General features: G+C 61.5%; 58 protein-coding genes (2 of these 58 only partly in view). 29 read left to right on the forward strand and 29 right to left on the reverse strand.

The window, feature by feature from the left end:
- Positions 1 to 64: the start of a phosphoenolpyruvate carboxykinase gene (locus tag ABUH87_RS17115; protein WP_419956718.1), read on the reverse strand. Its footprint begins 1,550 nt before the window's first position; only the first 64 of its 1,614 coding nucleotides appear in the window; it begins with the start codon at positions 62 to 64; its stop codon lies beyond the left edge, outside the window.
- A 236-nt stretch (positions 65 to 300) separates the two neighbouring features.
- Here ABUH87_RS17115 and ABUH87_RS17120 point away from each other — a divergent pair, with 236 nt between their 5' ends.
- From ABUH87_RS17120 to ABUH87_RS17150, 7 genes are all read left to right on the forward strand, one after another.
- Positions 301 to 1,053, forward strand: coding sequence for a response regulator transcription factor (locus ABUH87_RS17120; RefSeq protein ID WP_367775322.1), 753 nt, complete (start codon positions 301 to 303; stop codon positions 1,051 to 1,053).
- Positions 1,046 to 2,614 carry a sensor histidine kinase gene (locus tag ABUH87_RS17125; protein WP_367775323.1) on the forward strand — a complete coding sequence of 523 codons (1,569 nt, stop codon included), beginning with the start codon at positions 1,046 to 1,048 and terminating at the stop codon, positions 2,612 to 2,614. Before ABUH87_RS17120 ends, ABUH87_RS17125 begins: the two co-directional genes overlap by 8 nt.
- Positions 2,611 to 3,030, forward strand: a complete 420-nt coding sequence (locus ABUH87_RS17130) for an HPr kinase/phosphorylase (protein WP_367775324.1) — start codon at positions 2,611 to 2,613, stop codon at positions 3,028 to 3,030. The genes ABUH87_RS17125 and ABUH87_RS17130 overlap by 4 nt, the downstream gene beginning before the upstream one ends.
- Before the next feature lie 75 nt (positions 3,031 to 3,105).
- A complete protein-coding gene (rapZ, locus tag ABUH87_RS17135) occupies positions 3,106 to 4,044 on the forward strand; it encodes an RNase adapter RapZ (protein WP_367775325.1) in 939 nt (312 codons plus the stop codon).
- A gap of 52 nt (positions 4,045 to 4,096) precedes the next feature.
- Positions 4,097 to 4,501, forward strand: a complete 405-nt coding sequence (locus tag ABUH87_RS17140; protein WP_367775326.1) for a PTS sugar transporter subunit IIA — start codon at positions 4,097 to 4,099, stop codon at positions 4,499 to 4,501.
- Positions 4,498 to 4,776 (forward strand): HPr family phosphocarrier protein, encoded by a 279-nt coding sequence (locus tag ABUH87_RS17145; protein WP_367775327.1) that lies wholly within the window; start codon positions 4,498 to 4,500, stop codon positions 4,774 to 4,776. The genes ABUH87_RS17140 and ABUH87_RS17145 overlap by 4 nt, the downstream gene beginning before the upstream one ends.
- A gap of 3 nt (positions 4,777 to 4,779) precedes the next feature.
- Positions 4,780 to 5,619, forward strand: a complete 840-nt coding sequence (locus tag ABUH87_RS17150; protein ID WP_367775328.1) for a TrmH family RNA methyltransferase — start codon at positions 4,780 to 4,782, stop codon at positions 5,617 to 5,619.
- Here the strand turns inward: ABUH87_RS17150 and ABUH87_RS17155 are convergent.
- The 3 genes from ABUH87_RS17155 to recR form a co-directional block, all read right to left on the reverse strand.
- Complete coding sequence (locus tag ABUH87_RS17155; protein ID WP_367775329.1) at positions 5,604 to 7,226, reverse strand: DNA recombination protein RmuC; 1,623 nt, start codon at positions 7,224 to 7,226, stop codon at positions 5,604 to 5,606. The genes ABUH87_RS17150 and ABUH87_RS17155 overlap by 16 nt on opposite strands.
- Before the next feature lie 64 nt (positions 7,227 to 7,290).
- Complete coding sequence (gene def / locus ABUH87_RS17160) at positions 7,291 to 7,860, reverse strand: peptide deformylase (protein ID WP_367775330.1); 570 nt, start codon at positions 7,858 to 7,860, stop codon at positions 7,291 to 7,293.
- A gap of 106 nt (positions 7,861 to 7,966) precedes the next feature.
- Positions 7,967 to 8,560, reverse strand: coding sequence for a recombination mediator RecR (gene recR / locus ABUH87_RS17165; protein WP_367775331.1), 594 nt, complete (start codon positions 8,558 to 8,560; stop codon positions 7,967 to 7,969).
- A gap of 121 nt (positions 8,561 to 8,681) precedes the next feature.
- Here recR and fmt point away from each other — a divergent pair, with 121 nt between their 5' ends.
- Positions 8,682 to 9,590, forward strand: coding sequence for a methionyl-tRNA formyltransferase (gene fmt / locus ABUH87_RS17170; protein WP_367775332.1), 909 nt, complete (start codon positions 8,682 to 8,684; stop codon positions 9,588 to 9,590).
- Between the two features lie 3 nt (positions 9,591 to 9,593).
- Here the strand turns inward: fmt and ABUH87_RS17175 are convergent, their stop codons facing one another.
- A complete protein-coding gene (locus ABUH87_RS17175; RefSeq protein WP_367775333.1) occupies positions 9,594 to 10,124 on the reverse strand; it encodes a cupin domain-containing protein in 531 nt (176 codons plus the stop codon).
- 113 nt (positions 10,125 to 10,237) lie between these two features.
- Here ABUH87_RS17175 and truA point away from each other — a divergent pair, with 113 nt between their 5' ends.
- Complete coding sequence (gene truA / locus ABUH87_RS17180) at positions 10,238 to 10,984, forward strand: tRNA pseudouridine(38-40) synthase TruA (protein ID WP_367775334.1); 747 nt, start codon at positions 10,238 to 10,240, stop codon at positions 10,982 to 10,984.
- A 225-nt stretch (positions 10,985 to 11,209) separates the two neighbouring features.
- Complete coding sequence (locus tag ABUH87_RS17185; protein ID WP_367775335.1) at positions 11,210 to 13,528, forward strand: putative bifunctional diguanylate cyclase/phosphodiesterase; 2,319 nt, start codon at positions 11,210 to 11,212, stop codon at positions 13,526 to 13,528.
- Positions 13,529 to 13,535: 7 nt separating this feature from the next.
- Here the strand turns inward: ABUH87_RS17185 and cobS are convergent, their stop codons facing one another.
- Entirely contained in the window at positions 13,536 to 14,528 is a 993-nt protein-coding gene (gene cobS, locus ABUH87_RS17190) for a cobaltochelatase subunit CobS (RefSeq protein ID WP_367775336.1), read from the reverse strand.
- 321 nt (positions 14,529 to 14,849) lie between these two features.
- Here cobS and ABUH87_RS17195 point away from each other — a divergent pair, with 321 nt between their 5' ends.
- From ABUH87_RS17195 to ABUH87_RS17205, 3 genes are all read left to right on the forward strand, one after another.
- The gene (locus tag ABUH87_RS17195) at positions 14,850 to 15,476 is read left to right on the forward strand and encodes a glutathione S-transferase family protein (protein ID WP_367775337.1); all 627 of its coding nucleotides are present in this window, start codon (positions 14,850 to 14,852) and stop codon (positions 15,474 to 15,476) included.
- A 52-nt stretch (positions 15,477 to 15,528) separates the two neighbouring features.
- Positions 15,529 to 16,182 (forward strand): glutathione S-transferase family protein, encoded by a 654-nt coding sequence (locus ABUH87_RS17200; protein WP_367775338.1) that lies wholly within the window; start codon positions 15,529 to 15,531, stop codon positions 16,180 to 16,182.
- Between the two features lie 107 nt (positions 16,183 to 16,289).
- Positions 16,290 to 16,970: a prolyl hydroxylase family protein gene (locus ABUH87_RS17205; protein WP_367775339.1), complete on the forward strand. Its 681-nt coding sequence runs from the start codon at positions 16,290 to 16,292 to the stop codon at positions 16,968 to 16,970.
- A gap of 7 nt (positions 16,971 to 16,977) precedes the next feature.
- Here the strand turns inward: ABUH87_RS17205 and ABUH87_RS17210 are convergent, their stop codons facing one another.
- Positions 16,978 to 17,517 (reverse strand): DUF1003 domain-containing protein, encoded by a 540-nt coding sequence (locus ABUH87_RS17210; RefSeq protein ID WP_367775340.1) that lies wholly within the window; start codon positions 17,515 to 17,517, stop codon positions 16,978 to 16,980.
- Positions 17,492 to 19,117: a lysine--tRNA ligase gene (locus tag ABUH87_RS17215; protein ID WP_367775341.1), complete on the reverse strand. Its 1,626-nt coding sequence runs from the start codon at positions 19,115 to 19,117 to the stop codon at positions 17,492 to 17,494. Before ABUH87_RS17215 ends, ABUH87_RS17210 begins: the two co-directional genes overlap by 26 nt.
- On the opposite strand from ABUH87_RS17215, the gene ABUH87_RS17220 reads away from it, so the two are divergent.
- Complete coding sequence (locus ABUH87_RS17220) at positions 19,116 to 20,123, forward strand: mechanosensitive ion channel family protein (protein ID WP_367775342.1); 1,008 nt, start codon at positions 19,116 to 19,118, stop codon at positions 20,121 to 20,123. The two genes, ABUH87_RS17215 and ABUH87_RS17220, sit on opposite strands and share 2 nt — an antisense overlap.
- Positions 20,124 to 20,223: 100 nt before the next feature.
- On the opposite strand, the gene ABUH87_RS17225 is transcribed toward ABUH87_RS17220, so the two are convergent.
- The 3 genes from ABUH87_RS17225 to ABUH87_RS17235 are packed head-to-tail and all read right to left on the reverse strand — an operon-like array spanning position 20,224 to position 21,645.
- Positions 20,224 to 20,490 carry a hypothetical protein gene (locus ABUH87_RS17225; protein ID WP_367775343.1) on the reverse strand — a complete coding sequence of 89 codons (267 nt, stop codon included), beginning with the start codon at positions 20,488 to 20,490 and terminating at the stop codon, positions 20,224 to 20,226.
- Positions 20,491 to 20,547: 57 nt separating this feature from the next.
- Positions 20,548 to 20,976, reverse strand: a complete 429-nt coding sequence (locus ABUH87_RS17230; RefSeq protein ID WP_367775344.1) for a response regulator — start codon at positions 20,974 to 20,976, stop codon at positions 20,548 to 20,550.
- A 30-nt stretch (positions 20,977 to 21,006) separates the two neighbouring features.
- Entirely contained in the window at positions 21,007 to 21,645 is a 639-nt protein-coding gene (locus ABUH87_RS17235) for a sigma-70 family RNA polymerase sigma factor (RefSeq protein WP_367775345.1), read from the reverse strand.
- A 585-nt stretch (positions 21,646 to 22,230) separates the two neighbouring features.
- Here ABUH87_RS17235 and ABUH87_RS17240 point away from each other — a divergent pair.
- Complete coding sequence (locus ABUH87_RS17240; RefSeq protein ID WP_367775346.1) at positions 22,231 to 23,025, forward strand: response regulator; 795 nt, start codon at positions 22,231 to 22,233, stop codon at positions 23,023 to 23,025.
- A 128-nt stretch (positions 23,026 to 23,153) separates the two neighbouring features.
- On the opposite strand, the gene ABUH87_RS17245 is transcribed toward ABUH87_RS17240, so the two are convergent.
- Positions 23,154 to 24,833: a CHASE domain-containing protein gene (locus ABUH87_RS17245; RefSeq protein ID WP_367775347.1), complete on the reverse strand. Its 1,680-nt coding sequence runs from the start codon at positions 24,831 to 24,833 to the stop codon at positions 23,154 to 23,156.
- Positions 24,834 to 25,087: 254 nt separating this feature from the next.
- Between ABUH87_RS17245 and ABUH87_RS17250 the strand changes: the two genes are divergently transcribed.
- Together ABUH87_RS17250 and ABUH87_RS17255 are read left to right on the forward strand one after the other, a co-directional pair.
- Positions 25,088 to 25,219: a NepR family anti-sigma factor gene (locus ABUH87_RS17250; RefSeq protein ID WP_367775348.1), complete on the forward strand. Its 132-nt coding sequence runs from the start codon at positions 25,088 to 25,090 to the stop codon at positions 25,217 to 25,219.
- Entirely contained in the window at positions 25,209 to 25,814 is a 606-nt protein-coding gene (locus tag ABUH87_RS17255) for a sigma-70 family RNA polymerase sigma factor (RefSeq protein WP_367775349.1), read from the forward strand. The genes ABUH87_RS17250 and ABUH87_RS17255 overlap by 11 nt, the downstream gene beginning before the upstream one ends.
- Positions 25,815 to 25,892: 78 nt before the next feature.
- Here the strand turns inward: ABUH87_RS17255 and ABUH87_RS17260 are convergent, their stop codons facing one another.
- From ABUH87_RS17260 to ABUH87_RS17270, 3 genes are all read right to left on the reverse strand, one after another.
- On the reverse strand, positions 25,893 to 26,495 hold the full coding sequence (locus tag ABUH87_RS17260; RefSeq protein ID WP_367775350.1) for a superoxide dismutase: 603 nt from the start codon (positions 26,493 to 26,495) through the stop codon (positions 25,893 to 25,895).
- 222 nt (positions 26,496 to 26,717) lie between these two features.
- Positions 26,718 to 27,002, reverse strand: coding sequence for a hypothetical protein (locus ABUH87_RS17265; protein ID WP_367775351.1), 285 nt, complete (start codon positions 27,000 to 27,002; stop codon positions 26,718 to 26,720).
- Between the two features lie 48 nt (positions 27,003 to 27,050).
- A complete protein-coding gene (locus ABUH87_RS17270) occupies positions 27,051 to 27,320 on the reverse strand; it encodes a GlsB/YeaQ/YmgE family stress response membrane protein (RefSeq protein WP_367775352.1) in 270 nt (89 codons plus the stop codon).
- 339 nt (positions 27,321 to 27,659) lie between these two features.
- Between ABUH87_RS17270 and ABUH87_RS17275 the strand changes: the two genes are divergently transcribed.
- Complete coding sequence (locus ABUH87_RS17275) at positions 27,660 to 28,370, forward strand: energy transducer TonB (protein ID WP_367775353.1); 711 nt, start codon at positions 27,660 to 27,662, stop codon at positions 28,368 to 28,370.
- 47 nt (positions 28,371 to 28,417) lie between these two features.
- Here ABUH87_RS17275 and ABUH87_RS17280 read toward each other — a convergent pair whose 3' ends face one another.
- Entirely contained in the window at positions 28,418 to 30,697 is a 2,280-nt protein-coding gene (locus ABUH87_RS17280) for an FdhF/YdeP family oxidoreductase (protein ID WP_367775354.1), read from the reverse strand.
- 155 nt (positions 30,698 to 30,852) lie between these two features.
- Between ABUH87_RS17280 and ABUH87_RS17285 the strand changes: the two genes are divergently transcribed.
- Entirely contained in the window at positions 30,853 to 31,740 is an 888-nt protein-coding gene (locus ABUH87_RS17285; protein WP_367775355.1) for a TauD/TfdA dioxygenase family protein, read from the forward strand.
- Between the two features lie 82 nt (positions 31,741 to 31,822).
- Here ABUH87_RS17285 and ABUH87_RS17290 read toward each other — a convergent pair whose 3' ends face one another.
- Positions 31,823 to 32,689 (reverse strand): LLM class F420-dependent oxidoreductase, encoded by an 867-nt coding sequence (locus tag ABUH87_RS17290; RefSeq protein ID WP_367775356.1) that lies wholly within the window; start codon positions 32,687 to 32,689, stop codon positions 31,823 to 31,825.
- A gap of 191 nt (positions 32,690 to 32,880) precedes the next feature.
- Here ABUH87_RS17290 and ABUH87_RS17295 point away from each other — a divergent pair, with 191 nt between their 5' ends.
- Positions 32,881 to 34,329, forward strand: coding sequence for an aromatic ring-hydroxylating oxygenase subunit alpha (locus ABUH87_RS17295; RefSeq protein ID WP_367775357.1), 1,449 nt, complete (start codon positions 32,881 to 32,883; stop codon positions 34,327 to 34,329).
- Between the two features lie 21 nt (positions 34,330 to 34,350).
- On the opposite strand, the gene fghA is transcribed toward ABUH87_RS17295, so the two are convergent.
- From fghA to ABUH87_RS17320, 5 genes are all read right to left on the reverse strand, one after another.
- The gene (fghA, locus tag ABUH87_RS17300) at positions 34,351 to 35,184 is read right to left on the reverse strand and encodes an S-formylglutathione hydrolase (protein WP_367775358.1); all 834 of its coding nucleotides are present in this window, start codon (positions 35,182 to 35,184) and stop codon (positions 34,351 to 34,353) included.
- A complete protein-coding gene (locus tag ABUH87_RS17305; protein ID WP_367775359.1) occupies positions 35,184 to 36,290 on the reverse strand; it encodes an S-(hydroxymethyl)glutathione dehydrogenase/class III alcohol dehydrogenase in 1,107 nt (368 codons plus the stop codon). The genes fghA and ABUH87_RS17305 overlap by 1 nt, the downstream gene beginning before the upstream one ends.
- A 92-nt stretch (positions 36,291 to 36,382) precedes the next feature.
- A complete protein-coding gene (gene mltG / locus ABUH87_RS17310; protein WP_367775360.1) occupies positions 36,383 to 37,357 on the reverse strand; it encodes an endolytic transglycosylase MltG in 975 nt (324 codons plus the stop codon).
- Between the two features lie 10 nt (positions 37,358 to 37,367).
- Positions 37,368 to 38,630 carry a beta-ketoacyl-ACP synthase II gene (fabF, locus tag ABUH87_RS17315; RefSeq protein ID WP_367775361.1) on the reverse strand — a complete coding sequence of 421 codons (1,263 nt, stop codon included), beginning with the start codon at positions 38,628 to 38,630 and terminating at the stop codon, positions 37,368 to 37,370.
- A gap of 123 nt (positions 38,631 to 38,753) precedes the next feature.
- Positions 38,754 to 38,990, reverse strand: coding sequence for an acyl carrier protein (locus tag ABUH87_RS17320; protein WP_039282540.1), 237 nt, complete (start codon positions 38,988 to 38,990; stop codon positions 38,754 to 38,756).
- A gap of 387 nt (positions 38,991 to 39,377) precedes the next feature.
- Here ABUH87_RS17320 and ABUH87_RS17325 point away from each other — a divergent pair, with 387 nt between their 5' ends.
- Positions 39,378 to 40,166: an MBL fold metallo-hydrolase gene (locus ABUH87_RS17325; RefSeq protein WP_367775362.1), complete on the forward strand. Its 789-nt coding sequence runs from the start codon at positions 39,378 to 39,380 to the stop codon at positions 40,164 to 40,166.
- 31 nt (positions 40,167 to 40,197) lie between these two features.
- Here the strand turns inward: ABUH87_RS17325 and aspS are convergent, their stop codons facing one another.
- Complete coding sequence (gene aspS / locus ABUH87_RS17330; RefSeq protein ID WP_367775586.1) at positions 40,198 to 42,024, reverse strand: aspartate--tRNA ligase; 1,827 nt, start codon at positions 42,022 to 42,024, stop codon at positions 40,198 to 40,200.
- Positions 42,025 to 42,173: 149 nt separating this feature from the next.
- Between aspS and rnd the strand changes: the two genes are divergently transcribed.
- Both rnd and ABUH87_RS17340 read left to right on the forward strand, forming a co-directional pair.
- Positions 42,174 to 43,352: a ribonuclease D gene (gene rnd, locus ABUH87_RS17335; RefSeq protein ID WP_367775363.1), complete on the forward strand. Its 1,179-nt coding sequence runs from the start codon at positions 42,174 to 42,176 to the stop codon at positions 43,350 to 43,352.
- Positions 43,349 to 44,245: a hydrogen peroxide-inducible genes activator gene (locus ABUH87_RS17340; protein WP_367775364.1), complete on the forward strand. Its 897-nt coding sequence runs from the start codon at positions 43,349 to 43,351 to the stop codon at positions 44,243 to 44,245. The genes rnd and ABUH87_RS17340 overlap by 4 nt, the downstream gene beginning before the upstream one ends.
- Before the next feature lie 6 nt (positions 44,246 to 44,251).
- Here ABUH87_RS17340 and pgsA read toward each other — a convergent pair whose 3' ends face one another.
- Positions 44,252 to 44,845, reverse strand: a complete 594-nt coding sequence (gene pgsA / locus ABUH87_RS17345; RefSeq protein ID WP_367775365.1) for a CDP-diacylglycerol--glycerol-3-phosphate 3-phosphatidyltransferase — start codon at positions 44,843 to 44,845, stop codon at positions 44,252 to 44,254.
- 176 nt (positions 44,846 to 45,021) lie between these two features.
- Between pgsA and ABUH87_RS17350 the strand changes: the two genes are divergently transcribed.
- Positions 45,022 to 46,326, forward strand: a complete 1,305-nt coding sequence (locus ABUH87_RS17350; protein ID WP_367775366.1) for an MFS transporter — start codon at positions 45,022 to 45,024, stop codon at positions 46,324 to 46,326.
- 389 nt (positions 46,327 to 46,715) lie between these two features.
- On the opposite strand, the gene ABUH87_RS17355 is transcribed toward ABUH87_RS17350, so the two are convergent.
- Positions 46,716 to 46,892 (reverse strand): CsbD family protein, encoded by a 177-nt coding sequence (locus tag ABUH87_RS17355; protein ID WP_367775367.1) that lies wholly within the window; start codon positions 46,890 to 46,892, stop codon positions 46,716 to 46,718.
- Between the two features lie 87 nt (positions 46,893 to 46,979).
- Positions 46,980 to 47,420 (reverse strand): EVE domain-containing protein, encoded by a 441-nt coding sequence (locus ABUH87_RS17360; protein ID WP_367775368.1) that lies wholly within the window; start codon positions 47,418 to 47,420, stop codon positions 46,980 to 46,982.
- Positions 47,421 to 47,482: 62 nt separating this feature from the next.
- Here ABUH87_RS17360 and ABUH87_RS17365 point away from each other — a divergent pair, with 62 nt between their 5' ends.
- The 5 genes from ABUH87_RS17365 to ABUH87_RS17385 all read left to right on the forward strand — a co-directional run bounded on the left by ABUH87_RS17365 (position 47,483) and on the right by ABUH87_RS17385 (position 52,131).
- Entirely contained in the window at positions 47,483 to 48,418 is a 936-nt protein-coding gene (locus ABUH87_RS17365) for an isopenicillin N synthase family dioxygenase (RefSeq protein ID WP_367775369.1), read from the forward strand.
- 74 nt (positions 48,419 to 48,492) lie between these two features.
- The gene (gene dapF, locus ABUH87_RS17370; RefSeq protein WP_367775370.1) at positions 48,493 to 49,326 is read left to right on the forward strand and encodes a diaminopimelate epimerase; all 834 of its coding nucleotides are present in this window, start codon (positions 48,493 to 48,495) and stop codon (positions 49,324 to 49,326) included.
- Positions 49,323 to 50,498: a MiaB/RimO family radical SAM methylthiotransferase gene (locus ABUH87_RS17375; protein WP_367775371.1), complete on the forward strand. Its 1,176-nt coding sequence runs from the start codon at positions 49,323 to 49,325 to the stop codon at positions 50,496 to 50,498. The genes dapF and ABUH87_RS17375 overlap by 4 nt, the downstream gene beginning before the upstream one ends.
- Complete coding sequence (gene ftsY, locus ABUH87_RS17380) at positions 50,495 to 51,478, forward strand: signal recognition particle-docking protein FtsY (RefSeq protein ID WP_367775372.1); 984 nt, start codon at positions 50,495 to 50,497, stop codon at positions 51,476 to 51,478. Before ABUH87_RS17375 ends, ftsY begins: the two co-directional genes overlap by 4 nt.
- On the forward strand, positions 51,478 to 52,131 hold the full coding sequence (locus tag ABUH87_RS17385; protein ID WP_367775373.1) for an inner membrane-spanning protein YciB: 654 nt from the start codon (positions 51,478 to 51,480) through the stop codon (positions 52,129 to 52,131). Before ftsY ends, ABUH87_RS17385 begins: the two co-directional genes overlap by 1 nt.
- A 30-nt stretch (positions 52,132 to 52,161) precedes the next feature.
- Here the strand turns inward: ABUH87_RS17385 and ABUH87_RS17390 are convergent, their stop codons facing one another.
- The 3 genes from ABUH87_RS17390 to ABUH87_RS17400 all read right to left on the reverse strand — a co-directional run.
- Positions 52,162 to 53,118, reverse strand: coding sequence for a TIGR03557 family F420-dependent LLM class oxidoreductase (locus tag ABUH87_RS17390; protein WP_367775374.1), 957 nt, complete (start codon positions 53,116 to 53,118; stop codon positions 52,162 to 52,164).
- Positions 53,119 to 53,231: 113 nt separating this feature from the next.
- Positions 53,232 to 55,100 (reverse strand): potassium transporter Kup, encoded by a 1,869-nt coding sequence (locus tag ABUH87_RS17395; protein WP_367775587.1) that lies wholly within the window; start codon positions 55,098 to 55,100, stop codon positions 53,232 to 53,234.
- 194 nt (positions 55,101 to 55,294) lie between these two features.
- Positions 55,295 to 55,394: the 3' portion of a tetratricopeptide repeat protein gene (locus ABUH87_RS17400; protein ID WP_367775375.1), read on the reverse strand. Its footprint extends 548 nt past the window's final position; 100 of the gene's 648 nt are visible here — the last part of the coding sequence; the start codon falls outside the window, past its right edge; its stop codon occupies positions 55,295 to 55,297.

Raw genomic sequence — 55,394 nt, forward strand, 5'->3', positions numbered from 1 at the left:
CGCTCGTGGTAATGCCCTGGCGGTCGAGAGGGTAGCTGAGGGAAGCGGTCAAGGTCGTCTCCATATAAGCGGCGCTCTGGCGGCAGCGCCATGGCAGTTCTTCTGGATGAGAATCGCAAGCCGCGATAATCGGCCTCTCGATTTCCGTCAAACCGCCTGAGACTGCAGCGTATCAAATTGCGTCAGACCTCGTGGTAGCTAGCATATTAACCGCCGAACCGCACCAAGTTCCACACGTTGTCAGCGCGCCGGCAACTGTCTAGGCTTCACGACCTGCCACTGACCCTGATACGGCACCTCATGACTGACCTGCCACTTCGTGATCCTGACCCGCAGCCACCGCGGCAGCAGTGCGTCGCACTGGTGGATGACGACCGCAACATCCTTACAGCCGTCTCCATTGGCTTGCAGGCCGAAGGCTTCGCCACAAGGGTCTACACCGATGGCGAAACAGCCTTGAAGGCATTGCTGGAAAACCCGCCCGACCTGGCAATCTTCGATATCAAGATGCCCCGAATGGATGGGCTTCAACTTCTCCAATCGCTGCGCCAGCAATCAACATTGCCAGTCATCTTTCTGACGTCGCGAGACGAGGAGCCGGACGAAGCTCTGGGCCTCGCGATGGGCGCCGACGACTATATTACGAAGCCGTTCAGTCAGCGCCTTCTGGTGGCCCGTATCCGTGCGATCCTGCGCCGCAGCGAACTCGTCCGCAGTCAGGCTGACGATGCGGCAACCCAGGAAACTACTGAGACTGTCGTGCGGGGGCGCCTTGAGTTCGATCCGTCGCGACATCAGGTCAGTTGGGCCGGCAAACCGGTGTCGCTCACCGTCACCGAATTCCTGATCGTAGAGGCGTTGGCGACGAGGCCGGGAGTGGTGAAGAGCCGTAACCAGTTGCTCGATGCCGCGTATAACGAGGACGTCTTCGTCGACGACCGTACGATAGACAGTCATATCAAACGCCTACGCAGGAAATTCCGGGCCGTGGACGCAGAGTTCAGTGCCATCGAGACGCTGTACGGTGCCGGCTACTCCTTCACCGATGGCTGAGCCAACGCGAGCACACAGCATGCGCGCAGCAGGCTGGCCCTGGCGCATTTCGCTGACGGCCCGCATCCTGGCCGTCAACGTGATCGCCCTCGCCCTGCTTGCGGGGAGCCTCTTCTATATCGATAGCTACCGGCGCGAACTGTTTGCCGAGCGGTTCCGTCTCGCACGCGCCGAAGTAGAGATGACGGCAGCCGCTCTCGTCGACCTCAGCCCTGCCGAACAGCGCAGATTGCTTGCACGGATTGGTGCGACGCAGCAGTTGCGGCTACGACTATATGGCAGAGACGGTGCACTGTTGGCCGACAGCTTTGCACTCGCCCCTCCATCTTACACCTTCGTCGATCCTGCGCGAGAGCCGTGGTTGGACAAGGCAGCGCGCGTCATTGACCGCGCGATGGATTTCGTGCTCGGAACCGCGCCTATTCCCCAGTACCGTGACCCGAGCCGCCCCTCGGCTGAAAACTGGCCGGAGATTGCGGAGGCCTTGGAGGATGGCAGCACGGTGACACGGCGGCGCGCTGCGCCGGATCGCACCCCGGTGATCACCGCAGCCACACCGGTGGGCGAAACCGGCGGATCGCTTCTGGCGACGCGCAATGCCCGCGACATCACACAATATGTGCGCGAAGCGCGGCAGACGTTGGCCATCATCGTCGGAGCTGCACTGGCGATTTCCATCCTGCTCTCCCTCTTCCTGGCCCGCACTATCGTCGACCCACTCCGCACTCTCGTCCGGGCTGCCGTGCGGGTACGCCTCGGACGGGACCGCAAGGTCATCGTTCCACGGCTGCCCGAGCGGCGCGACGAGATCGGTCTGCTGGCGCGGGCGATCTCCGATATGACAAGAGCCTTGCGGGAGCGGATCGATGCAGTGGAAAGCTTCGCCGCTGACGTGGCGCACGAACTCAAGAACCCGCTGGCATCGCTACGCAATTCGCTCGAGAACCTGGAGCGGGTGGCTGATCCCCAACTGCGCAAGCAGTTGATGGCGATAGCCAGCGACGATGTGAGGCGCCTGGACTTCCTTATCACGGAGATCGCGGATGCCAGCCGCGTCGACGCCGAGCTGAGCCGCACCACGTTCGAGCCGGTTGACATGTTGCGCCTGGTCCTCGCCCTCGTGGCCGAACGCGACACGCGGGGCGTCAACGGGACCTGCCGGGTAATCGTGTCCCGCGTGGGCGACAGTGACATGATTGTACCGGGCGATGCCGCCAGACTTGAACGCGTGCTCCATAACCTGTTGGATAACGCAGTCTCCTTTTCGGAGGGAGGCGCCGCGATCGAGATCGAGTTGGCACAAGTGGGAGATCGTATTCTGGTCGCCGTGTCAGACTACGGTCCCGGCATCCCCGAAGAAGCGCGCACCAAGATTTTCGAGCGCTTCCACTCTCTGCGCCCGGCGGATGAGGTTTTCGGGAGTCACAGCGGTCTCGGCCTCGCGATTGCCCGAACAGTCGTTGAGGCTCATTTCGGCCGCCTCCTCGCCACCTCCCGGCTCGACGGTCGTGCAGGAGCGCGAATGGAACTCGATCTGCCAGCCTGGCGCGATCCCATATGACGCCCCACATCGCTACCTGTGTTGCGGTCGGTAAGCATGGAGTGCTGATCGAGGGACCTCCAGCTTCGGGCAAGTCGGCTCTGGCGCTCGCGCTAATCGACCGTGGCGCACAGCTAATTGGTGACGATGGCGTGATGCTTGAAGTGCGAGGCGCACAGCTTGTTGCCCACCCTCATCCACAGACCCGAGGGCTGCTCGAAATTCGCAACCTCGGGCTGATATCGTTTCCCGTCTGTCTCGCGGCACCCATTGCCCTCGTCATCGTTCTCGACCCATCAGCGCCACGCTTCATTGACGCGCCGCAGGAAGTTGAACGTCTGGGCGTGGCGCTGCCCTGCATCTCCATCTGGCCGGACCCTGCTGCCCCTGCACTGAAGGTCGAGCAGGCACTGCGCGTCTACGGTCTATGCTCGTGACACATCGCCCCGGAGCGGGACGCGAGGCGCGAGCACCCTTCCCTTTCGCGTCGGGCAAGCGCAAAGCGACAATCCATGCAGCACGATTCCTTATCCGAACCGGCACAGGATGGCCGGCAACGGCTCGTACTCGTCACAGGGATGCTGGGTGCGGGAAAAACCACGGCCCTCCGAGTATTGGAAGACCTTGGCTGGGAGATCGTCGACAACTTCCCGGTGCGCCTGCTCGATAGGCTTCTCGATACGCCCCAGGCCATGTCGCGCGATCTGCGTGGCCCCCTCGCAATCGGCTTCGATTCCCGGACGCGCGGCTTCGACGCGGACAGCATCATCCGGAAGGTGAAGGACCTGGGTCAACGCTCTGACCTGGAAGTCACCACCCTGTTCCTCGACTGCGCGAGCAACGAACTAGAGCGCCGCTATAACGAGACCCGGCGGCGCCACCCACTCGCCGGGGACACGCCCGTCTCTACTGGCATCCGGGCTGAGCGCGAGATGCTGTCACCGCTCCGTCGATGGGCAGAGATCCTGATCGACACCAGCGAATTCACCTCTAACGATCTGCAACGCGCCATGCGCGACCGCTTCGGCGGAGAAGACACCCAGCCGCTGACACTCACCATTTCCAGCTTCGGCTTCGCCCGAGGCATGCCACCTGTTGCCGACTTGGTGTTCGACATGCGGTTCCTCGACAATCCTCACTGGGATTCGGAACTACGGCCGCTCACTGGAGAAGACGCGCCCGTGGGCGAGCATATCCGGAGGGACCCGGCCTATACGGAAGCGTTCACCCGGATCCGTGATCTCCTGCTATTGTTGCTGCCGCGCTACAGGGAGCAGGGAAAAGCGTACGTGCATGTCGCATTCGGCTGCACGGGAGGCCGTCACCGGTCTGTTTTCACCGCGAGAGAGATGGCCGCGGCCTTGCGTGACCACGGATTTTCCCCCACATTGTTGCATCGCAACCTGGGCGCACGCGCCGCCGATCTTCTGGAAGGAAGTCCGCCGGCGTGAAGAACAGTATTTCCCCGGTGCGGTCGCAGCAGATTCGGAGCGCCATACCCAAATGATCGGCATGATACTCGTCACTCATGGCGATCTGGCCGTTGAGTTCGTCAAGGCCATGGAGCACGTCGTCGGCGCCCAGCAAGCGGTTGCCACCGTGTGCATCGGACCCAACGACGACATGGAGCAGCGTCGGCAAGAGATCGCCGATGCCATTCGCGACGTCAATTCCGGCGAAGGCGTGGTCATATTGACCGACCTTTTCGGCGGCACGCCTTCCAACCTGGCAATCTCCCTGATGGAGGCGGGCAAGGTCGAAGTGATCGCGGGTATCAACCTGCCGATGCTGATCCGCCTCGCCAAAGCACGCCGCTGCATGCCTGTGCGTGAGGCAGCTTCCGCTGCACGGGACGCGGGGCGCAACTACATTACGGTGGCCTCGGAATATCTGGGACAGGACGCATGATCGCCTGCCGGGAGAGTGTAACGATCGTCAATCAGCGGGGCCTGCATGCGCGGGCCAGCGCCAAGTTCGTCAACATGGTGGGCGAACTGCCACCTTCGTGCAATGTTCTGGTGAGCAAAGACGGCATTGAAGCCGCCGGTGCTTCGATCCTCGGGCTCATGATGCTGGGCGCGGGAAAAGGCGACACCGTCGAAATTACCGTCTCAGGCGAAGGCGCCGAAACAGCTCTTGAGCAACTGGTCGCCCTCGTCCGGGATGGGTTTGGCGAGGACTGAACTTTGGCTGTTCGCCGCACGATCACCGGATTCTCCAATCCCACAGTCAAGTTCCTGCGCTCGCTGCGCGAGAAGAAGCATCGCCGTCGTGAGGGCAAGTTTCTCGCCGAGGGGCTACGCCTGCTGACTGATGCACGCGAAAGCGGCGTGCTTCCTGAGATGCTCGTGATGGCGAGCGGGCGGGCCTCTCATCCACTGCTTGCCGAACTTGAGGATGCAGTCGCTGCCGCAGGTGGCGAGATCGTGGAGATGGATGAGGATATCCTCGCCAAAGTCACCGGCAAGGACAATCCGCAAGCGGTGGCTGGTGTCTTCGCGGAATTTGACACACGGCTCACTGGCGTGGACCGGAATGCAGCCTCGATCTGGCTTGTAGCGCAGGCTCTGCGCGATCCCGGAAATCTGGGCACCATGCTGCGAACGGGAGACGCCGTTGGTGCGGGCGGTCTCATCCTGATTGACGATTGTGCGGACCCTTTCTCCGTCGAGGCCGTGCGTGCCAGCATGGGTGCGATTTTCACGCAGCGCCTGGCAGCGGCTCGTTGGGATGAATTCCTGCCTTGGCTGCGCAGTGGCCCCGGCCAGCTTGTCGCCGCTTCCTTGCGCGAACCTACCGACTACCGCAGCGCGGCATACAAGGCGCCTTGCTTCCTGCTCGTGGGCAACGAATCACAAGGGCTACCCGACACCTACGAAGCGGAATGCGACCTGAGGGTCACGATCCCGATGATGGGTCGCGCCGACAGCCTCAACGCCGCAGTTGCCGGAGCGGTTCTGGCATATGAGGCTCTGGCCCGGCTTGGCTCGTCGACGACAGAAGAGTCCAGCTACTCAGCCGCCTGAACGTCCTCGCCAGCGGCGTGCGGGATGAGTGCCTCCGCGCCATAACGTGGCGCCGACTCGATGGGCGGCACTTCATCAATTTCCCGCTTGCCGATCTCGATATGCTTGTCCCGCAGGCGGCGACCTGAGGAGAGCACATTGCGTTCAAAGCTGCCGACGAACTTGTTGTAGTTGTTCACGGCAGTTTCCAAACCAGCGCCGACACGCTTCATATGGTCTGCAGCTACTGCCAGGCGATCGTACAACTCGCCTCCCATCCGCCCGATCTCCCGCGCCTCACGAGCAAGCCCGTCCTGCCGCCAGACCTGCGCGACTGTGCGGGCAATCGCCACCAGATTGGTCGGCGTCGCCAGCAGGACGCGATTGCGAAACGCAAAGTTCCACAGCTCTGGATCATGTTCGAGCGCAGCCGCCACGAAGTGCTCACCCGGCACGAACATGACCACGTAATCGGGCGCATCCTCGAACTGGCTCTGGTAGCTTTTGGCGCCCAACGTCTGCACGTGATTGCGCATGGAGGCGCAGTGAGCGCGTAGAGCAGCATCGCGTGTAGCGTCGTCCTGCGCCTCGAACGCTTCCTGGTACGCGTTGAGAGAGACCTTAGCGTCGATTACCAGCTTCTTCTGCCCGGGTATGGTCACGATCGCATCCGGACGCAGCCGCCCTTCCCCGGTTTCCACCGACTGCTCCGTCACGAAGTCCGTGTGTTCGGTCAGGCCGCACTGTTCAAGCACATTGCGGAGCTGCTGCTCGCCCCAACGACCGCGGGCCTTGGGTGCGTTGCGCAAGCTGTTGCCAAGCCGGGCAGCCTCGGCCCTCACTTGCTCCTGCCCTTCACGAATGGACTGGATCAGCCCGGTCAGCTGCCCGAACGAATCCACCCGCTTCGCCTCCAGTGCCGTGACTTGCTCCTCGTAGGACTTGAGGCGAGCGTTAACGGGCGCAAGCAGAGTTGAGAGGCGTTCCGCGCTGGCCTTTTCGCTTTCCTCGAACCGTGCTCCCGCACGGCGCAGAAAGGCCTCCTGCGCGCCCGCCAGCACCTTGGCTCCTGCGTTCTCGAACTCCTTGCGAAGCACATCCTGCGCTTCCATCAAAAGCCGCTTCTGTTCGTCGAAGTTGGCCGTCTTCTCGCTGAGAGTGGCAAGTTCACTGGAGAGCCTGCGCCGCTCTTCAAGCAGCGTTTCGACCTGCTGCACGTGTTCGGCGCGAAGCCGATCCAGAACCAGAGCATGCTCGGTCCTCGCCTTGTCGAGGGCCGCAGAAAGCTCCGAACGGGTACCAGCAAGCGTCTGCTCGTGCTCCCCGCGTAGCCGCTCCACAAAGGCAGCATGTTCGCGGTGCATCCGATCTACGACCAGCGCATGCTCCGCACGGGCGGTTTCAAGCGCATCGCCGAGTGCGTCTGCACGATTGGCGCGCTCACTCGCACTCGCAAGCTCCGTGATGGCCCGCCGAAACTTCTCATCCAGTTCGCGCGCCTCGGCATCACGCGTGGCATGCCGCTCACGCCAGTCGTTGACCGGCCGTGAGCCGAATATCCAGCCGGCCAGAAGGCCGGCTGTGAGGCCAATGATCAGGGGAACAATGATAAACGCGGCAGATTCCATCAGCCGCGTTTATCAGGAACGAAGAGAGAACGCCAGAGCGAGACCCAAGTCATCCACACCTGCGTCAAGCAGCGCGGCGTAGCTTCTCCAGCTTCTTCAAAGCCATCTGGCGTTTGAGACGTGAGAGGTGGTCGATGAACAGAATGCCTTCCAAGTGATCCATCTCGTGCTGGAGGCAAATCGCCATCATGCCGTCCAAGGCCTCTTCATGCACGTTTCCGTCAAGGTCCTGCCAACGCGCACGAATACGGGCGGGACGCTCGACCTCGGCATAGATCTCGGGAACGGAGAGGCAGCCTTCGTTGTAGACGATGTGCTCTTCCGACGGATCGAGGATCTCGGGGTTGATGAAGACGTGAGGCTCACGCTTGGTTGGCTGATGCGTATGGTGATGCCCACCGTGAGCGGTGCAGACCTCCGGCTCAGCATCCGGATCGTCAGGTTGCAGATCGATCACCAGCACACGCAGGGGGACACCGACCTGGATGGCAGCGAGGCCAATGCCGGGCGCATCGTACATCGTCTCGAACATGTCGGCGACGAGTGTTTTAAGCTCGTCGTCGAATTGCTCTACGGGCGTGGAGACCTGCTTCAGACGCGGGTCGGGTACTTCGATGATCTCACGAATAGCCATAAGCGCGAGATAGTCGGCGCGGCTGGATTTCGCAACACGGGCGGTGTGCGGAAAAACCGATCCGCACGTATGCCATTTTCTGTTCCACGCCAGAGACTTGCCGCGATCAGCTCACCGGGCGGCGCGCCCGGAGGGCCTGCGCGAGCGTGCCCTCGTCCAGATAGTCCAACTCTCCGCCGACCGGCAGTCCATGCGCGAGTTGCGTTATTCTGACGGGGCAGCCCTCCAGACGCTCGGCGATGTAATGCGCAGTCGTCTGCCCCTCTAGCGTGGCGTTCATGGCCAGCACGACCTCATCGATTCCGCTACTGGCCCGCTGGAGCAAGGTATCGATGGCGAGATCCTCTGGCCTGACCCCTTCCAGTGCGGAGAGCCGTCCGCCGAGCACGTGATACTTGCCGGTAAACAGCCGCGCCCGGTCGAGCGCCCAAAGATCCGCCACTTCCTCGACCACACAAAGCTGGCGCGCATCGCGGCGCGCGTCGCTACAGATGCCGCACGGGTTGGCGGTATCGATGTTGCCGCAAACGTCACACTCTACAAGCGCATGCTGAACGGCTTCCAGGGCGTGGAGCAACTGCACCAGAGCCGTCTCCCGCCGTTTGATCAGCCATAGCACCGCACGCCGCGCCGAACGGGGCCCCAAGCCGGGCAACCGTGACAATGCGGCTGTCAGCGTCTCGATCTCTTGCGATGCCATGCCTCGGCAGATAGGGGTTGCGCCCCCGCACCGGCAAGAACAAACCGGGATTTATGCGCACCTTCGGCGGTTCGCGGGCGAGCAACGTGTGACAGCCCCCGGCGAGAGCGGAGAAATGCGGATGAGGATCGTTTTCATGGGCACGCCCGAGTTCGCAGTGCCCGCTCTGGCCTCGCTGGTCGACCGTGGCCACGATATCGCTGCGGTCTATACACAACCTCCGCGGCCCGGCGGAAGGCGCGGACGGGAACTCACCCCCTCCCCGGTCCACCGCGAAGCCGAAGCGCGTGGGATCGAGGTGCGTCATCCCATCTCGCTGAGAAATGCCGAAGAGCAGGCGCGTTTCGCCGCGCTCGATACCGACATTGCCGTAGTAGCGGCGTATGGCTTGATCCTGCCACAAGCCATTCTCGATGCTCCCCGCAGCGGATGCCTCAACATCCATGCCTCGATCCTGCCGCGCTGGCGGGGAGCCGCGCCCATCCAGCGCGCGATCCTGGCCGGCGATCCGACGACCGGAATCACCATCATGCAGATGGAGGCTGGCCTGGACACCGGCCCGATGCTGGCCACGCTACGCACGACGATAGACCACAAGAACGCCGGCGACCTGACCCGCGAACTCGCGGAACGCGGTGCGGGACTCCTCGTGGACACGCTGCGCGAATTGTCGAAGCACCGCCCGGTGGCACAACCTGAGGATGGCGTGACCTATGCAAAGAAGATCGAGAAGGCCGAAGCCCGGATCAATTTTGCACAGAGTTCCGTCCAGGTGCAGCGGCAGATCCGCGCCTTTGCGCCGGCACCCGGCGCTTTCTTCGAACTCGACGGAGAGCGCTTCAAGGTTCTCTCCGCAGAGACCGTTGCAAAGGACGGCACGCCAGGCGTGGTTCTGGACGAGGACATGACCATCGCATGCGGCACCGGAGCGATCCGCCCCCTCACGATTCAGCGCGCAGGACGACCGGCAATGGCGGTCGCCGACTTGCTTCGTGGGCGACCGATTGCAGCCGGGACGCCGCTGGGCTGACGCTCACACCTTTTCAGGCACGCGGCGAACCGGCGGAGCCTCATCTGCCCAGCGTTCCCGTGCATGGCGAATCTGGTCCGCCGCCTTCTCCCACGAGGCGACCGGCTTGTCCTTCAGGCGGATGTTGAAAACATCCGTGGCGCGAAACTCCAGCACTTCAGCCCCTTCCGGACCGGCAGTGTATCCGTAGGGAACCTCGCTGCCGACGAAGAAACCATCTCCTGCCTCCAGGGTCTCGTTGCCCAGGTGAATGCTCCCCGCGACGACGTAGTAGAGACAGTCGCAATCGTGCGTGTGAAGGGGCAAGGGAAAGCCGCTCTTCACCCAAAGCCGCGCCAAGCTCATACCAGGGCGCCGATAAGGCACATCGACTTGCTCGCCCCCCGATCCCATCATTTCCGGAAAGCGTTCCAGAGCCGCCGCCAGGTTCGGCGTCTCACCCTCGTTCGTCATGCACTGGCACTCAGCCAGCGACGGCGCATCACTTCCACGGAATATTTCGAAGCGGGGACGCTGATTCTCGCTCTGCGACATGTTGTTTTCCTCTCAGGCTTTCGTGCCGCATGGTGGCATTTCCCGCCGCGCTGGCCAAGCCCGCTTGCTCCCCATGCTTGCAGATCGGAGGTTGTGCTGTAACGGCAGCGGCCATGACCCGGTTCGCCCTAACACTCGAATTCGATGGCGGCCCTTTCATGGGGCTGCAAAGGCAGGCCCACGGTCCATCCGTGCAACAAGCGGTCGAGGAAGCAGTATTTGCTATCACCGGCGAGCATGCGGCCATGCATGCGGCCGGACGCACCGATGCCGGTGTTCATGCCTCAGGAATGCGAGCGCATGTTGACGTTGCGAAGACCATAGCGCCCTTCCGCCTCATGGAAGCGCTCAATGCAAAACTGCGTCCCGCTCCGATCGCGGTGTTGGCCTGCCAGGTGGTTCCGGACGATTGGCATGCTCGCTTCTCCTGCACCGGACGTGCATACGAGTATCGCATCGTCAATCGTCGTGCGCCTCTGACGCTGGAGCGCGGACACGTTTGGCAGGTGCCGCAACCGTTGGATGCCGAGGCGATGCACCGGGCTGCGCAGTTGCTTGTCGGACACCACGATTTCACCACCTTCCGTTCGGCCCACTGCCAGGCACAGAGCCCGCTCAAGACACTCGACCGGCTCGAAGTCAGGCGTCAGGGAGAGCGCGTGACGGTTGAGACGGAGGCGCGCAGCTTTCTGCACCATCAGGTGCGTTCCATGGTCGGCTGCCTTGCTCTGGTAGGCTTGGGGCGGTGGAGCGAGCTTCAACTGGTGAAGGCTCTCGCTGCTCGAGACCGGCAGGCCCTGGGTCTTAATGCTCCGCCCGATGGTCTCTATTTCGTCGCTGCCCGCTATCCGGAAATCTAATCCTGCGTCCGGAACTCTGACCCTTCGGCTCACCTGCGTGTATGTACCGAGGTACTCGCCCCAACTAGGATGGAAACGAAAAAGTTACCACGATCTCGGGAAGAGTCTTAAGAGGCGGAAAGGATTTTTCGCGGACCACGGAATGACTTACCAACTCGGATCCTAGCGCGGGTAATGAATATGCAGGCACTATCACGCACCCTCGCTCGATTGCGCATTCCACGCATGCCAGGTTTCGACCTCCTGCGTTATGATGTTCCCGCGCGCGATCGTGAGTGGTTCGCGGCCAGCAGAGTGCAGCAGTTCGCGAAGTATCCATGGGTCCGCGCAGATGCTCTGCGCGGCGTCGTCGCACTCTGGCTGCTCCAAGCTTCTGCCGCGCTCATCATAGCAGCCGGCGCAATACTCGCAGTTCTTTGGCTGCTGGCTGTAATGCTGCGGATTTCGCTTCAAAAGGACACGGCAAGCGCAAGCCACCAGCTGACGCAAATTCGGGCCATGCTGCTCATTCGCAGTATCGGCTACTCGGCTGTCATCTGCCTCATGGTGATTTCGGCCCCTGCGGGCTTTGTAGGGCCGATCATGCTTTTCGTCGGGGCATCGCTGCTGTTCGACCTGCTCTGTACGCTGGCGCTCCCCCTGATCGGCGTAGTGAGCGGCGCGCTGTTCGTACTCAGCCTGTTGGCGGCTTTGATCGTAAGGCCCGGCGTCGATGCTTTAGGGCTGATGGTTCTCGCCGCGCTGGCGATCGGCAGTCTCTACTACACGCTGTTTCAACTCCATTACATGTTCGCCACTCGCACGCTGCGCACACGGCTGCTCGACACCGCGAACGATACCATCCAGTCCCTGCTCAGCCAGTACGACGAACATGGAACCGACTGGCTGATCGAGGCAGACAACAAAGGGCGCCTGCTGAAACCTTCTGCCCGTCTGTGCGCAGCGCTGGGCCGCTCAGGCGAAGAGCTGGAGGGGCTACCGGTTCCGTCACTCTTCGAGCCCGGAGACGAGCGCAACGCCATGCTTGCGGCAGCGCGCCGCGGTCAGCGCTTCCGCAACCAGATGGTGCCCCTACGCACCGGGGAGGAACGCCGGTGGTGGTCGATCTCGGGATGCGCCATGCTCGACCAGGAGGGGCAGCGCGCCGGCTTTCGCTTTTTTGCCCAGGATGTCACGGCGAAGCGTGCGGCTGAAGACCGCGTCCACCTGATGGCAACGCGAGACAATCTGACAGGATTGGTGAACCGGGCGGTCTTTGCGGCGCAGCTCGAAGTGGTCCTGCCGCACTGCAGCAGCAAAGCGGAGTGTGCGATCCTCTTCATGGATCTGGACTCCTTCAAGCTTGTGAACGACACCTATGGCCACAGCGCAGGCGATGCGGTGCTGGTCGAAGCAGCGCGTCGAATTGAAGCTTTGCTGGGCGAAGAGATGTTGGCAGCGCGCCCGGGAGGCGACGAGTTCGCCGTACTCGCCTGGAACATCATCGATCACGCCGAGATCGAAAGACTTGGATCAGAGCTCGTCAGCGCCCTTTCGCAGCCGATCGAATATGATGGGTCTGTGCTGCCCAGTGGTGCAAGCGTGGGAGTAGCGCTTGCTCCTGAACACGGCTCGACCGGAGAGGCGCTGCTGCGTGCCGCGGACATCGCGCTCTACGAAGCGAAGGGCCGGGGCCGGGGAAACAGCGTTATCTTCCATTCGGACCTGCTCAACGAGCTGCAGGAGCGGCGCAAACTGGAAATGGATCTGCGCTGTGCTCTGGAACGGGGTGAGTTTGAGATTCACTACCAACCTCTCGTCGACGTCGCCTCGCGGCGAACCTTGGGTTACGAGGCCTTGCTGCGCTGGAACCATCCCACCCGCGGATCCGTGCCACCTTCGCTGTTCATCCCGCTCGCCGAGGAGACAGACCTGATCGGCACCATCGGCGAGTGGGTGCTGCGCGAGGCACTGAACCAAGCGTCAACCTGGCGTGAGGACCTCAGCGTTGCCGTAAACGTCTCTCCCGCGCAGATGCGCGGGGACGCATTAGTGCCTCAGGTTGTGAGCGCACTGGCTGCAAGTGGCGTAGCACCGAAACGGCTTGAGCTGGAGATCACCGAGAACCTCCTGATGCGGGATGGAGACGTCCACCTGCGCCAGTTACATCAACTGCGCAGCCTGGGCGTACGGGTCGCGCTCGACGATTTCGGAACCGGCTACTCTTCCCTGAACTACCTGCGCCGTTTCCCATTGGACAAGTTGAAGATCGACCGGTCGTTCATCAGCGACATTGTCCACGAGCCGGTGAGCCGCGCGATCGTGGAGAGCGTGCTGACGCTGGCGCGCGAGTTCCGAATGGAAACAATCGCCGAGGGTATCGAATGCGAGGCGCAGCTCACAAAACTCGCGGAGATGGGGTGCGAGTGCGCGCAAGGCTTCCTTTTCGACAGACCCATACCGGCCTGGGAGATCCCCGATACGGACAGAATGCCCCAGGCTCTTCAGCCCGAGCTGACCATCGGACGGCCCGGTACCGCGCTGCTCACGGATGCCGGAAACTGATGATGGTTCAGGCCTTGGCCACTACGCTTTCGGGAAGCTCGGCTCCGAATACGCGCTGGTAGTATTCTGCCACCAGCATGCGCTCGGTCTCATCGCACTTGTTCAGGAATGAAAGGCGAAACGCGAAGCCGGCATCCTTGAAGATCGCTGTGTTCTGAGCCCAGGTGATGACCGTGCGCGGGCTCATCACCGTGGAGATGTCGCCGTTGATGAAACCCTGCCGCGAGAGATCGGCCACCTTCACCATGTCGGCAATCACCTTTTGATCGATTCCCGGCACCTTCTTGCCAACGATCTCGGTCTCGACCTTCTCAGGAAGGTAATTGAGGCCCACCACCATGTTCCAGCGATCCATCTGACCCTGGTTGATCGCCTGAGTGCCGTGGTACAGACCTGAGGTGTCCCCCAGGCCCACAGTGTTTGCCGTGGCAAAGAGGCGGAAGTGAGGGTTGGGCCGAATCACGCGGTTCTGGTCCAACAGAGTGAGCTTACCCTCAGTCTCCAGCACGCGCTGGATGACGAACATCACGTCGGGACGGCCCGCGTCATACTCGTCGAAGACCAGTGCCACAGGATGCTGCAGCGCCCACGGAAGAAGACCTTCCCGGAATTCCGTTACCTGCAAGCCGTCGCGCAACACGATGGCGTCGCGGCCGATCAGGTCGATACGACTGATATGCGCGTCCAGGTTGATGCGAATACAGGGCCACTTCAGCCGAGCGGCGACCTGCTCGATGTGAGTCGACTTGCCGGTACCATGATATCCCTGAACCATGACGCGCCGGTTGAAGGCAAAGCCCGCCAGGATCGCCATCGTCGTGTCCGGATCGAACACATAGGTTTCGTCCAGGTCTGGCACGCGCTCATCCGCCACGGAAAACGCGGGTACCTTCATGTCGACATCGATGCCGAAAGTCTCTCGCACATCGACTTCAATGTCGGGCGCGTCGAGGATCGTGCGGTCGCGGCTATCGGCCTGCATGTTCGGGAGATCAGTCATCGTGATCATCGCCTAATGGACCTCGCGCCGCGCTGCAACAGCCATTGCAGCCGACCCGGCGCGAGACTCAGGCACTCTGCCCTCGCTTCTCAGAGAACGGGACAAGCTGATGAAGGACTGGCGCCCCGTTGGTCACTCCCGCCAGGGAGACAACCGGGGATCGCGGCAGGCATTGGATCGTCTTTGCCACAGACCCGCATGGGGCCCTGCTCGGCACGGCAGGACCCAAAGGATAATAAGAGGTGTTCGCGCAGTTCAGCTTGACGACGCCCCAATGTTCCCGGCACGTTCTCACCGTCAGATGACGCCAGGAGATGACCGATGGCTGACTACACGTTCTACACCAACCCGATGTCGCGCGGTCAGATCGCACGTTGGGCACTCCACGAGGTGGGTGCAGACTATGCGCAGTCTCTTGTCGACTGGCAGCACAAGTCCGAGCAATTCATCACTGCAAACCCGATGGGCAAGGTACCCACCCTCGTGCACCATGCCGACGGCGGTGACCGCATCATCACCGAAGCAGCCGCCATCTGCCTCTACCTTGCGGAGATGCATCCTGAGGCCGGGCTGCTCCCGAACGACGCGGAAATGGCCGACTATTTCCGCTGGACGTTCTTCGCAGCCGGTCCCGTCGAGCAGTGCATCACCTCCCGCGCCCTCAAGTTCGAGCCGACGCCAGAGCAGGAGGGGATGGCCGGCTGGGGCAGCTTCGATCGCACGATGAATACGCTCGACGGCTTCCTCACCGGACGAACCTGGGTTTGTGGTGAGCGGTTCACCATGGCGGACGTTTACGTCGGCAGCTCAGTCGATTGGGGCCTGACGTTCGGGATATTGCCGCCGAGGGAGTCTTTTGTAGCTTATGCCGAGCGGGTGCAAGCTCGCCCAGCCTACAAGGCGGCAAAGGCGATCGACAATGATTTGATTGAGAGCATGCGCAAGTGAACAAGCTACAAAGCCGCACCCGTTCGTCCATGTTGCGCGGGCGGCGCGCTCCATGACCTTGGCTCTTTATGGTCACCCCTTCTCGTCGTACACTTGGAAGGTACAGATCGCGCTCTATTCTGAGGGAATAGATCACGAGTTCCGCATCATCGACGCCGACCATCCAGAGCATCTGGAGGTCCTCCGCACCGCAGGACCGTGGAGCAAATTCCCGGTATTAGCGGACGGGGACAACCTGCTGTTCGAGGCGACCTCCATCATCGAGTACCTGGCGCAGCATCATGCGCGAAGCGGCATGCTGATACCGGGTGATCCCGATGCAGCCATTGGCATGCGGATGCTCGACCGGGTCTTCGACAACTACGTCATGGGAGCGACGCAGGACGTCGTGAACGAATACCTTCGCAATCGCTCGAGCCCGGACGCTGCCCGTATCGAGGAAGCTGGCCAGCGTCTGGCACGCAGCTACGCCTGGCTCGAAGACTGGTTGAAGTACTACCCCGCTGGCGAACAGGTAACCCTGATTGAGTGTGCCGCAGCACCCGCGTTGTTTTACGCCGACTGGGTGTCGCCCATCGCGGACAGCTATCCCCGGCTGAGAGCGTGGCGCAGGCAGTTGCTACGATTGCCCGCCGTGGCTCGATGCGTGGAAGATGCAAGGCCCTTTCGAGCAAGCTTTCCTCCCGGCGCGCCTGACAGGGACTGATCCGGAGCTTCGTTGCCTGCCATACCATCGGCCCTTGGAACGACGTTTGCAGCACGGCAACCTGAAACTACCTTGCTCATTACGATCCAGCGGGTAGCAGTTTGCGCATGGCTACAGCGAAGCACTCCAACCATCCGGCTCCTGATCGCGCCGCCATGGCGCGCGTTGGCAACGATGTACGAAATCGTCTCGCAGCCGATCCGGGGATTTACCGAGTACCAGTGGATGCTGCGGAGATCTTTGCAGTCGGCGATTTTCTGGATGCGCAGGAGTGCGCGCATATGATCGAGCTCATAGATGCGGTAGCGCGTCCTTCCGAGCTTGTGCGTGACGCAGCTTATGACAACTACCGGACAAGCTTCTCCGGGGACGTCGATCAGGCAGACCCGATCGTAAGAGCCATCGAACGGCGCCTTTCAGACCTGGTCGGCATCGATCTCTCCTGGGGCGAAACTGTGCAGGGGCAACGCTATCAGCCGGGACAGGAGTTCAAGGAACACTGCGACTGGTTCGATACAAGTCAGCCCTACTGGCGCGACGAACTTCGCCGGGGGGGACAAAGGAGCTGGACCGCGATGGTCTATCTCAACGCAGTTGAAGAAGGCGGCCAAACCGAGTTTACCCGTCTGGACGTGAGCATTCCGCCGCAGCCTGGCGCACTGCTGCTGTGGAACAACAATCTCCCCGACGGAACGGTGAACTGGGATACGATGCACGCGGCCCTGCCTGTCGTTCGCGGCGTCAAGTACGTCATCACGAAGTGGTTTCGGGCCCGCCCTTGGAGCTGAATGCGCTTCAGAAAGGCGCGCGATGCCCCTTTTCGGCCTTGGGCTTTCCGGCCGCCAACTCTTCCAGCAAGCGGTCAAAACGCATCTGAAGGCGGATGATCTCCAACTGTGTACGCAAGTTCACTTCGTAATCATGGCGCGCGGCGATGCGGTCTTTCTGCGCCTGCCGATTCTGGCTCATCATGATCACCGGAGCCTGGATCGCCGCGAGCATCGAGAGCATCAGGTTGAGAAAGATGTAGGGATATCCATCGAAGGGATGCACACCGAGGTGCTGCAGCGCCGCGCTGTTGATTAGCATCCAACTAAGCAGCACCAGGACAAAACCGGCGATAAAGCCCCAGCTACCGCCTATAGCTGCCACCCTGTCTGCCAGACGCTCGCCCAAGCTGGCGTGAAGCGCGGCCTCCTCATGGGAATCCAGATCTTCAATCTGCCCAGAGGCAATCCGCTCCAGCACGCGGCGCTCTTCGGGATCGACTTGATCCAATCGGCGGCCGAGGAGCTCCTTGCAGAGCTCCTCAGCGGTCTTGGGTGACTTGCGCATCTCCAGCCATCTCCAGCGCCTGCCCGATCAGCTTGCGGGTCTCCGGAATACCATAAAGCGCAATGAAGCTGCCCATGCGAGGACCCTGGGATGAGCCGAGCAGTGTCTCGTATAGTGCCTTGAACCAGTCGCGCAGGTTTTCGAACCCGAACTCTTCGCGCTTCCCGATCTCGTAGACTGCATTCTGCAGGTCTTCTGCCGTAGCATCAGCCGGGGCGCGCGCCAGTTCGTCATCGAGCGCCCTCAACGCAGCGGCCTCCTGAGCACTTGGCGCACGCCGCCGGAGCGTGGGCGCAATGTAATCCCGGTTCGTGGCGAGTGCAGCAGCCACAAGGGCTTTCAATTCGGGATGAGCCTGCGGTGTAGCCTCCGCAACGTAGTTGGCCAGATATGACCAGACCTGATCTTCCGTCGCGTCGGCGCCAAGCACACCCACCAGATTCAGCAGCAGACCGAAGGTGACCGGAAGGGTGTCTCCAGCGCCCTCCCCTCCGCCGTTCGCCCGGAGAAGGTGCCACACGGGATTCCCCAGTTGCTTGTCCAACTCCTGCGCCGCGAGATTGCCGCGGAACTGCCAATACTCATCCACAGCCTTGGGAATCACACCGATGTGGAGCTGCTTGGCGCTTTTCGGCTCACGGAAAAGGTAGAACCCAAGCGAATCCTCGGTTCCATAAGTCAGCCACTGATCGATGGTCAGCCCGTTGCCCTTGGACTTGGATATCTTCTCGCCATTCTCGTCAAGGAACAACTCGTAGATCAGGCCTTCCGGACGGCGGCCACCCAGGATCTTCGCGATCTTGCCCGACTGGGTAACGGAGTCCGTAAGGTCCTTGCCGCACATCTCGTAGTCGACGCCAAGGTCCACCCACCGCATGGCCCAGTCGACCTTCCACTGCAGCTTGGCTCGGCCTCCGAATACCGTTTGCTCTACCCGCCGTCCTTCATCCTCAAACGCGATCATGCCGCTGGCGGCATCAAGCACCTCCACCGGCACCTGAAGGACTACGCCGGAGGTGGGCGAGACCGGCAGCACGGGCGAGTACGTTCTGCGGCGCTCTTCCCGCAAGGTGGGCAACATCACGCCCATGATGGCGTCGTAGTGCAGCAGAACGTCCGCCAACGCCGCGTCGAATGCGCCGGAGTTGTAGCGATCGCTTGCGGAGACAAACTCGTACTCGAAGCCGAAACGATCGAGGAACTCGCGCAGCTTCGCGTTGTTGTGATGCGCGAAGCTCTCGTGCAGTCCAAACGGATCGGGAATCCGGGTCAACGGCTTGCCAAGATTGGCAGCGAGAAGCTCTGGGTTCGGGATATTCTCCGGCACCTTGCGCAGACCGTCCATGTCGTCCGAGAAAGCGACGAGCCTCGTCGGCGCCCCCCCGGTAAGCACCTCATAAGCGCGACGAACGAGCGTGGTGCGTAGCACCTCCTGAAACGTGCCGATGTGCGGCAGCCCAGAGGGACCGTACCCTGTCTCGAACAGAACCGGAGCGCCTTCAGGTTTCCCCTCCGGATAGCGCTTCATGATCTTGCGGGCTTCCTCGAAGGGCCAAGCCTTGGACTTCAGAGCGGTGTCGATGAGGGCGGTATCAGTCATGGTGCGGGCTCAATCGCGGGAAAGCGCACTTTTCGCAAGGCCCAACGGCGAAGGGAACAGGGTTGTGTGCAGGGGGTTTCCACCGAAACTCGCGCAAAGGAACTGTTTCACCGCCGTGGACCTTACTGTGAATTATGTGCAGGCGCTGCGCGACCAGATCGAAGATATGCTTCGATCGTTCATTCAGACGCTGCCGCAACTTCTTATCGCACTCGGGGTCGTGGCAATCACATGGCTGGTTGCCAAGTTCGCCGTCCGCATTGCGGATCGCATCACTGGGCGCACCCGTGTTCGCGAAGACCTGAAGCAACTGCTCGATACTTTGGTGCGGTTGGCGATTTGGGTTTTCGGGTTACTCATCGCGCTAACCGTCGCGGTTCCCAGCTTTACCCCCGCCGGAGCTTTTGCCGGGCTGGGCGTCGGCGCGCTCGCGATCGGCTTCGCTTTTCAGGATATTTTCGAGAACTTCCTTGCTGGCGTCCTCATCATGCTTCGGGAGAAAATGAGAATCGGCGATATCATCGAAGTTGAAGGCATTATGGGACGTGTCGAGAAGATTACGCTGCGAGAGACGCACATCCGACAGCTGTCCAACGAGCTAACCATCGTACCCAACTCGTTGCTCTTCAAGAACCCCGTTAAGATCCTCACCGACGACACTGTTCGTCGCAACGAGATTGTAGTGGGTGTATCGTATGACACGGATCTTGAGCAGGCCCGTCAGCTCATTCAATCGACGGTCGAGGGTTTGGAACACATCAACCACGACAAGCCAGTCCTCGTCTTTGCGCAAGAGTTCAACTCCAGTTCGATCGATTTCCTTGTGCAATGGTGGGCGCAATCGGCACCGCGTGATCTCAGACTCACGAAGAGCGAGGTCGTGATCGCCATCAAAAAAGCGCTGGACGGCGCGGGAATCGAAATCCCCTTCCCCTATGTTACGCACACCTTCAAGGAGCCGCTGCAGATTGGACGCACGCCTGCGGCACTGAAGCATGATGACTGAAGGGGAAGTTCGCGGCGCGATCGTTCCAAAGCCCCTTCGATGACTGCTCCTGCTTTCCCGCCCCGTCGAAAAGCGAAGCGGGCCACCTGCCGCCCGACCTTCAAGTCACCTCGTTGCGGTGCCTGGAGATCAGGTATCGGTAAACGCCCACGCAGTTGATAATCAACAGCACGACATTCTGAACCCCGATTCCTTCCGCATCCTCGGCCAGGAAGCCCCATGCAATGAGGGCGATTGAACTGGTGACGAATATGACGAAGCCGACGCCTGTCCATCTGCGACCGAGATCCAGCGACACGATGAGTGCCGCGAGCGTCGCAGCTCCCGCTCCGTAGTACTGGATAGCAGTCAGCACATCGTCGCTCATCCTAGCGCCCTGACGCTGGCTGGATGCCTTCTTTCATCGTCGCTGAGGGAAAGACTATCAAGCAGATCGCAAGAGCGAGCACCCTTCGAAGGGCTGCAACTCGCCAGGACGAGCAACGGTCACGCCCTCATCCAGTGCATAGGCCAGTGCGCGTTCTATAGCCTGGCGTGAGAAAGGCTTATGAAGCACGCCCAGGGCGGTCGAAGCCGGAGTTCCGATCTGCCCGGGATTGGCTGTAACGTATATGATTTGCGCACCAAAACGTTCGCTAAGCCGCCGCGCGACTTCAGGCCCCGTCAGACCATCGCTGAGATTGAGGTCGACCAATGCTATGTCTGGAGCTTGGGAGATTGCGTCCGCTGATGACAAGTCATGGGCCGTCGCGATCACGCTATAGCCGGCGTCCAGCAGCACGTCCTCAAGATGCAGAGTGAGGAGGAATTCATCCTCCACGATCGCCACCGTAGGAGCGTTTACGCCGGTCACGTAAACACCCCTAGATAGCGATGCCAGCCATCAGGCAGCAAGGGATGCGTCTTCCTCGCTGTTTGCGATCTTCGCAAGCTCTTCGAAGAAGGCGTCGATCGCTTCTCCCGAAAGTACGAAGTTGTGCCGGAAATCAGGAAGCTGACCTGACTCGATCACCTTGCTGAGCATGGACCGCGCGCGGCAGATGCGGCTCTTGACCGTACCCAGCGCGATCCCGCAGATGTCGGCAATCTCCTCGTAAGACAGGTTACCAGCAGCCACCAGGATCAGAGCCTCGCGATAGGTCTCCGGTATGGCAGTCAAAGCACGCAGAACGTCACCGAGCTCGATCGCACTTTCCTGACCTGCAGGAGCACGCAGGATACGCTCGGCGGCAAGCTCGTCGTACTCTCCGTGGAAGCGCGCACGCCGCGCCTCGCTGTAAAAGTGGTTCCGAAGAATTGTGAACGTCCACGCCTTGAAGTTGGTGCCTGCAGCATAACGCTCGCGAGCAGCCCAAGCGCGGAGCATGGCCTCTTGCGCCAAGTCGTCGGCTCGGTCACGGCACCCGCAGAGACCGCGCGCAAAGGCACGAAGATGAGGAGCGACCTCTGTCAGGGCTCGCTTGAAGTCCCTGTCGCTGAGCGACTTGGCGGGCTCGACCTGAACGTCGGTTGCTACCGTCATATGCTTCCCTCCATTGAACTTCTATCAACTGCTGAACGCGATCGGCGGCGAATTGGTTCCCCAGGACAGGGAGGGCTGACGCGGCCTAGGGGTGGAAACGGCAGATTACCGCCGCGCAGGACCCTGATAAAATCGTAAACGGCACGCGTTCTCTGATCTTTTTGCGTGATCGGCGGGAACATTGCTGGCTCAAACGATTTGAGGCCCTCGTCCGGTTTGGACGAGGGCCTCGGGATCGGGTCACCACCGGTTGCGGGGGGGGTGGGAGGGCCAGTGGTGATGCCAGTTGAACACCGACGAGATGAAAGGGTTCCCGATTGATACAAATTTTTCGCAGCGGCAGACATTTCGAAGGCCGGGCGGGGTCGAAAGCCGAGCGTGGGCCAGCGCGGCCGTAGCTTCCAGATCGCCCGGCTCAAACTAGAGCCTGAAGCGGCACGGTCATGGGCCGGCCGATGGCCTCCCGACCTTTGGGCCACCAAACCGGCTTGCCACTCTATTGAACCGTGCTAGGCTTAACTCTTGGCTGTCCAAGCGGTTCTTTTTAGAACGTTTACACGCGCCACCTCACTTCAAGGAATGAGCATGTCTGTCTCCGACCAGATCAGCGTCCAGCTTCCATACCTCCGTCGTTACGCACGCGCGCTGACCGGCTCTCAGCACTCCGGCGATGCGTACGTACGTGCCACGCTGGAGGCGGCGCTTGCCGACCAGGCGCTTCGATCAGACATTTCCCGCAGCCGCGCCGCCCTGTATGGCGCCTTTACCCGGATATGGTCGACATCGCATGTCGAGGAACCAGTTGGCGATGCGCCTGCCGGGCTCCACGAACAGGCTGCGCAGTCCAGATTGGCCACCATTGCACCTGCACATCGGCAGGCTCTCCTACTCACGACAGTCGAAGAGTTCTCACGCGAGGACACCGCTCACATCCTCGGGGTGGGCGTACCCGACGTTGATACGCTTGTCGGACAAGCGATCGAAGAGATCGAGAGCGAAACCACCACGGACGTGCTCATCATCGAGGATGAGCCCTTGATCTCTATGCAGCTCGACGGGCTCGTTTCCGAACTTGGCCATAACGTTGTCGGAACTGCCGCCACCCACTCGCAGGCCCTGGAGATATTCCGCAAGCATCCAGCCGGGTTGGTACTTGCCGACATTCAGCTGGCGGACGGCAGCTCCGGGATCGATGCCGTGGAGGATCTCCTGAAGTTCGGAGACGTCCCGGTCATCTTCATCACGGCCTATCCGGAGCGCCTGCTGACCGGCGAGCGGCCAGAGCCCACCTATCTGGTCACTAAGCCCTTCAAGGAAGCGACAGTGCGGGCAGCGATCAGCCAAGCCCTGTTCTTCGGGTCAAGCCGTCCACTGAACTGACGCACAGGGGGTGCCGTTTCTCGTCGGCGCCCCCCTTCCCTTCACGCTGCATTAGCGCTGCGGCGACTTGCAGTCCGATCAACAGCTAACACCAATCATGCGCCACAGCATGGAGCGAAGATTCGCGCCTATCGAGGCTCGCTCCGCAATGCGAACTCGCGCGCAACACGTACCGGAACGTTGAACCGGCATTCCACGCCCGCAGGAAGGAAGAGAAGGTCTACCTGCGAGCGAAGCTCGTGCGCGACGATCTTCTCGATGAGGTCACGCCCAAACCCGCGCTTGCTGGGTTCCTGCACCGGAGGTCCACCCTCCTCCCGCCAGTGTACCTCGGCACAATCTTCGGAGACCAATGACCAGGTCACGTGAATCCGTCCCGTTTCGGTGCTCAAAGCGCCGTACTTGGCGGCATTCGTGGCGAGTTCGTGGATCGCAAGACCAAGCGACATTGCGTCGTTCGGTGCCAGCTTGATCTCCGGGCCGCTCATCTCGACATGCCCCTCACTGCCTTCCATGTAAGGGGCCAGCTCGGACCGAACGACCTCACCCAAAGGCGCGTTGCTCCAGTCGGTCTGCGACAGCAGGTCATGCGTCGCAGAGAGAGCGCGGATGCGTGCAGTGAGGCTCTCTGTGAACTCATCGATGTCGGTCGAGCGCCGCCGCGTAAGCGCGGCGATCGACAAGACATTGGCCAAGGTATTCTTGACCCGGTGGTTGAGCTCACGAGTGAGAGAGTTTCGTATCGAGGCCTGCCGGCTTAGCCATTCGAGGACGCGCCGGTCCTCTGCCGCTCTCTTGGTGATCAGCCGACCGATCGCCATGAGCATCAGCGATGTAATCACACCGAAAAACAAGGTGATGCGCGCCGTCGTGGACAGGCCCCCGGTCTTTTTGTCGCTGACCTGGATAACCCACGAGTGGGCACCGACGTCGATCTGACGCTCCACAGCGTTTCCGGCAATTCCGGGGACGCGACGCTGAGCAATTAAATTCTCTGGCGCCACCGCCTGATCATACACGGTGACCTCTATCTCGTCGTTGCGGAAGAGTTGCGCGGCGGAGGTGAGGAAATCCTCCGCTCGAAAGGGGCTGTATACAAAACCCTTCACAACCGAGCGCCGCCGGGTGTCCACGACGGGCATGTAGATTAGAAAGCCCACTGCCTTCGGATCAGCCCGGTCCTGAATCAGGCGAACCTTGCCCGAGGCAACCGGCTTCCCGCTGTCCATGGCAGCATCCATTGCCGTTCGCCGGGTTGGCTCTGAATACATGTCGAAGCCGAGCGCCCGTTCGTTGATGCGGGTCATCGGTTCGATGTAGACGATCGGCACGGAATATCTGCGATCTTCCCCATCGTTGGTGCTCGCGGCGAACGGATCAGGGAAGATTGCGAATGAGCTGCGTCCCGCTTCTCTCTGGCGAGCCTCGAACTCGGGTGTCTCCGATATTCTGAGAAGCGGCGCCCACCCCAAACCGAGCGAACCGTAGAGATTCCCGCTTGATTGCAAGTCTGAGGAAAACTCCGCAAACTGCTCAGGAGTCACCTCTTCCTGCATTGCGAACAGCGCAGATGCGGCACGCAGGAGCGCAATGTTCTCGGTAACCCGGCGCTGCAACGCGGAGGCGATCTCTGTGAGATTGCGATCAAGCACGACCTCGCGGCGCTCTCGTTCCGCGCGTTCGATCGCCATTACACTGACGGCAGTGCCAATGCTGGCAATGATGAAGAGCAGAAAGGGCCAGCCGCGAGGATACCGATGGAACCACGCCTGCTTCTCCACCCTATCGAGCAGAGTATCGTCAACCACGCCGGTAACCGTTCCTCATACAACCCCGCAAGTGCCTGGATCTTTCGCGCCGATCAAGACAGGCGGCGTCTGACATGTCTTTGTGCACAGGGGAACCATGGCCGGGGTGAAATGTTCCATTCCCAGACGCCATTCCCGGCGAAGAAGCTTGACCGTACAGCCATGTCGAATGCACACATCTGCGTGAAAGGGAGTTCGTGTTGTCTCACCCAAATGGACAAGGGAGGTCCGGGTCGCGCCCCGGTCTGCCACCGGTGACCCGCAGGGACGGGGAACCGGGCTGGGCCGCCGGGCTGAGAAACTTGTACAACTCCGTTGTCGATGAGCCTCTGCCGGACAGCTTCGATGATTTGCTGAAGAAGCTGGACGAGAGTGATGACGGCTGACCGATCAAGCGATCAGGCCGACGAAGATTTCCGAAAAGAACTTCTGGGTACGCTGCCGCACCTGCGCGCGTTTGCCCGGGGACTTTCCGGCCGTCCCGACTATGCCGATGACTTGGCGCAGGAAGCTGCAATCAAAGCGTGGACCGCGCGCGACCGGTACACTCCTGGCACGAACATGCGGGCCTGGACCTTCGCAATCCTGCGCAATCACTATTTGAGTGAATTGCGGAGGAACCGCCGTCAGACCGATCTTGATGACGGCGCGGTCGAACGCATGCTCGTGATGGATGCGGATCAAGAAGGCGGCCTGCACCTTTCCGACATGGAAGCCGCGCTCCTTCAACTCGCCCCTGAGAGAAGGGAAGCTGTGATGCTGGTAGGAGCGGGCGGGTTCACCTACGAGGAAGCGGCACAGATCGCTGACTGCGCAGTCGGCACGATGAAGAGCCGTGTGGCCCGCGCGCGCGCAGAACTGAATCGCATTCTTGATACGGAACCCGACGCTCAGGCGCTCGCACAGCGTAAAGCCGTCCGCGAGCGCGCAGCCATTGCCCGCTCGGTAAGTTCATCTGCGCAGCGTAGGCGCGCTGGCTGATCAGCGCCTCATTTACAAAAAGGGCCTGTGTTTCTCGAGAAAACACAGGCCCTTTTTAATTCAACCCATCTTTATCGATCAGCTCGGGTACACCCAAGGTGTGCCGCGGTCGAAGTTGTCGGAAGCAAACTTCCAGTTGATGATGTTTTCAAGCACCGCCTTCACATAGGCTGGACGCTTGTTCTTCTGATCAACATAGTAGGCATGCTCCCACACATCGATGGTCAGAAGAGGGTTATCGCTCTCAAGCAGGCCAGTGTTGGCATCATGGGTCGAGATCACCGAAAGCTTTCCGCCCTTGACGACGAGCCATGCCCACCCGTTCGAGAAGTGATTGACGGCCTCGTTGGTAAGCGCCTCCAGAAGCGCATCCATCGACCCGAACTCATTGTTGATAGCGGTGAGAAGGCTCTCGCTGGGCTGCGTCTTTTCCGGGCTGAGCGAGTGCCAGTAGAAGCCATGGTTCCAGGTCTGAGCCGAGTTGTTGAACTTCGGCCCGCTGGATGTGCGAACGATCTCTTCCAAGGGCTTGCCCGCGTCTTCCGTACCCTCAATGGCAGCGTTCAGCTTATCCACATAGGTCTTGTGATGAGCGCCGTGGTGGACTTCCAGTGTGGTGCTCGAAATATGGGGCTCAAGCGCGTCGTGGGCATATGGCAGCGGCATCAGAGGAATGGTCATGGCATCTTTCCTGTTGTGGTTGGCATCTCAGACGGTGCGAAGCCCCTGTGACGGCAGGGACGAAGCCGGGCTGCGGCTCGTCCCGTATGTTTGAGGTTCGCGCCGACAATTCAAGCGCAGTTTTGCGGCGTATTTTGCACTATCGCCGCCACATGCGAAAGGGGACGGCGATCAGCTCGCCGCCCCCTCTGCGTGACCGCCGACTGACGTCAGCGGAACTTGTCAGGGATGACCTGCCTGGGCGTCGGCCCCCTCCTCGATAGCATCTGCCTTGGCTTCGCCGCGCTCGCGGATTTCCTCTGCACGGTTCTCCAGGGCATCTTCCCGAGGCTCACTCATGCCTTCTGCTGCTTCTTCAAGTTGATCCGCCGCAGCGTCCGACGCCTGTTCGACCTGGTCTGCCGCCTGTTCGGTCGCATCGTCCGCTGTGTTGTTGCACGCGGCCAGTCCGAGCGAAGCACCGGCGAGAGCCAGAACAGCCAGTCGAGGCATGGTGATCAATTTCATCGGGTAAACTCCTTTGCCCTATTAAAACGACGAACGCTCGCCGGCTCCTTAGCGGATCGAACCGCGACGGAACAAGTTCACGATCGCCAGCAGAATAACCGCGCCCAGGAATGACGCGAACAGCGACATAATGTCAAACGATCCGCTGGTAATCGGTGCACCGCCGATAAGAGGCGTGATGATCACGCCCGCGATCAGCGCGCCAATCACGCCAACGACAATGTTGAGGAAAATTCCCTGCTGCGCATCAGTGCGCATAAGAATGCTAGCCAGCCAACCGATAATGCCGCCGACCAGAAGAACAAGAATAAGGGTCATAATTTCCGAACTCCAGATGCCTAGCTAAGGGCTAAACGGGCACTACTTTCATTGGTTCCGTCGTGGCCGGTTCCGTCAACATGCCGCCCCCTTCGGATTGAACGCCAGTTGCGGAAGCTTCAGACCGGAGGCCCGCCCGCCCTGCCCGGCGGCGGCGGCGGCGTTTCTCCCTCGCGAAAGGAGCGAGCGCAGCCTCATGAAGGCTAAGCCGTTACCTCTGCATCTTTCATCAGCCGACGCTACGCTCCGGGACTGGAATTGTACGCAACCTCGCCTCGCCAACGGACGATCTCCGCACTTGCTTCCCTTGTTGTTGTTACCTTGGGAGGCGCAGCCATCATGCTTGGCCTGTCATCCAACGGCGATGCCCCCGAAGCCGGACAAGAAACGCTTGTCTCGCTGACGCCGGTGAAGGAGGAGCCCCCCTCGCCCGTACCGACCGCGAGCCCCTCTCCCGAGCCCACCGTTCGCCAGGCAGACAAGGCCGAAGCCCAGCCGATGGAGGGTGAAGCCTCGCCTCCAAACCTGCGCAACCGCGCAAGCCCCGTTTTCGGGCCGCTCCTTCCTCCGATATCCCTGCCGCCTCCGATCGTCGCCGCCCCCCGGCCGGCCACCGGAAACGCTGGCAATACAGGTGCGTCGGACCGGGTCGGCCCCGGACAAGGCGCGGGTGGCACCGGGAACGGAAGAGGCGGCGGTGGAGCGGGAGCCGGTGGCAGAGGAAGCGGCGAGGCGGTCACCCGTCCCGTGCAGATTAAGGGCCACCTGCGCTGGTCCGATCTCCCCGAGGAGCTGCGGAAGGCAAAACGAGGCGGCGAGCTAGAGTTGACCTATCGTGTTAACATCGACGGCCGCGTGAGCGACTGCAGGGTTACAAAATCGAGCGGACTGCCCGATCTGGATGCGAGGACCTGTGAACTGATTACGGAGCGGTTTCGGTTCCGCCCCTCGCGTAATGCTGGCGGCGAACCGGTGCCCTCCTACATTGTCGAGATCCACGGGTGGTATAACCATCCCGAGGGCGAACCGGATTGGGCGGAGGAGGAATAAACCGTCCTCGCCCCCTGCGCGTCCGGCTCCAGCCAACCGCATTCGATCTATACGGCCTCGATGCGGACCGGCACACCCTTTGCCGCCGGGGTTTTCGAAGCCTTGTCGTGGTACCACAAGGGCACCAATGGATTCAGCTCCGGAAAGTAGCCGACCAGCGTGCCGTCTGGCAGATCGTAAGGCGTCACCTCCAACCCGGTGACTTCCCGCCGAATATCGTCCTCCGCATCTCCCACTAGCGTGATCTTGTCGCCAGCCTTCAGCCCGGCACGATCAATCTCTTGCGGACTCATCAAAACAATCATGCGGCTGCCTTTCAGGCCGCGCAGCCGGTCATTGTGGCCATAGATCGTGGTATTGAACTGATCGTTCGAGCGCAGGGTGACCAGATGGTACCGCCCTTCTGCGTTCCCGATGCCGCAAGCATTGAGCACAGTCGGCGTCGTGAACTCTGCCTTGCCGCTTTCCGTCTTCCAGATGCGCTCGTGCGCGGCATTGCCTCGATAAAAGCCGCCGGGCTGGTTCATCCTGGCATTCATATCGTAGAACTGGTCGGGGTACGTGCGCGCGATCAGATCGCGCACGAGCGAATAGTCGCCTGCCCAGTCATCCCACTTCCAGAGCGGATTTGACGGAAGGGTCGCCTTCGCCAGTTGGGCAACGATTGCCGTTTCCGACAGCAGATCCGGGCTCGCTGGCGTACGGCGGCCTATCGATCCGTAGATGTGACTGAAACTGTCCTCGATAGAGACCTGTTGAGGTCCTCCCGCCTGAATGTCCTCTTCTGATCGCACCAGACACGGCAGAATCCAGCTCTCCTTCCCCGGCATCATGTGGGTGGAATTGAGCTTCGTCGCGATATGCACCGTCAGTTCCATCTCGCCCCAGGCTTTGTGCACCCGCTCGTGGTCCGGCACGGCCATGGCCAAGTTGCCGCCCAAGCCGATGAATGCCTTGTTGCTGCCGTCGAGCAGCGCCTCCAGGAACTCGACCGTCGTGTGCCCGTCTTCCTGAGGCGGCTCGAAACCGAAGATCTCCCGGTACTTGTCCATGGGGGCAAGACTGGTCTTTTCAGTGATGCCAACGGTGCGTTGTCCCTGCACGTTGGAATGCCCTCGGATCGGCGTGCAGCCTGCGCCCTGCCTGCCGATGTTGCCGCGCATCAGAAGCAGGTTGACGAGCATGCCGATCGACTGACTGCCATGGACGTGCTGCGTCAGCCCCATCCCGTAGATCCCGATGACCTTTTCCGCTTCGCAATAGACGTCAGCCGCCGCCTCCATGTCGGCGCGGCTCAGACCCGATGCGGCCTCGATCTCGTCCCAACTGGTAGCGTCCAGCTTTGCGAGAAAGGAGTCGAAGTCGTGGGTGTGCTGTTCGATAAAGGCAGTGTCGAGTATGCGCTTCGTGCCCGCCGCCTTAGTCTGCCCATCACGCTCGAGCACACGCTTGCACAGACCCATGATGGCCGCGATGTCACCACCTGGTTTGACCTGGTGGTACTGAGAGGCAAGCGGGGTGGACTTGCCGACGGTCATCTGGATGGGGTTCTGGGGATCTGCAAACTCAAGCAGACCCTTCTCGCGCAAAGGGTTGAACGCGATGATCTTGCAACCGCGCTGCACCGCCCTTTTCAGCGGGTGAAGGATGCGCGGACTGTTCGTTCCGGGGTTCTGCCCGAAATAGAAGATCGCGTCGCAGTGCTCCAGATCCTCAAGGGTACAGGTGCCAACGGGCGAGCCGATCACGTTCTTGAGACCGACCGAAGTGGTCTCGTGGCACATGTTCGAACTGTCCGGCAGATTGTTGTTGCCATACATCCTGGCAAACAGCGCATACAGGTAGCTGGCTTCCAGAGCGGCTTTGCCGCTTGTGTAGAACGTCACCGATTTGGGATCGAGCTTGTTCAGTTTAGAAGCGATGGCCGAGAATGCTTCGTCCCAGGTCGTCCGCACGTAGCGGTCGCTCGCCGAATCGTAGCGCATCGGCTCGGTTATCCGACCGGCGAGTTCAAGCTGATAATCCCCCAGGGCGCGTAATTCCGAGACAGTACGGCGGCTGACAAATTCGGGCGTACAGCGTTCGCTGGTAAGATCCCAGAGTGTGGCCTTCGCGCCATTCTCACAGAACTCCGCGACGTGTGGCACGGGTGGCTTGGCCCACGCACAAGACGAGCACATGTAACCATCCGGCTTGTTCTGCACGGCCAGCGTAGCGAGCGCGGAAGGCCGCGAGCGACCGTTCAACTCGACTTTGGCTATGCCCTTCAGCGAGCCCCATCCTCCGGCGGGACCGGGGTAGCCAGCTTTGATCTTGGTGCCGCTCATGGTGTCCTCCGTACGACTGGGGCTGCCGAGGCAAAGCCTCAGGTACGGGACAGTTCCCGGGTAACGGAGCAGCCCGCAGACATGAACACATTGCCAGTCAGGACGGGCACCACTACTGTACACCCGTACAGTACAAAAAAAATGGAGAACCGGAGATGAGCCTGACTGTCGAACCCGCCAAACCCCGTATCGGCGGCATCATCCGCGTCGATAAGAACCATCTGCTTGACGACGAAACGATCGAGACCGTGCGCCGAGAACTGGAGCAACGCGGAGTTCTCGTTTTTCCTGAGCTGAACGCGAGCGACGAGTTGCAACTGGCCTTCACCGACAGGCTTGGCGATCGCGTCAACTTCACGCGCAAGGTTCCCGGCTCCGACTCGGAAACACCCGACGTCTACAAGATCACGCTCGACCGAAAGCTCAATACCGAGCCGGACTACGTGCTCGGCACTTTCTTCTGGCACGTTGACGGCATCACCATCGACCAGCCACTGCCCAAGGCAACCGTGCTGTCGGCGCGCAAGCTGTCCGCAAGCGGAGGCGCGACCGAGTTCGCGAACCTCTATGCCGCCTATGACCTGCTGCCTGAGGCCGAAAAGCGCGAGCTGGAAAATCTGCGGGTGATCCATACGGTCGAAGCCGCCGTGCGCCCGGTCCACGGTACGCCGAGCGCGGAACGTATCGAGCGGTACCGCAACCTTGCGGCAGTGATGGAACAGCCGCTTGTCTGGACTCACGAGGATGGTCGCAAGTCACTGCTGCTGGGCACTCATGCGGACGGCATCGTAGGCATGCCGGGCGCACATGGCCGCGCATTGCTGACCCGGCTGCAGCAGTGGGCCGCTCAGCCCGATCTCGTCTACACGCACAACTGGACGGAAGGTGACCTCGTCATCTGGAACAACCAGGGAGTCATGCACCGGGTCGTGCCTTATACCGACGAGGGGCGGATCATGCACCGCACCACTATCGCCGGCAAAGAGAAGCCCGGCCATGTTGCATCCGATCAGGAGCTCGAGCGCATTTATCAGATGGCTTGAGCCGTTAACTTGCAGCCAGCGCTCTCAAGGTGGGGTAGGTCGTCGCTGCAGAAATGAGCGTGAATGCGCAGAGCATTCACGCTCACATCAAACCGGCTCTGCCCATTGCTTCAGCCACGGCTTCGAACCATTCGATGTGTGCCGAAGCATTGCCATAGCCTTTGCCCATGGAATTGACGGTAGCGTGCGTGCCGCCGGCATCGCGCCAGCGTAGTGCGAACTCAACCACGTCCTGCGGCGTCCTGGGGCGGAGCATGTGGCATTGTTTTCCGAACGTGCCGTGATCGCGGCCCTCGGCCCTTAACGCCGCGTCCAAGGTTTCAAGCTGCGCAAAGGCGTCCGCTGCCCCGTCTGCGAAGATGAAGCCGTCCGCCATCTTTGCGGCCCGCTTCAAGGCCACATCGGCGAAGCCGCCCATCCAGATCGGGATCGTGCGGCGAGGATGGGGAAGCGTGGCAGCCCTATCGATCCTGTCGAACTCGCCCTCGAACGTGATCAGTGGCTCGGTCCACAAGCGTCGGAGGAGTTGTACCTGCTCTTCGATCCGACGCCCGCGTTTGCTGAAATCCTGTCCGAGCGCGTCATACTCCACATAGTTCCACCCGACGCCGACTCCCATGCGGAACCGCTCACCGCAGAGCAGATCCAGGTCTGCTGCCTGTCGCGCCACCAGAGCCGTAGGCCGCTGCGGCAGAATGAGGACGCCGCTTACGAGTTCGATCCTCTCCGTGATGCCGGCCAGGTATGCGAACATGACGAAGGGATCGTGGAACGGGTGCTTCTCCGTGTAAGGCCCCGACAGCTTGGGCTCGCGATCGTGCGATGCTCCCAGCACATGATCATAGGCCACGAGGTGATCGTACCCCATCTTCTCTGCCGCCGTTCCGATGGCCTTCACGGCGGAAGGATCCCCAAGCTCGTTTTGCGGATAGACAATACCGATCTTCACTGCGGGCCTCCCGTGCTGACTGCCCGGTGATCGACGCTGGAGGGAGTGCCCGTCAAGCCTTGCGACGCGATCACGCACAGGCAAGCCGAGGCTGCCACACCGGACAATATGCTGCCGATTACGCCCTTGCCGGGGCAACGCTCAGAAGCTGTACTGCGGACAATAAAAGTAACTCGGGAGGAGCCGGAACCGTGCTCAAGACACCTGAAGGCGGCGTTCGGTCCGTACCGTTTCCTATTGAAGATCCCGAGCGGATTCCGGCGCAGCGCTATTACGATCAGGCGTTCTACGACGCTGAGGTTGAGCATCTGTGGCCGCATGTCTGGCAGATGGCGTGCCGTGAAGAGCAGTTGCCCGAGGTGGGTGACTGGATCGAGTACGAGAACGTCGGCAAGTCTGTGATTGTGGTCCGCACGACCAGCGGGATCAAGGCGTTTCACAACGCGTGCCGCCACCGCGGCGTGCCGATCGCGGGCGGAACGACCATCGGCTCCTCGCACGCGACGGCCCATGGCAACTGTGCCAAGAGCGGGTTTGTGTGTCCGTTCCACGGCTGGCGCTGGAACATGGATGGCGAGAACACGCTGGTCTACGGCAAGCACCTGTTCTCCGAGAAGCAGCTCAAGGCAGAGGACATCAACCTGATCCCCTGCCGTACCGAAGTCTGGGGCGGCTGCGTGTGGATCAACCACGATGACGATGCGCCGTCGGTGAAGGAGAGCCTGGGCCCTGTCGCTGACCGGCTGGAGGCGCACAACGTCCAGCACCTGAAGGCGGAATGGTGCTACGGCACGGTGCTGCCCGCCAACTGGAAGATCGCCATGGAAGCCTTCATGGAAGGCTATCACGTCATGCAGACGCACCCGCAGCTGCACCACCCCATGGAAGGCATCTATCACGATCCCTTCGATCCGGAGGTCGCTCGCCGCAGTGAAGGTTCCGCGAATGCGAGGCGGGTGGCGATCGACGGGGTGACGACCCGGCAAGCCGTGGAGATGCAGATTCATCACCTCGGCCTGCTCAGCAATGGCATGGCCGGCATGGTTCACCCCAAGGAAGTGGAGATCGCCAGCGAGGTGCCGCACGCGGACCTGTCCGATGATCCCAATGTCGCTGTTCCTCAATGGTATGGCCGGGTCATGCAGCGCGTGACCGAACGTCTGCGCGAACGTGGCGAGCCGGTGCCAGACTTGCTGCAGGTCGCGCAGACGGCGCCGATCAACGCGGTGGAGTTCCTGTTTCCGCACTACTTCCTGCTGCCGATCTTCAGCAGCATGTCCGCTTATCGCATCCGTCCTCTTGGTCCGGAGAGCTGCTTCTTCGAGATCTGGTCTCTGACCTTCTTCCCGGAAGGGCAGGAGCCTGAGCCGGTGATGGAGCCCACGGTGCTGCCGTTCGACAGCCCGGACTTCCCGCCTATCCCGCGGCAGGACTACTCGAACATCCCGCTCCAGCAGAAGGGTCTGCAAGCCAAAGGCTTCGAATTCATGCGCCTATCGAAAGACATGGAAGGGCTTATCAGCAACTTCCAGCGCATCCTTGATGGATACCTGGCCGGCGCACCACAGGAAGCGCTGGCGCGCGCGCAGCACCAACTCGGCGGCAACTTCGACGGCCCGATCCTGGAACTCTGGAGCTAGAGAGCTCTCGGCAAGCTCCTGCTAGGCTTTCAGGCGTTCGGCATGCCACTCCACATGCTCGGCCATGAAGGTCGAGATGAAATAATAAGAGTGGTCATATCCGGCCTGCAAACGGATCGTAGCCGGCTGACCGGCGCGGTCGCAGGCCTCGCGCAGAAGCTCGGTCTTCAACTGCTCTGACACGAAAGTGTCGGCACTACCCTGATCGATCAGCAGGTCTGGCAGGCGCGCACCACCTTCGACGAGCGCACAGGCATCGTACTCCTGCCATGCCGAGCGGTCCGGGCCAAGGTAGCCACCCAACGCCTTCTCCCCCCACGGACAGGCCAACGGACTGACAATCGGGGCAAATGCGCTGGTAGAGCGAAACCGTCCGGGATTGCGCAAGCTGATCGTCAGCGCACCATGTCCGCCCATGGAGTGGCCGGTAATCCCCTGCCGCTCCAGGTCGACCGGGAAAATCCCGGCAATCAGGTCCGGCAGCTCACCCTCCACATACGAGCGCATCCGGTAGTTGGCCGACCAGGGTTCCTGCGTCGCATCCACGTAGAACCCGGCGCCCTGACCGAAATCCCATGCTTCCACATCGGGCACCTGCGGACCGCGCGGACTGGTGTCAGGGGCGATGAAGACAATGCCATGCTCGGCACAGGCGGCGCGATATTCGCCCTTTTCCGTCACGTTGGCGTGGGTACAGGTCAGACCCGAGAGATACCACAGAACCGGCAGCTTTGCTCCCGCCGCATGATCGGGCACGAAGACCGAGAAAGTCATCTCGGTCCCCGTCGCTGTCGAGCGATGGCGGTAAACCCCTTGCTCTCCGCCATGGCTGCGGTTGGTGGAGACCGTCTCCATCAATAGACCACGACCGAGCGGATGCTCTCACCCGCGTGCATGAGGTCAAACCCCTTGTTGATCTCTTCCAGCGAAAGAACGTGCGTGATCATCGGATCGATTTCGATCTTGCCGTTCATGTACCAGTCGACGATCTTCGGCACATCGGTACGCCCCTTGGCGCCGCCGAACGCGGTTCCTCGCCAGTTGCGCCCCGTCACCAGCTGGAAGGGGCGGGTGCTGATTTCCCTGCCCGCTTCCGCAACGCCAATGACGATCGACGTACCCCATCCGCGATGGCAGCATTCGAGGGCCTGGCGCATAACTTCGGTATTGCCGGTGCAATCGAACGAGTAGTCCGCGCCGCCATCCAGCATATTGACGATCGTTTCGACCACATTGCCGACATCGCGGGGGTTCACGAAGTCGGTCATGCCGAACCGGCTGCCCCACTCGGCCTTGTCGGGGTTGATGTCGACGCCGACAATGCGGTCTGCGCCCGCCATCTTTGCGCCTTGGATCACATTGAGGCCAATCCCCCCCAAGCCGAACACGACGACGTTGTCGCCGGGGCGGACCTTGGCGGTGTTCACCACTGCGCCCACACCCGTAGTGACGCCACAGCCGATGTAGCATGAGGTTTGGAAGGGCGCGTCCTCACGGATCTTCGCGACTGCAATCTCAGGCAGAACGGTGAAGTTCGAAAACGTGGAACAACCCATGTAATGGAAGATCGGCTGGCCTTTGTGCGAAAACCGGCTGGTTCCGTCCGGCATCAGCCCTTGGCCCTGCGTTGCCCGGATTGCCGTGCACAGGTTCGTCTTGCCGGAGAGGCACGCTTTGCACTGACGGCACTCAGGCGTGTAGAGCGGGATGACGTGATCGCCGGGTTTCACGCTGGTGACACCCTGCCCCACCTCGCGCACGATACCGGCGCCTTCGTGACCGAGGATCGAGGGAAAGATGCCCTCGGAATCCAGACCGTCCAGAGTGTACGCATCGGTATGGCAGATGCCCGTCGCCATGATCTCGACGAGCACCTCACCCGCTTTGGGCCCCTCCAGATCGACTTCGACGATCTCAAGCGGCTTCTTGGGTTCGAACGCGACAGCGGCACGGGTTTTCATGAGACAGGCGACTCCTTTCCGTCCCATCTAGCCAGTGCGAGTGCGGTATGAAAGCTCTGCCGCCCCGGCGCGTGGGACAAGACAGCAAGTTCCTAGAGTTCGCCCCGTTCGCGCCGGATCGCAAACCACTTCGCGACGTTGCTGTTGTGCTCTGCAAGCGTGTTCGCGAAAGCATGGCCGCCGGTGCCATCCGCCACCATGTACAGCGCTTCGGTCTTCGCCGGATGCAGCACAGCTGCGATCGACTCTCGTCCGGGATTGGTGATCGGATGCTTGGGCAGGCCGACCATGGAATAAGTGTTGTAGTCGTTCACCGCCTGGATTTCGGACTGACGGATACGGCGACCCAGAGGCTTACCCCGCGTGATTGGATAGATGATGGTGGGATCCGCCTGCAGCATCATCCCCTCACGCAGCCGGTTGGAATAGAGGCCGGCCACCATTCGCCGTTCGGATGGCTTGCCCGTCTCCTTCTCAACGATCGAAGCAAGAATGAGCGCCTCTTCGGGCGTCTTCACGACAAGGTCAGGGTCGCGCTTGGCCCAAAGTTCAGCCAGCGTGCGACTCATCGCCGCCTGCATCCGGCGCAGCACCGCCTCGCGGGGTTCGCCGCGTTCGAAAGCGTAGCTGTCCGGCAGAACCGAACCCTCATCAGGCACTGCAATCTCGCCGGTGAGGTGATCCTGCGCCATCAGGCGTTCGTGGACCATGATCGACGGCATCCCTTCGGGCACCGTCACGAAGCGCCGTATGACATCATCGCTGGTGATGATTGCAAGCACTTGAGACGGGCTCGCATGCGCGGGGATCGCGAACTCACCAGCCTTGATATCGCGCCCTGCCCCGAAAACACGCGCTCGCAAGGTGAAGCCGCTGGCGGACGCGACCACGCCTTTTTCCTCAAGCCGCTCGGCAACTGCGGTCAGGCTCGCTCCATTGGGGACGATGAAGGTTCCGTCCCTCTCGAGCGGTCCGGAACCGTACCAGCCGACCAGGAACACTCCCAGCGCTATTGCAAAGGCAGCGGTCACGACCGCCACCAGACCGCATCCGCGCCGGGAGAGCATCACAGACAGCTCAATCGGGCTTGCGCATGACAAGGCTGGCGTTGGTACCACCAAAGCCAAAGCTGTTGTTCAGGACCGCGCGAACTTCGCGTTTCTTGGCGGTGTAGGGAACCAGATCCACGCCCAGGCAGCTTTCGCTCGGGTTGTCCAGATTGAGCGTCGGCGGCACGATCTGATCGCGCAGCGCCAGAATGCAGAAGATCGACTCGACTGCACCGGCACCGCCCAGCAAGTGCCCGATGGCGGATTTCGTCGAACTCATAGAGACCGTTGAGATCGCATCACCAAAGAGGCGACGTACCGCCCCCAGTTCCAACTCGTCGCCGAGCGGCGTCGAAGTGCCGTGAGCGTTGATGTAGTCGATGTCGTCTGGTGTCACGCCTGCCTTCTTGAGCGCCATCGCCATCGAGCGATAAGCACCGGAGCCTTCCGGATGCGGCGCAGTGACGTGATAGGCGTCGCCGGACAGGCCATAGCCGATCACCTCGGCATAGATTTTCGCGCCGCGGGCCTTTGCGTGCTCGTACTCCTCAAGCACGACCACACCGGCACCTTCGCCCATGACGAAGCCATCACGGTCGATGTCGTAGGGACGGCTGGCGCGTGTCGGCTCGTCATTGAAATTGGTCGAAAGAGCCCGCGCCTGCGCGAACCCTGCAATGCCGATCGGGCAGATCGTGCTCTCGGCTCCGCCAGCCAGCATGATGTTGGCGTCGCCGTCCTTGATCATCCGCGCCGCATCGCCAATCGAGTGCGCGCCGGTCGAGCAAGCGGTCACCACCGCATGATTGGGGCCCATGAGACCGTACTTGATGGAGACCTGACCGGAAATGAGGTTGATAAGCCGGCCATGAACGAAGTGCGGGCTGACGCGGGCGGGCCCCTTGTTCGCCAGTACGAGAGATTCGCTCTCGATACCGGGCAGGCCGCCGATGCCCGAACCGATCGAGCAACCCGCCATCAGGCGCATCTCTTCGCTCATGTCGGTCAGCCCGGCGTCTTCGATCGCCTGACCCGCTGCGTCGATCCCGTAAACGATGAAGGGATCGACCTGACGCTGTACCTTGTGGTCGACCCGCTTGTTCGGATCGAAACCATACTCGTGGTCAGCAGGCTTCACCTCGCACGCGATACGGCACTTCTGATCTGAAGCATCGAAGCGCGTGATCGGCCCTGCTCCGGATTTGCCGGCCAGGATGTTAGCCCAGGTTGTCTCGACATCACTGCCCAAAGGAGTGACGAGGCCAAGACCGGTTACGACGACGCGACGCATGCAACTCTCCGCAACAAACGCAACAGGCCCAACCCCTGTCGGAGCCGAGCCTGCCGGTAGTATGTTCCCTGCTGCCCTTGCAAGGCAGCGCCGGCGTACCGGCCGGGATTCAGGCGGGCCCGATCAGCCCTTGTTCTCTTCGATGTACTTGATCGCGTCCGAGACGGTGCTGATCTTTTCAGCCGCGTCGTCGGGGATCTCGACGCCGAATTCCTCTTCGAAGGCCATCACCAGCTCGACGATGTCGAGGCTGTCCGCGCCCAGATCGTCGATGAAGCTGGCGTCCTCGGTGACCTTGTCGGCTTCGACGCCAAGGTGTTCCACCACGATCTTCTTAACACGATCGGCGGTATCGCTCATTTAGTGACCCCTTCTGAAACGGAGGATGAAATCTTCGCCAGCCGCCCTAATGTGCAGGCGCCGTGCTGGCAAGTGTTGCCGCAAGCCCAAGCTCATGTGGCGCGGCAGCATTGATACCACAAGAGCCGATATCCGTTGGCTGGCGCAAGCAATTTCCGACTTTCGCAGTTCCGATCATCACCAAGCGGGCAAGCTCCGGCAAGCAGCAATGACTCACTTGCCTCCCATTGATGAGGGCGTAGGCTGGGGATCATGGATCAAGAACGCCGCTCCGCTCCGCGCCTTGTGCGTTGGTCATTGTTGCCTTTGGGGGCGCTACTGCTCTGCGCGGCTACGGCGGTTCAATCCCATGCCCCGCCGATGTTTGCAGACTGGATCAATGGGGTGGTGAAAGACGAACCGCATCTTCAAGTGCAGGAGGCTGGCGACGGCATCTTCGTCATCCGGCAGTCGGTCCATACGAATTTCGAAGCACCGTTCCTCTATCTGATCTTTGGGAAAGACCGCGCGTTGCTGCTGGACAGCGGAGCAGGTGGCCTGAAGATTCGGCCCACCATCGACCGCTTGATCGCCGAACGGGAGCAATCGACGAGTAAACCCATAAGCCTCATTGTGGCGCATTCGCACAGCCACGGCGACCACCGCGCCGGAGACGACGAATTTCGCAGTCGGCCCCGCACCGAAGTCGTTGAACTTTCCCCCGAGCAAGTCGCGAAATTCTTTCACATCCGTCGCTGGCCTGAGGAGCTGGGCCACATCGACCTGGGCGGACGCGTTCTCGACATTATCCCTACCCCCGGGCACGAACCGTCACATATCATGGTCTATGACCGGGCAAGTCAGCTGCTGTTCTCGGGCGACATGCTTTATCCTGGGCGCCTCTATGTACCCGCCAACCGCTTCGGCGAGTTCCGCTCAAGCGTAGAGAGACTTGCAGAATTTGCCGAAGCACATCCCGTCACAGCGCTGCTTGGAGCGCATATCGAGATGACCACCACACCGGGGCGCGACTACGCGATGAAAGCGCCTGTCCATGCGGATGAGCACCCGCTGTCGCTTGAGCCTAGCGTCATAGCGGAGCTTCGGCAGGCTGTGGCAGACGCGGGCGAAGACCCGAAAATCGACCGCCGCACCCACTTCATCCTCTTCCCGCTGCCGGCGCAGCCCGGAACATGAGCTGCGCCAACTGACCTGGATTGCGGCTTAATCAGCCTGCATCGGGGGCGACAAGCTTGGTTGTCGCAGTCGCGGCCGGCTTGGGCGCCTCGACCGTGCGCAAGTGAAGCTCCCGCAGTTGCTTCGACTCAGCAGGTGACGGTGCCCCCATCAGCAGGTCCTCGGCACGCTGGTTCATCGGGAACAGCGTAATCTCCCGCAGATTCTGCGCCCCACAAAGAAGCATCACGATCCGATCGACCCCGGCAGCCATGCCGCCATGCGGCGGGGCACCGTACTGGAATGCCCTGTAAAGGCCGCCGAAGCGCTCCTCCACATCCGCCTTGGACAACCCTACGAGTTCGAACGCCTTGACCATCAGCTCGGGGCTCTGGTTACGGATCGAGCCAGATGCGATCTCATAGCCGTTACAAACGAGGTCGTACTGGAACGCCTTGATCGCCAAGGGATCGCCACTTTCCAGCGCCTCCATGCCACCCTGGGGCATCGAGAACGGGTTGTGCGCGAAATCAACCCTCTTGTTGTCCTCGTCCCACTCGTAGAACGGGAAATCGACAATCCAGGCAAGCTCAAAGCGGTCCTTGTCGATCAGGTCCAGTTGCTCGGCCACCCTGGTGCGGGCGAGGCCAGCGAGCTTTGCCGCCTGATCTTCCTTGCCGGCCGCGAAAAAGAGGCCATCGTCGGGACCGAGGCCCAGCGCATCGTAAAGCGCGGCCATCTTATCCGGTCCGTGATTCTTGGCAATTGGGCCACCGAACTCGCCACCCTTGCGAGTCACGTAGCCGAGGCCCGCGTGACCTTCAGAGCGCGCCCAGTCGTTCATCTCGTCAAAGAACTTGCGGCTCTTCTCGGCAGTCCCGGGAGCGGGGATCGCACGCACAACTCCGCCGGAGCCGACGATCTTCTCAAACAATCCGAACCCGGACTGAGTAAACTCCGAAGAAACGTCACGGATGATGAGCGGATTGCGCAAGTCAGGCTTGTCGCTGCCGTAGTCGAGCATCGCCTTGGCATGCGGGATGCGTGGGAACGAGCCCACCGGAGTCACCGGCTTGCCGTCAGCAAACGCCTCGAAGACGTGACCGATCACCGGCTCCATCGTCTCCCAGACTTCTTCCTGCGTGACAAAGCTCATCTCCAGGTCGAGCTGGTAGAACTCGCCGGGCAGGCGATCCGCGCGGGGATCCTCGTCGCGGAAGCATGGCGCAATCTGGAAGTAGCGGTCGAAGCCTGCCACCATCAGGAGCTGCTTGTACTGCTGGGGCGCCTGCGGGAGCGCGTAGAACTTGCCGGGATGGATGCGGCTCGGCACGAGGAAATCGCGTGCGCCCTCAGGGGAAGAAGCGGTAAGGATCGGAGTGGAATACTCCGTGAAACCAGCATCTTCCATGCGATTGCGCATGTCGCGGATGATCTTCGTGCGAGTCACGATGTTGGCGTGCAGCGTCTCGCGGCGCAGGTCCAGGAAGCGGTAGCGAAGGCGAATGTCCTCCGGATACTCCTGCTCGCCGGCCACCGGCATCGGCAGTTCCTCTGCGCGGCCAAGCACGGTCGCCGCGCGTGCGAACACCTCGATCTCACCAGTGGCCAGGTTCGGATTGACGGTGGCCGCATTGCGCGCCTTCACATCGCCATCGATGGTCACGACGCTCTCAAGCCTCAGCGCCTCCAGCATCGGTAGAGCGGGACTGTCAGTGTCCGCCACCACCTGGGTGATGCCGTAGTGATCGCGCAAGTCGACGAAGAGCACGCCGCCATGATCGCGCTTGCGGTGCACCCAACCCGACAGGCGGACGGTCTGACCAACTTCAGCGGCCGTCAAGGCGCCGCAGGTGTGGGAACGATAGGGATGAGTCATGGCGTGGCTGGCTTCTTCGATCATCGGAATGCAAGCCGTGCCCCCTAGTCCAGTGCCGCATGGATTTCCAGCGTCCCGGGAACAATGCAAGCAATTGCCGCTTCAGCGCCGTTGATTGCGGGTAGCGAACGGCGTAACGCGCCCGGATCATGCATATTCACCCGCTGATCACCGATAGCGAAGATCTTGCCGCACTCTGCGCTCGCCTCGCCGAGTCCGACTTCGTGGCAGTCGACACAGAGTTCATGCGCGAGAACACGTACTGGCCTGAACTGTGCCTGGTGCAGATCGCCAACGACAAGGAAGCCGCCGCGATCGACCCGATGGCGCCGGGCCTCGACATGTCGCCGCTGATGGACCTGCTGACCGATAACGAGGAGGTCCTCAAGGTCTTCCACGCCGGCGGTCAGGACGTGGAGATCATCTACAATCTCACCAACCGCACCCCGCATCCGATTTTCGACACGCAGATCGCAATGATGGCAGTCAGCCAATCGGAACAGATCGGCTATTCCAATCTGGTCGAATCCTGGTTGGGACTCACGATCGACAAGGGCGCTCGCTTCACCGACTGGTCACGGCGGCCCCTTACGGACCGGCAGATCGAATACGCGATCGGGGACGTAACGCATCTGGCGAAGATCTTCCCCAAGCTTCTCGCGCGCTTGAAGAAGACGAGTCGCGGGGAGTGGCTGGATCAGGAGATGGAAAAGCTCGCCGATCCGGCAAACTACCGCAACGACCCGGATGTCGCGTGGAAGCGCATCAAGGCCGCAGGGCGCAACGCCGCGGTGCTCGGCCGCTTGAAGGCTCTCGCCGCGTGGCGAGAGCATGAGGCGCAGGACAAGAACATACCGCGCGGGCGGATCGTTCGGGATGAGACCCTCGCTGATCTGGCCAGTCACCCGCCTAAGAGCCAGACAGACCTGGCCAAGGTCCGCGGGCTCTCGCAGGGCTGGAAGGAGAACGAGATCGGCAAGCGCCTGATGCAGACACTCGCTGGCGCTGAACCGCTGCCGGAGGACGAGATGCCGCCCCGCACCGCGCGCGGCGCACCGCTAGGTAAGGAAGGCTCGCTGGTGGCTGACCTGCTCAAGCTGCTGCTCAAAATACGTGCGCGCGAGATCGACGTGGCTGCGCGTCTCCTGGCGCGGAGTGACGAGCTGGAGATGCTTGCCGCCGGCGTCCGCAAGAACCTCGCGATGCTGGAAGGCTGGCGCTACGACACCTTTGGCCGCGATGCGCTGGACCTGGTGGAAGGCAAGCTGGCGTTCGCGGTAGAGAATGGCCGCCTCAAGATGACCCATGTGGATGATGCCGCGGCATGACCGTTCACCAGCCCACGCTCAAGCAGCTCCAATACCTTGTCGCGCTGCACGAGCATGGGCACTTCGGACGCGCCGCAGATGCGTGTTTCGTTTCGCAATCCACCTTGTCCGCCGGTCTTCGTGACCTCGAAGCCCTGCTCGGAGTCGTGCTCGTGGAGCGGACCAAGCGTGCCGTTCGTTTCACGCCGCTCGGCAATGCCGTGGTAGCCAAAGCGCACCGCATCCTGCGCGAGACTGAAGAGCTTTCGGACCTCATCCAGTCGAGCGGCAAGCCCCTGGCGGGCGAACTGCGGATGAGCGTGATCCCGACGATTGCGCCCTTCCTGCTGCCGCGCATGTTGCCGCGTCTCCGGCGCGAGCGACCAAACTTAAGGCTGTTCCTGCGCGAGGAGCCCAGCGCCGCTGCAATCGATTCGCTCCATCAGGGGCGCGCCGACTGCGTGCTGCTCGCCTTGCCCTACGCGACGGGCGAGGTGGAGAAGGAAACAATCGAGCTGGACGCCTTCTACGTTGCCTTCCCCAAGGACGATCCCCGCGATCCGCCTGAAGAGGTGGGACCTGACCTCATCGACGAAAATCGCCTCCTGTTGCTCGAAGATGGCCACTGCCTGAAGGATCACGCCCTCGCCGCGTGCAATCGCCCGGAGCTGCGGGCCTCAGCCACTATGATCGGGACCTCGCTGCACACGCTGGTGCAGATGGTGGATAACGGCCTGGGATTGACGATGCTGCCGGAGATGGCGCTCGACGCCGGTATCCTCAACGGCACCAACGTGGTTGCCAGACCCCTTCTCTCACCCAATGCGAATCGTGAGATCGCGCTGATATGGCGCAAGAATTCACCGCGCTCGGATGAATTCCGGATGCTGGCCGACGAACTGCGGGCGGGCTGACCTCCCTCAGTCCATGTGCCGGACGCCGACGCGGAGATAATCCCAGCCGGTCACCAGCGTCAGCCCTGCAGCAGCCCACAACGTCGTCAGGCCGACGGTGTGCGGCACGTTGATCGTCATTTCGCCGACGGTCATGGTCCACCAAGGGGTAGCCCTACCCAGGATCAGCGCACCAAGCGAAATGAGTTGCGAGGTGGTCTTCCACTTGGCGAGACGGCTGACCGGCATCGACACCTGAAGCCCGCCCAGAAACTCACGAAGGCCTGAGACGGCGATTTCCCGAACAAGGATGATCAGGCCGGCGATTACATGTGCATCGCCCACGTACGGTCCGGTCAGTATACCCTGCGCTGTAAGCACCAGGACCACGGCTGCCACCATGATCTTGTCCGCGATCGGATCCAGGAAAACGCCCAGTTTCGACACCGTGCCGCTGGAACGGGCGAGATAACCATCGAAGTAGTCGGTGATACCCATCAGGCAATAAAGCGCAAAGGCGAGGCCGTAGCCAAAGCTCCAGTTCGGCCACCAGAGCAGGAAGGCGAGGAGAGGAACCGCGAAGATGCGCGAGAGCGTAAGGAGATTCGGCAGCGTAAGCATTTCACCTGCCCTCTAGAGCCTGCGGCCTCCGGGTGAAAGCGGATCGTCGCACCGGAACGGGCAACAAGTCGCGTTTCGCCTTCGGATAGCAGAAGAAAATGAGCACAGAGACTTGCTCGGCCCCACTTTGCCATTAAGTGTCGCACGCGAAGCCGACGGAGCCGCACGCAGTACGCATGACGACATCGACCCAGCTCATCCGGGCCCGCCGTTTCCTGCCGCTTTTCATCACTCAGATGCTCGGCGCCTTCAACGACAACCTGTTCAAGAACGCCATGGTGTTCTTCGTGGTGTACTCGGTCTACAATTCCGAGACTGCGGAGATGTGGTTCAGCGCCATTGCTTCGGGCGTCTTCGTAGCTCCCTTCTTTCTCCTTTCCGCACTCGCCGGCCAACTTGCCGACATGCGTGACAAGGCCCGCATCATCCGTGTGGTGAAAACGTGCGAGATCGGCATCATGGTGGTCGGCGGAGCTGGCCTGCTGCTGGCGTGGCAGGGTGTTGCGATCGGCACGCTCTCGATCCCGTTGATGCTGCTCGCCCTGTTTGCGATGGGCGTTCACTCGACGTTCTTCGGGCCGATCAAGTACGCCATCCTGCCTCAACATCTCGACAAGAAGGAAGTCTTGGCGGGTACCGGTCTGGTCGAGGCAGGCACTTATCTGTCCGTGCTCGCCGGAACGATCGTCGCAGGCTGGATCGGCGTCTCATGGGCTGCCCTGGCCGTTATTGTTATTGCCTTGATCGGCTTCGTGTCGGCCCGGTTCGTGCCACCGGCGCCGCCAGTCGGCGCTGTCGAACCGCTGGACTTCAATGTCCTGCGCTCATCGTCGCGGCTCATCAGCAGCACATTGCATGATCGCCGCGTGTTCCTGGCCATCATCGCGATCAGCATCTTCTGGGCGATCTGCACCATCCTGTTCGTCCAGTTCACACCCCTGGCGAAGAATGTTCTCCACGCCAGCAAGGAAGTGGCGAGCCTCTTCCTCGTGATATTTTCAGTAGGGGTCGCGATTGGCTCTGTTTCGATCAACGCGCTGCTGAAGGGCACCGTCTCGGCTCGCTACTCACCGGTTTCGGTAATCGCGATGGGCGGCTTCCTGATCGCTTTTGAGAGCATCTGCAGCAACTGGACCGCAGCCGACGCAATGATGGATGTCCCCACGTTCCTGGCCCATCCGCTCGCACCCGTCTTGCTGCTTACACTGCTAGGCATCGCAGTGTCGGGCGGCATGTTCGTGGTACCGCTCTATGCGTTCCTGACCACCTTCGTGGAGAAGTCTCAGACCGCCCGCACAATTGCGGCGAACAACATCGTCAATTCAGGCGCGATGGTCGTGGGTGCGCTGTTTGCCGGAGTTCTCAGCCTCATCGGCCTGGCGGTGGTCAAGCAACTGCTCGTCGTCGCCGCATGCTGCCTCCTGCCCGCATGGTTCGGTTATGTCCTCCTGCGTGCCGAGCGAGCCGCCGTGACGGCCTGAACACCGTCAGGCGAGAAAAGCACTCACGGCGAGAAAGGTGGCACAGTACGTCACCAGGAGAGTCTTCCAGTCCTGTGCGATGATCTGGCTCAACGAGCGGCCCTTCCCAGCCTCCGCTGCAGCAACGCAGACATGCGGTGGCAATGACTGCCGAAAGGGATGACGCGCATGCTCGTCAGTGAGAACCAGCGCACGGCGGGACGAATAAGAACGCATGCGCATCGGTTAAGACAACGTTACAAGCCTTGCCACCGTAACCGAAAGCGCGCCCCGAAACGAGACGATCTCCACATTATTCATATCCGCACATTATCCATGTGTTCGGCCAGCAATGAAAAAGGCCGCGCAGAGGCGGCCTTCTCCTGAGTTGCTGTGGGGACCAGATCGCATCAGATCGAATCGCCCATAGCCCCTTTTACCTTGCCCTTCAGCTGCTGGGCTTCGCCCTTGTTCTCCTGAGCGCGACCTTCCGCGCGCTGCTCCGCGTCGTCTCCGGCAGTGGCCTGCTTCAGGTTTCCAGCCGCTTCATTGCCTAGGCCCTTGGCCTTGTCCTTAAGTTCGCCCATGTTTCATCTCCTTGAGGGAAGCGGGATCACGACCCGCACATACCTCTCAACGAGCCGGGATAGGCTAGGTTGCCTCGGACAAGCCTGTCAGTGGGCCGGGCCGTCGCTCGACAACGCGGTGATGTACCGCCATTCCTCCTCAGTCACGACCGCGACGGAGAGGCGCGAGAGCTTCACGAGTTCCATTTCAGCCAGCGCTGGATCGGCTTTGATCTCCTTGAGCGTGACCGGTCGTGCGAGCTTCTTCACTGGCTGCACACGCACCGCGGCCCACTTGCCCTCCGGGTCGGTCGGGTCCGCTATCCCCGAGACACTGATCCGCACGACGCCGACAATCTCCTTGCCGATGTTGGAGTGGTAGAAAAACGCCTCATCTCCGACCTGCATCGTGCGCAGGTTTTTGGCGGCGCGGTGGTTTCGCACGCCGTCCCACGTTCCCTCGCCCTCAGCCACGAGATCGTCCCAGCTATATGCGTCGGGCTCGGATTTCATCAGCCAGTAGCTCTTTGTCCCGTGGCTCTTGGACATGCATTGCCTCTCGTTTTCGACTAGAGGGAGCGCGACTAGCGCAAACTCACCGGATCGCACACATGGACATCGCCGAAATCCCCATTCTCAGCCTTGAGGAGACACCTCACGCGCTTTCAGCAGAGATCGGCGCCACCTTTCGCCGCTACGGTTTCGCGATGGTGCGTGACCACGGAATCGATCACCGCCTGATTGACGAAGCGTGGCGACTCACCGTCGAGTTCTTCGCGTTACCGACTGAGGAGAAGATGCGCTACTTCATCCCCGGTACCGGTGGAGCGCGGGGCTACACTCCTTTCCGGACCGAGATCGCCAAAGGCGCCGCGGAAAAGGATCTCAAAGAGTTCTGGCATATTGGCCGCGGTCTGCCGGAAGGCCACCTGCTTGCGCCAACGATGCCCCCCAACATCTGGCCTGACCGCCCAAGTGGTTTCCGTGATGTGTTCACAAGGCTCTATGCCGAGTTCGACCGCGCGGGCGAGCGTATCCTTGCCGCCATCGCGCTCGACCTTGGCTTGAACGAGCACTGGTTCGCTTCGGCGATTGAAGACGGCAACTCAGTGCTTCGGCTGCTCCATTACCCGCCCGTATCGGCAGAAGCCGGTGGCGCTATTCGTGCGGGGGCGCACGAAGACATCAACCTGATAACCCTGCTCCTCGGCGCAGAAGAGGCCGGGCTCGAGCTTCTGGGCCGCGATGGACGATGGCTTTCCGTCGCACCGCCCGAAGGCGCCCTTGTGGTCAACATCGGGGATATGCTGCAGCGGCTGACCAATCATGTTCTGCCGTCGACGACCCATCGCGTCCGCAACCCTTCGGGCGACCGCGCCGCGTACAGCCGCTACTCCATGCCGTTCTTCCTGCACTTGCGCAGCGACTTCCGCTTCGAAACGCTACCTCAGTGCGTTACAGCCGAAAACCCCGATTGCTACCCCGTCAGCATCACCGCCGATGACTACTTGCAGCAAAGACTGCGCGAGATCGGCTTGAAGGGATGAAGGCTACCCAGCCTGCAGACACGCGAGCGCTCGCACTGGACGCAAGGCCTCGCAGCGCATAGATCGCGCACGTCATGCGGATCCCCTTCACCAAGATGCACGGTCTGGGCAACGACTTCGTCGTCCTTGATGCGCGAGATCAGCCGCTGCCGCCGATAGACGCGGCTGCGGCGGCAGCATTGGCAGACCGGCACATGGGGATCGGCTGCGACCAGCTTGTCCTGCTCGAGCCTTCGGAGCTCGCAGACTTCCGGATGCGGATCTTCAATGCGGATGGCAGCGAGGTAGGAGCTTGCGGAAATGCGACGCGGGCGGTGGGGCTGCTCAACGGCGCGGCGGCGCGTATCGAGACGCTGGGCGGACTGGTGTTCGCAAGCCCTGCTCACGATGGCATCGCCGTCGAGATGGGGCGCCCGCGGTTTGGCTGGGACGAGATCCCCCTCGCCTATGCGATGGACACGCACGCCATGCCGGTCGGATGGGAAGACCTGGACACGCCGATCGCGGTCAACGTCGGCAACCCGCATGCCATCTTTTTTGTGCCCGAAGCCGATGCAGTCGATCTGGCGCGCCTAGGCCCGACGATCGAACAGGATCCGCTCTTTCCCGAGCGGATCAACGTCAACGTCGCGACGGTAATCGCACGCGACAGCATTCGCCTTCGCGTGTGGGAACGGGGCGCTGGCCTCACCCGCGCCTGCGGCACTGGCGCGTGTGCTACGGCGATAGCCGCAATGCGGCGGGGGCTGGTGGATCGTCGCGTCACCGTTCGCCTGCCGGGTGGAGCGCTGTCTATCGAGTGGCGCCACGATGATGAGATCATCATGACCGGTCCAGCAACCGAAAGTTTTCGCGGAGACTTCGATGCGGCCGCTTACGGGCTGCTCTCCTTCGGGACTGCCGAGTGACCATAGAAGTTCATTCACTGGGTTGCCGGCTTAATCTTGCCGAAAGCGAAGAACTGCGCGGACTCCTCGCCGATACGGACGACCTCGTGGTGATCAACTCGTGCGCGGTCACTGCAGAGGCTGTTCGACAGACTCGGCAGGCGATCCGCAGAGCCCGCCGCGCTCGTCCTGACGCGCGCCTGCTCGTGACCGGCTGCGCGGCCGAAGTGGAACGCGCGCAGATTGCCGCGATGCCGGAGGTAGATGGGATCATCGCCAATACCGCGAAGCTCGATCCGCGCGCCTGGAACCTTCCGGCCTCGGCGCCTGCGCCCCGCCCTCGTGCCTACACACGCGCTTTCGTGCAGGTGCAGAATGGCTGCGATCACGCCTGCACGTTCTGCGTCATTCCTCAGGGACGTGGGCCGAGCCGTTCACGCTCGATCGCGGAGGTTCTCGACGATATAGCAGTGCACGTGGATGCGGGCGTTGCAGAGATCGTGCTGACCGGGGTGGACCTGACCTCTTGGGGTCCGGACCTTCCCGCCAGCCCACGGCTCGGCAACTTGTGTGAGGCCATTTTGCGGCAATTCGGCGCCCTCCCCCGATTGCGACTTTCCTCCATCGATGGCGCCGAAGTCGACGAGGCGCTCATCGCCCTGCTTGCGACCGAGAAGAGGATGATGCCGCATGTGCACCTCTCGCTGCAGTCGGGCGACGACATGATCCTCAAGAGGATGAGGCGGCGGCACACACGCGCTGAAGCGATCGCCTTGGTGGAACGCCTGCGCGCAAGCCGCCCCGATCTCTCCGTGGGCGCAGACCTGATCGCGGGCTTCCCGACGGAGACGGACGCGATGCACGCTCAGAGCGTATCCATCATCGAAGCACTCGGAGTGGTGCACGGCCATGTCTTCACTTACTCCAAGAGGCCGGGCACGCCCGCCGCACGCATGCCGCAAGTGCCTTCACAGGTTGCGCGTGATCGTGCCGGGCTGCTGCGCCGCGCGGCATCGGAGCAACGCGCCCGCTGGCTGAAGAGCCTTCTCGGCAAGCCGCTGTCGGTGCTTGCCGAACGCGGCGGAACCGGACATTCCGCCGAATTCGCGCCGGTCCGCCTGCCTGATGGCACCCGGCCAGGCACCATCGTCAGCGTGAGCCCCACCAGGATCGTCGAAGGAATACTGGAATGACCGACGAGAACCCGCACGGCAGCGATGCCGCGGCCGACAACCTGCATAGCGATGGCCGTCCCGATGACGGCTGGTCGAGCCGCCTGTTTGGAGGATTCCGCAAGACGTCGGAGCGCCTGTCCGAAAATCTTTCAGGCATTGTCGGAAAGACTCGCCTCGATGAGGGTCAGCTCGACGACATCGAAGACGCTCTCATCATGTCGGATCTCGGTCCCCGCGCAGCCGCCCGCATCCGCACTCGTCTCGGCCAGGAGCGGTTCGAACGGGACGCGGACGAGCGTGCCATCATGGAGGTTGTTGCCCGGGAGATTGCAGAGATCCTGCGTCCGGTCGCCAAGCCGCTCGACGTCGTCGCCTTCCCCCGCCCGCAAGTCATCCTTGTCATCGGCGTCAACGGATCCGGCAAGACGACCACCATCGCCAAGCTCGCGCACCTGTTTCAGGAGCAGGACTATTCGGTCATGCTTGCGGCAGGAGACACGTTCCGCGCGGCAGCAATCGGTCAGCTGCGAGTGTGGGCCGAACGCCTCGGGGTTCCCATCATTACTGGCCCCGAAGGCGGCGACCCGGCCAGTGTCGTTTTCGATGCCTTGAAGGCCGCGACCGCAGAGGGCATCGATGCGCTCATCGTGGATACAGCCGGGCGTCTGCAGAACAAGCGCGAGCTGATGGACGAGCTGGCGAAGATTCGCCGCGTACTCGGTCGTCTGAACGTCGAGGCGCCGCACGATGTCGTGCTGGTCCTCGATGCCACCAATGGACAGAATGCCTTGTCGCAGATCGAGATTTTCAAGGAAGTTGCCCGGGTGTCCGGCCTTATCATGACCAAGCTGGACGGCACCGCACGCGGCGGCGTGCTGGTTGCGGCGGCCGAGCAGTACGGACTGCCCATTCACGCAATCGGAGTGGGTGAGCGTCTGGACGACCTGCGCCCCTTCAATCCCGACCTTCTCGCACGCGTGATCGCGGGGATCGCGTGATGACAGACAACCCGGCACCTACGGAGAAACCCCGCAGTTCCTGGATCAACCTAGTCGTCGACTTCGGGCCCCTGCTCGTCTTCTTCCTGACATATCGCTACTTCTCGCCGGATGACGAAAGCAGCGTCGGCATCGTCCTCGCCGTCAGCAAGAGCACGGGCGCCTTCATGGTGGCGACGCTGATCGCGCTGGTGATCTCAAAGTGGCGGCTGGGCCATATCTCCCCGATGGTATGGCTCTCCACCTCGCTGATCCTGGGCTTCGGCGCGCTGACGATGTTCTTCAACGACCCTTTCTGGATCCAGATCAAGCCGACCGCGGTGTACCTGATCTTTGCAGCCGTTCTCTTCGGCGGGCTCATGAAGGGCAAGCCAATGCTGCGGTATCTGCTGCAATCGGCGTTCGAGGGATTGGACGAAGAAGGTTGGCTCAAGCTCTCCCGCAACTGGGCCCTGTTCTTCCTGTTCCTGGCGGGACTGAACGAAGTGCTCCGCCAGGTGCTCAGCTTCGGAGGCTGGCTCCAGGCCAAGCTATGGCTGTTCACCGGCCTGTCCTTCGTGTTCACCTTCTCACAGATCCCGATGGTGCTTCGGCACGGCATGGGGGAAAAGGCGACCACCGAGATGATCGAGAACCCGCCGGTGGATCAGTAGCCTTCCGCGCGGCGGTCTCTCTCGCCGCGGCTAGCGAAGCTTGGGAAACAGTTCGTTTTCGCAGAACGCAATAAAGCCCTCTTGGTCGTCTCCGGGGCCGAGCAGAACCAGATGGTCGTAGCCCGCGTCCATCCACTCGCGGATGGCCTTCAGGTGTACTTCGGGATCGGGACCCATCGGCATTGATCCCGCTAGGTCTTCGGGACGGACAAACTGAGTGGCCGCCTCGAAGCCTTCGACGTCCCGCAGTTCAGAATTGACCGACCAGCCCAGTGCGCCGAAGCGGAAGCGATCGTGCGCGATCCTGCGCCCCTCCTCTTCGGTGGCCGCCCAAGCAAGCGTCACCTCACCATAGGCCGGGCCCGGCTTGCCAGACTTCTTCTTGAACTGCTTTACCAGCGACGCCTCCGGACTGGTGGCCATGATCCCGTCCGCCTTTTCGGCTGCGAGAGCCACCGACTTCTCGCCGCTGACTCCGACAGTCACCGTTATCGGCTGTTCTGGCGCATCGTAGAGCTGCGCATGGTCGACGTCATAGAAGCTGCCTTCGAAGCTGTGCAGCCCGCCGTCCCAAAGCATGCGGAATATGTCGATCGCCTCAGCCAGCATCTCGTGCCGGACCGGAGTGGAGGGCCACAGCTCTCCGGTCACATGCTCGTTCAGCCGCTCCCCGGCGCCGACGGCAAGGCTGAAGCGATTATCGCTCATGATCGCGATGGTGGCAGCGGCCTGTGCGATAATGGCCGGATGATAGCGGATGATCGGGCAGGTAAGCCCGGTGGTGATGCCAACCTTCTCGGTCGCGTGCGCGATCGCGCCCAGCACGCTCCAGGCGAAGGGAGCATGCCCCTGAGACTTCAACCAGGGATGAAAGTGATCGGAGATGGAGACAAAATCGAAGCCGGCCTGCTCTGCTCGCACCGCATTGGCGACAAGCGCCTTCGGTCCGTGTTCCTCCGTCATCAGCTTGTACCCGAACTTCGTCATCGTGCGCTCCGTCAATAGACTTTGCGCATGCAATGCACCGGCTCGGGAAAGGTTCGGCCTGCCGGTGCTGCCCTGAAGGTCAGCCGTCCGGCAGGCACGACGAAGCGGCGGGCCTAAATCTCTAGTTGGCTGCCCAGTTCCACCACACGGTTGGTGGGGAGCCGGAAGAACTCCATCGCACTCGCCGCGTTGCGCATCATCCAGGAGAACAGCCTCTCGCGCCAGATAGCCATGCCCGGTTTGGCAGAGGGAAGCAGCGTCTGACGCGAGAGGAAGAAGCTGGTCTTCATCATCTCGAACGGTCCGCCACACAGCTGGCTCTGGGCAAGGGCTGCGGGAACGTCCGTTTCTTCCATGAAGCCGTAGCGCAGCGTCATGCGATAGAAGCCTTCGCCCAGATCGGTGACCTCATACCGTTCGGACGGCTCGACCCATGGGACGTCTGCAACCTCGACGGTCAGTACGACAACGCGTTCGTGCAGCACCTTGTTGTGCTTGATGTTGTGCAGCAGGGCAGAAGGAACACCCGCATTGGTCGACGCCATGAAGATCGCCGTGCCGGGCACACGCACCGCGCTTCCATGAGCGCTCCTCGCAAACACGTTGAGCGGCAGCGCAGCCTCCGTCATGCGATCGCGCATCAGGCGCCGCCCCTTGTTCCATGTGGTCAGCAGCGTGAAAGCGATGCCGCCGATCAGCAGCGGGAACCAGCCGCCGTCGGCTACCTTGGTGGCGTTGGCCGCGAAGTAGCTGCCGTCCACAATGAAGAACACGAGCACCACCGGCACCGCCAGCCAAAGGCTCCAGCGCCAGATCACGATCAGCAGCACCGTCATGAGGCAGGTGTCGATCAGCATCGCACCCGTCACCGCGATGCCGTACGCCGACGCCAGGTTCGAGGAGTTCTGGAAGATCAGCACGAGCAGGATGACGCCGATCATCAGCGCGAAATTGACGAACGGAATGTAGATCTGCCCGACCTCGTGCTCACTGGTGTGACGAGTGGACAGGCGCGGGATGAAGCCCAGCTGCATGGCCTGATGCGTGATCGAGAACGCACCCGAGATCACCGCCTGACTGGCGATGAACGTGGCGCAAGTCGCAAGGATCACCAGCGGAAGCCGCAGAGTTTCTGGCGCGAGATTGAAGAAGGGGTTCTCCATCGCGCGGGCTGCGGAAATCTCATCGAGGCTGAGGATCATGGCGGCCTGCCCGAAGTAGTTCAGCAGCAGGCACGGCATGACAAAGCCGAACCAAGAAATGCGCATTGGTCCACGGCCAAAGTGCCCCATGTCCGAATAGAGCGCTTCCGATCCCGTAACCGCCAGAACGACGGAGCCGAGCGCGAGAAAGCCGAGCATCTTGTCGGTCAGGAAGAACTGGACCGCATACCACGGGTTCAGCGCCAGCAAGACCTGCGGAAGCTGCACCAGATGGTAGACGCCAAGCACCGCCAGAATGATGAAGTAAGTCACCATGACCGGTGCGAACAGCGCGCCCACCTTCGCGGTCCCGCTCTTCTGAATGAGAAACAGGGCGATCAGCAGGACCAGCGCGATCGGAATGACAAGCGGCTGCAGCCGTGCCTCGACGACGGTGAGCCCCTCCACTGCCGACAACACCGATACCGCAGGGGTGATCATGCTGTCGCCGTAGAACAGCGCCGTCGCAAACACGCCGAGAAGCACGACGAGGCCGGAGTACCGCGACTTTGAAAGCTTGCCGGAAATCAGGGCGACCAGCGCAAGGCTGCCACCTTGGCCCTTGTTGTCGGCGCGCATTAGGATGCCGACGTATTGCACTGAAACAACCAGCGTCATCGACCAGAAGATCAGGCTGACCACGCCCAGAATGTGCAGTTCATCGATGGCCAGTGGATGCGGACCCACGAATGTCTCGCGAAAGGCGTAGATCGGGCTTGTGCCGATGTCGCCAAATACGACGCCGACGGCGCCGAATGCGAGCTTCGTCACGTTGCTCATGCCCCGGTTGCCACCCTGATGGGCGAGTTCCGACTTGCCCGTGGCCGTGTCTACGACCCGGGGAGCATCCAGAGCAGCCTCTGGCGATCCATCACTCATGCGTGCGCCCCGTCATGATCGTTTGAGCACCATCTCGCGTGTGCGGCATAGCAGCATGGGCCGTTAGCAGCATGGGTTAGCCCTAGCAACGCGTGTCAACGCGCGGCCGGGTTGCTCCGTTGCGCAGCGATGATCGCATCGAGTTGGTTGATTCGCCCCTCCAACTCGGCCCGCCACGGCGCATCAGCCGGAGTC

The organism is Novosphingobium rhizovicinum, assembly GCF_040813635.1.
In the GTDB taxonomy this organism is placed as follows: Bacteria; Pseudomonadota; Alphaproteobacteria; order Sphingomonadales; family Sphingomonadaceae; genus Novosphingobium; species Novosphingobium rhizovicinum.

Coding starts and splice junctions, on each gene's coding strand:
- ABUH87_RS17120 (WP_367775322.1), top strand. CDS start 301: ATGACTGACCTGCCACTTCGTGATCCTGACCCGCAGCCACCGCGGCAG.
- ABUH87_RS17125 (WP_367775323.1), top strand. CDS start 1,046: ATGGCTGAGCCAACGCGAGCACACAGCATGCGCGCAGCAGGCTGGCCC.
- ABUH87_RS17130 (WP_367775324.1), top strand. CDS start 2,611: ATGACGCCCCACATCGCTACCTGTGTTGCGGTCGGTAAGCATGGAGTG.
- rapZ (WP_367775325.1), top strand. CDS start 3,106: ATGCAGCACGATTCCTTATCCGAACCGGCACAGGATGGCCGGCAACGG.
- ABUH87_RS17140 (WP_367775326.1), top strand. CDS start 4,097: ATGATCGGCATGATACTCGTCACTCATGGCGATCTGGCCGTTGAGTTC.
- ABUH87_RS17145 (WP_367775327.1), top strand. CDS start 4,498: ATGATCGCCTGCCGGGAGAGTGTAACGATCGTCAATCAGCGGGGCCTG.
- ABUH87_RS17155 (WP_367775329.1), bottom strand. CDS start 7,226: ATGGAATCTGCCGCGTTTATCATTGTTCCCCTGATCATTGGCCTCACA.
- def (WP_367775330.1), bottom strand. CDS start 7,860: ATGGCTATTCGTGAGATCATCGAAGTACCCGACCCGCGTCTGAAGCAG.
- recR (WP_367775331.1), bottom strand. CDS start 8,560: ATGGCATCGCAAGAGATCGAGACGCTGACAGCCGCATTGTCACGGTTG.
- fmt (WP_367775332.1), top strand. CDS start 8,682: ATGAGGATCGTTTTCATGGGCACGCCCGAGTTCGCAGTGCCCGCTCTG.
- ABUH87_RS17175 (WP_367775333.1), bottom strand. CDS start 10,124: ATGTCGCAGAGCGAGAATCAGCGTCCCCGCTTCGAAATATTCCGTGGA.
- truA (WP_367775334.1), top strand. CDS start 10,238: ATGACCCGGTTCGCCCTAACACTCGAATTCGATGGCGGCCCTTTCATG.
- ABUH87_RS17185 (WP_367775335.1), top strand. CDS start 11,210: ATGCCAGGTTTCGACCTCCTGCGTTATGATGTTCCCGCGCGCGATCGT.
- cobS (WP_367775336.1), bottom strand. CDS start 14,528: ATGACTGATCTCCCGAACATGCAGGCCGATAGCCGCGACCGCACGATC.
- ABUH87_RS17195 (WP_367775337.1), top strand. CDS start 14,850: ATGGCTGACTACACGTTCTACACCAACCCGATGTCGCGCGGTCAGATC.
- ABUH87_RS17200 (WP_367775338.1), top strand. CDS start 15,529: ATGACCTTGGCTCTTTATGGTCACCCCTTCTCGTCGTACACTTGGAAG.
- ABUH87_RS17205 (WP_367775339.1), top strand. CDS start 16,290: ATGGCTACAGCGAAGCACTCCAACCATCCGGCTCCTGATCGCGCCGCC.
- ABUH87_RS17210 (WP_367775340.1), bottom strand. CDS start 17,517: ATGCGCAAGTCACCCAAGACCGCTGAGGAGCTCTGCAAGGAGCTCCTC.
- ABUH87_RS17220 (WP_367775342.1), top strand. CDS start 19,116: ATGGTGCGGGCTCAATCGCGGGAAAGCGCACTTTTCGCAAGGCCCAAC.
- ABUH87_RS17215 (WP_367775341.1), bottom strand. CDS start 19,117: ATGACTGATACCGCCCTCATCGACACCGCTCTGAAGTCCAAGGCTTGG.
- ABUH87_RS17225 (WP_367775343.1), bottom strand. CDS start 20,490: ATGAGCGACGATGTGCTGACTGCTATCCAGTACTACGGAGCGGGAGCT.
- ABUH87_RS17235 (WP_367775345.1), bottom strand. CDS start 21,645: ATGACGGTAGCAACCGACGTTCAGGTCGAGCCCGCCAAGTCGCTCAGC.
- ABUH87_RS17240 (WP_367775346.1), top strand. CDS start 22,231: ATGTCTGTCTCCGACCAGATCAGCGTCCAGCTTCCATACCTCCGTCGT.
- ABUH87_RS17255 (WP_367775349.1), top strand. CDS start 25,209: ATGACGGCTGACCGATCAAGCGATCAGGCCGACGAAGATTTCCGAAAA.
- ABUH87_RS17260 (WP_367775350.1), bottom strand. CDS start 26,495: ATGACCATTCCTCTGATGCCGCTGCCATATGCCCACGACGCGCTTGAG.
- ABUH87_RS17265 (WP_367775351.1), bottom strand. CDS start 27,002: ATGAAATTGATCACCATGCCTCGACTGGCTGTTCTGGCTCTCGCCGGT.
- ABUH87_RS17270 (WP_367775352.1), bottom strand. CDS start 27,320: ATGACCCTTATTCTTGTTCTTCTGGTCGGCGGCATTATCGGTTGGCTG.
- ABUH87_RS17275 (WP_367775353.1), top strand. CDS start 27,660: ATGCTTGGCCTGTCATCCAACGGCGATGCCCCCGAAGCCGGACAAGAA.
- ABUH87_RS17280 (WP_367775354.1), bottom strand. CDS start 30,697: ATGAGCGGCACCAAGATCAAAGCTGGCTACCCCGGTCCCGCCGGAGGA.
- ABUH87_RS17285 (WP_367775355.1), top strand. CDS start 30,853: ATGAGCCTGACTGTCGAACCCGCCAAACCCCGTATCGGCGGCATCATC.
- fghA (WP_367775358.1), bottom strand. CDS start 35,184: ATGGAGACGGTCTCCACCAACCGCAGCCATGGCGGAGAGCAAGGGGTT.
- ABUH87_RS17305 (WP_367775359.1), bottom strand. CDS start 36,290: ATGAAAACCCGTGCCGCTGTCGCGTTCGAACCCAAGAAGCCGCTTGAG.
- mltG (WP_367775360.1), bottom strand. CDS start 37,357: ATGCTCTCCCGGCGCGGATGCGGTCTGGTGGCGGTCGTGACCGCTGCC.
- fabF (WP_367775361.1), bottom strand. CDS start 38,630: ATGCGTCGCGTCGTCGTAACCGGTCTTGGCCTCGTCACTCCTTTGGGC.
- ABUH87_RS17320 (WP_039282540.1), bottom strand. CDS start 38,990: ATGAGCGATACCGCCGATCGTGTTAAGAAGATCGTGGTGGAACACCTT.
- aspS (WP_367775586.1), bottom strand. CDS start 42,024: ATGACTCATCCCTATCGTTCCCACACCTGCGGCGCCTTGACGGCCGCT.
- rnd (WP_367775363.1), top strand. CDS start 42,174: ATGCATATTCACCCGCTGATCACCGATAGCGAAGATCTTGCCGCACTC.
- ABUH87_RS17340 (WP_367775364.1), top strand. CDS start 43,349: ATGACCGTTCACCAGCCCACGCTCAAGCAGCTCCAATACCTTGTCGCG.
- pgsA (WP_367775365.1), bottom strand. CDS start 44,845: ATGCTTACGCTGCCGAATCTCCTTACGCTCTCGCGCATCTTCGCGGTT.
- ABUH87_RS17350 (WP_367775366.1), top strand. CDS start 45,022: ATGACGACATCGACCCAGCTCATCCGGGCCCGCCGTTTCCTGCCGCTT.
- ABUH87_RS17355 (WP_367775367.1), bottom strand. CDS start 46,892: ATGGGCGAACTTAAGGACAAGGCCAAGGGCCTAGGCAATGAAGCGGCT.
- ABUH87_RS17360 (WP_367775368.1), bottom strand. CDS start 47,420: ATGTCCAAGAGCCACGGGACAAAGAGCTACTGGCTGATGAAATCCGAG.
- ABUH87_RS17365 (WP_367775369.1), top strand. CDS start 47,483: ATGGACATCGCCGAAATCCCCATTCTCAGCCTTGAGGAGACACCTCAC.
- dapF (WP_367775370.1), top strand. CDS start 48,493: ATGCGGATCCCCTTCACCAAGATGCACGGTCTGGGCAACGACTTCGTC.
- ftsY (WP_367775372.1), top strand. CDS start 50,495: ATGACCGACGAGAACCCGCACGGCAGCGATGCCGCGGCCGACAACCTG.
- ABUH87_RS17385 (WP_367775373.1), top strand. CDS start 51,478: ATGACAGACAACCCGGCACCTACGGAGAAACCCCGCAGTTCCTGGATC.
- ABUH87_RS17390 (WP_367775374.1), bottom strand. CDS start 53,118: ATGACGAAGTTCGGGTACAAGCTGATGACGGAGGAACACGGACCGAAG.
- ABUH87_RS17395 (WP_367775587.1), bottom strand. CDS start 55,100: ATGAGCAACGTGACGAAGCTCGCATTCGGCGCCGTCGGCGTCGTATTT.